Raw genomic sequence first — 55,450 nt, 5'->3', positions numbered from 1 at the left:
TCCCGCCCCCGCGCCCTGCGCAAAGTGTGGCGCCACACATTCGAGGCGCCACACATGTGACATACGCCACACATTCCCCACATGTTTCGGCCCACGCCCAAGACACGGAAAAAAGCCTTTACTTCCTTGAAATGATACGCGCTCAGGTGTAATCGCATTCTAGGATTAAAGCTCGCGAGGGCTGGCACGGCGATTGCTCAAGCGGGCTATCAGCACACCCAACCAGCATGGTCCCCCCCGATCCCGTCGAGGACACTGCAGGCTGCGCGCGCACGGAGGCCTTGACCGGCCAAAACGCCGCAAGGGGCCGAAAGACCCCAAGCAAAACCAGGAGCCGCCGCAAGCGGTTCAAGGAGCAGTCGCATGGCAGTCGAAACCGTGAAGAAGCCCCTCTACAAATCGCTGTACTTCCAGGTCATCTCCGGCATCCTTATCGGCATCGCCCTGGGCATGCTGTTCCCCGGCAAGGAGAACCTCGCCGCGCAGATGAAGCCCCTCGGCGATGCGTTCATCAAGATGATCAAAATGATCATCGCCCCGATCATTTTCTGCACCGTCGTGGTCGGCATCGCCAAAATGGGCGACATGGGCAAGGTCGGCCGCGTGGGCATCAAGGCCATGCTGTATTTCTGGACCATGACCCTCATCGCCCTGGCCATCGGCCTGGTGGTGGTCAAGGTCTACGAGCCCGGCGTGGGCATGAACATCGACGTAGCCTCCCTGGACGCCGCCTCCGTGGCCAAGTACGCGGGCGAAAGCAAGAAGCTCTCCACCGTCGACTTCATCATGCACATCATTCCGAACAACGTGGTGGACGCCTTCGCCAAGGGCGAAATCCTCCAGGTGCTGTTCTTCTCCATCTTCTTCGGCCTGGCCCTCTCCTCCCTGGGCGAAAAGGCCAAGAGCGTCACACGCTTCGTCGATGAATTCGGCAAGGGCCTGTTCAAGGTCGTGCACTACATCATGTACTTCGCGCCCATGGGCGCCTTCGGCGCCATGGCTTACGTGGTGGGTTCCTTCGGCGTGGGCACGCTGCAGCAGCTCATGTACCTCATGGCCGGCGTGTACACCACGTGCATCGTCTTCATCTTCGTCTTCCTGGGCATCGTCTGCAAAGTCACCGGCTTCAGCCTCTGGAAGTACCTCAAGTTCATCAAGGAGGAGATCCTGCTCGTGCTCGGCACCAGCTCCTCCGAGGCGGCCCTGCCGCGCATGATGGCCAAGATGGAGGTCGCCGGCTGCGACCGTTCCGTGGTGGGTCTCACCCTGCCCATGGGCTACTCCTTCAACCTCGACGGCACCTGCATCTACCTCACCATGGCCAGCGTGTTTTTGGCCCAGGCCACCAACACGCCGCTGTCCTTCGGCGACGAGATGTACATGATGGGCATTCTGCTTCTGACCAGCAAGGGCGCGGCCGCTGTCACCGGCGGCGGCTTCATCACCCTGGCGGCCACCCTGGGCAGCCTGGGCACCATCCCCGTGGCCAGCATGGCCATTCTTCTCGGCGTGGACCGCTTCATGAGCGAGGCGCGCGCCATCACCAACCTCATCGGCAACGGCATCGCCACCATCGTCGTGGCCAAGTGGGAAAAGGCGCTGGACATGCCCGCTCTGCAAAGGGCGCTTGCCGGCACCAATGAAGAGGCTGAAGACGCTCCCGAGGAAATGCTCGAGGGAGCGGTTGTAAGAGTGGAGAGCGGCAACAGGCACCACGGCTGAGGCCAAGACCCGCCGAGCTTTTGAACCCTGTGCAGGAGGAACTATGTCCCTTCCATTGACGGCTAATCATCCCACCTTGAGCGCCCGCCGCCTGGACGGCGTGCTGGACTGGGCGCAGATGCTTTCGGGCGTCTGCCTCATCGGATTCATGTGGGCGCACATGCTTCTGGTGGCCAGCGTGAACATCGGCCCGGAAGTCATGAACGCCATCGCCGGCTTCTTCGAGAACACCGGCATGGTCCAGGCCGGCGGCCCGGTGATCTTTCTGCTTTTCCTCGCGCACTTCCTCCTTGCGGCGCGGAAAATCCCCTTCCGTCTCGAAGGGCAGAAGACCATCTGGGAACACGCCAAGATGCTGCACCACACCGACACCTGGCTCTGGGTCGTCCAGGCCGTTTCGGCCATGATCATCCTGGTCATGGGCTCCATCCACATGTGGGTGGTGCTTTCCGACCTGCCCATCACGGCGATAAAAAGCGCCGAGCGCATCCGCAGCGGCGCGTGGGTGTTCTTCTACATGCTGCTCCTGCCCCTGGCGGAGCTGCACGTGGGCATCGGCCTCTACCGCATCGCGGTGAAGTGGGGCTTCGCCGGCCGCGCCGAGCGCAAAGGCTTGAAGCGCGGCGAAAACCTGCTCACCCTGATCTTCATCACCATCGGCGTGCTCACGCTGATCCGCTTCTGGTTCCTGAAAGGATAGGGTGGGGAATATGCAGACAATCTACACCGACGTACTCGTCATCGGCGCCGGCCTGGCCGGCGAACGCGCGGCCATCGAGGCCGCCCAGGCGGGCTTCTCCGCCATCTGCCTGAGCCTTGTGCCCGCCAGGCGCTCGCATTCCTCGGCCGCCATGGGCGGCATGCAGGCCTCCCTGGGCAACTGCGCCAAGGGCGAGGGCGACTGCCCGGACGTGCACTTCGCCGACACGGTCAAGGGCTCGGACTGGGGCTGCGACCAGGAAGTGGCCCGGCTCTTTGCCGACAACGCCCCCATCGAGATGCGCCAGCTGGCGCACTGGGGGGTGCCCTGGAACCGCGTGGTGCCCGGCAAGAGCATGTACTTCAAGGGCGGCAAGCAGTTCGAGAAGGAAGAAAAGGAAGAGAACCGCGGGCTCATCACCGCGCGCGACTTCGGCGGCACGGCCAAATGGCGCACCTGCTACGTGTCCGACGGCACGGGCCACAGCGTGCTCTTCACGGTCGACAACGTCTGCGCCCAGCTGGGCGTGGAGGTGCACGACAAGACCGAGGCCATCGCGCTCATCCACGACGGCGTGACCTGCTTCGGCTGCGTGGCGCGCTGCCTGCGCACCGGCGAGCTGCGCGTGTACCTGGCCAAGGCCACCACCATCGCCTCCGGCGGGTTCGGGCGCATCTACCCCTGCACCACCAACGCCGTCATCTGCGACGGCGGCGGCCACATCCCGGCCATCAACACCGGCCTGGTGCCCATGGGCAACATGGAGGCCGTGCAGTTCCACCCCACGGGCATCGTGCCCACGGACATCCTGGTCACCGAGGGCTGCCGCGGCGACGGCGGCACCCTGCTCGACGTGAACGAAGAACGCTTCATGAACATCTACGAGCCGGAGAAGCAGGAGCTGGCCAGCCGCGACGTGGTCTCCCGCTGGATGACGCACCACATCCGCCAGGGCAAGGGCGTCAAAAGCCCCTATGGCGAGCACCTCTGGCTCGACATCCGCCACCTGGGCGAAAAGCACATCACCGGCAAGCTGCGCGAAGTGTACGAGATCTGCACCAGCTTCCTCGGCGTCGACCCCATCCACCAGCTCATCCCCGTGCGGCCCACCCAGCACTACAGCATGGGCGGCGTGCGCACCAACAAGGACGGCCACGCATACGGCATCAAGGGCCTGTTCAGCGTGGGCGAGTCCGCCTGCTGGGACATGCACGGCTTCAACCGCCTGGGCGGCAACTCCCTGGCCGAAACCGTCGTGGCCGGCGGCATCGTGGGCAAGAAGATCGCCGAGTTCCTGCAAGGCGCGGAGGTCACCTTCAACTCCGCCGTCATCGACGACGAGGTGAAACGCCAGCAGGAGCGCATCCAGAACGTCATCAGCTGCAAGTCCGGCACCGAGAACGTGTTCAAGGTCCGCCAGGCCATGCAGCAGGCCCTGCACATCGGGGCGAACATCTTCCGCACCGACGCGGGCCTGACCAAATGCGTGGCCGAGCTGCAGGAGATTCTGCAGCGCGCGCGCAAGGTGGGGCTCAAGAGCAACGGCCTGGGCGTCAACCCGGAGCTCTCCAGCGCGCTCAAGATCGAAGGCCAGGTCAAAATGGCCCTCATGGTCGCCTACGGCGCGCTCAAGCGCACAGAGTCCCGCGGCAGCCACAACCGCGAGGACTTCACCGCAAGAAACGACCGCGACTGGCTCACGCGCACCCTGGCCTACTGGAAGAGCGAAAAGGACGATCTGCCGACCCTGGAGTACGAGGCCGCCACGCAGATCTTCCACATTCCGCCAGGAGACCGCGGCTATGGCAAGAGCGAGATCATCAAAGCCGAGATCAAGGGGTAAATCATGGCCAGATCGCTGAAATTCAACATCTTCCGGTACAATCCGCAGGACCCGGAGTCCACCCCGCACATGGAGTCCTTTGTGCTGGAGGAAACGGACGCCATGACGCTCTTCATCGCGCTCAACCGCATCCGCGAGGAGCAGGACCCGAGCCTGCAGTTCGACTTCTGCTGCCGCGCTGGCATCTGCGGCTCCTGCGGCATGGTCATAAACGGCCGTCCGGGCCTGGCCTGCCACACCAAAATCAAGGACCAGCCCGCCGAAATAACCCTGCTGCCCCTGCCTGTGTTCCAACTGGTGGGAGACCTCTCGGTTGACACGGGCTCCTGGTTCCGCGAAATGTACGACGCCACGGAATCGTGGATCCACACGAAAAAGGTCTTTGATCCCAAGGCTCAGGAAGAACGCATGGAGAACGACGTGGCCGAGGCCATCTACGAGCTGGACCGCTGCGTGGAGTGCGGCTGCTGCGTGGCCGCCTGCGGCACGGCGCGCCTGCGCCCGGACTTCCTGGGCGCCGCGGGCCTGAACCGCGTGGGCCGCTTCCTCATCGACCCGCGCGACGAGCGCACCGAGCAGGACTACTACGAGATCATCGGCAACGACATGGGCATCTTCGGCTGCATGGGCCTGCTCGCCTGCGAGGACGTGTGCCCCAAGCACATGCCCCTGCAGGACCAGCTGGGCTTCTTGCGGCGCAAGATGGGCATCACCGCCCTCAAGAACTTCTTTGGGAAGTAGGGCGTTAACCGCGTAAGGACATTGAAGGAGACGCCATGAGAGAAATCAAGGCGGCGGACATCTCGGCGGCCGTGGCGCGCATGTGCGTAAGCGCCAACACCAAGCTGCCCGACGACGTGCGCAGAAAATTCGAAGAAGGCTACAAGAACGAGAGCACCGAGGCCGGCAAGGAGATCTTCCGCCAGTTGCTGGAGAACGCCGACCTGGCCTTCGAGACCAAGCTGCCGCTCTGCCAGGACTGCGGCCTGGCCATCTTCTATGTGGAGATGGGCGAGGACGTCCGCGTCGAAGGCGGCATAAACCAGGCCATCACCGAGGGCATGGTTGCCGGCTACAAGGACGGCTTTTTGCGCAAGAGCTCCTGCGACCCCATGACGCGCAAGAACACCGGCGACAACACCCCGGCCATCATCCACATCGACCTGGTGCCCGGCGACAAGCTCAAGATCAGCTACATGGCCAAGGGCGGCGGCAGCGAGAACATGAGCCGCGTGACCATGCTGGCCCCGAGCCAGGGCTGGGAGGGCATCAAGAAGTTCGTGGTGAACCGCGTGGCCGAGGCCGGCCCCAACCCCTGCCCGCCTGTCATCCTGGGCATCGGCATCGGCGGCACCTTCGAGTACGCGCCCAAGATCGCCAAGAAGGCGCTTTTGCGCAAGCTCGACGACACGCACCCGGACCCCAAGATCGCCGAGATGGAGGCCGAACTGCTGGCCGCCGTGAACAAACTGGGCATAGGCCCCATGGGCCTTGGCGGCAGCTACACCTGTCTGGCCGTCAAGATCGCCATGGCTCCCTGCCACATCGCCAGCCTGCCGCTGGCCGTCAATGTGCAGTGCCACTCCGCCCGGCACGAGGAGGTGGAATTCTAATGCCCACATACTCCCTCAACACCCCGCTCACCGATGCGGACATCGAGAAGCTGCGCGCGGGCGACGTGGTGCTCCTAAACGGCATCATCTATTCCGGCCGCGACGCCGCGCACAAGAAGCTCACGGACCTGCTCGACGCGGGCAAGCCGCTGCCCTTCGACCTCAAGGGCGCGAGCATCTACTACGTCGGACCTTCTCCGGCGCCTCCGGGCCGGCCCATCGGCTCCGCCGGCCCCACCACCAGCTACCGCATGGACGCCTACGCCCCGCGCCTCATCAGCCTGGGGCTCAAGGCCAGCATCGGCAAGGGCAAACGGTCGGATGAAGTGAAGAAGGCCATGCAGGAGCACAAGGCCGTGTACTTCGGCGCCACGGGCGGCGCGGGCGCGCTCCTGTCCAAGTGCATCACCGCGTCCAAGGTCATCGCCTTTGACGAACTGGGGCCCGAGGCCGTGCGCGAAATGACCGTGAAGGACTTCCCGCTGCTCGTCATCAACGACGCGTTCGGCGGGGAGCTGTACGCGAAGCCGAACCTGGAAGAATAAGCGAAGACTCCCGGGGGGGCCGGCGCGTGGGCGCTACCGCAGCCGGCCTTGCCTCCTGCCCCCCGGACGCGGCGTTTGGACAGGCCCCTGGTGCCCCGGATCATCAGGAACACCCCGTCCATCCGCAGGCGATGACGAGAGAAAAGAGGACGGACCTGGGCGCGGGCGGGAAGCTTCCCCCCGCGCCCTTGCCTGCGCCAAGGCAGACCATTTGCCTGAATTCGCAGGAAAGAATTCCAAGCCCATCCGCCCCGCGCCCTTGCCCTTCAAATCCCCCTCTGCTAACCTTGAGGACGCTGGTCGGGATTCCCCCCGCATCACCTACCCCGGGTTCCGCCCGGAGGAGCCGCCCATGCAGAGCCCAAGGCAGACCGTCGATCTCGTCGCCGAGCGCGATGTGGCCTTTGTTGAGGCAGTGGCGCGCGAAAGCGGCCAGGACCTGAAAAGCTGCTACCAGTGCGGCAACTGCACCGCCGGCTGCGTGTATACCCACGACTACGACATCCCCGTGCACCAGGTCATGCGGCTCGTCCAGCTGGGCCACAAGGAGCGCGCGCTCAGCTGCCGCTCCATCTGGCTGTGCGCCACCTGCCAGGCCTGCACCACCCGCTGCCCCAACAACATCGAGGTGGCCACGGTGATGGACGTGCTGCGCCACATGGCCCGGCGCGAGGGCCGCGCCCCGGAGCGGCTGGTCAAAAGCTTCGCCGACGGCTTTCTGGCCTCCGTGGCGCGCCACGGCCGCGTGTTCGAGGTCGGCCTGGCCGCCGTGTTCGCGGTCGTAAGCGGCAAGCCCATGCAGGACGCCGGCCTCGGTCCGGCCATGCTCTCCCGCGGGAAGCTGGCCTTTTTGCCGCACGAGCCCAGCCGCAAGGGCAAGGAGGAAGTCGCCGCGATCTTCCGGCGCTTCAAGGAAGGCACGCCCGGCCATGCCGCCGGACATGGCTCCGGCCAAATCTCCGGGGAGGACGCGAAATGAGCGCCACGCTCGGCTATTATCCCGGCTGTTCGCAAAGCGGCACCGCGGCCGAATACGACATCTCCAGCCGCGCCTGCTGCCAGGCCCTTGGCGTGGAGCTGGCCGACGTGCCGGACTGGACCTGCTGCGGCAGCACCCCGGCGCACACGGTGGACCACCACCTGGCCGGCGCCCTGGCCGCGCGCAATCTTCTCCAGGCCGAGGCCGCGGGCTTTGCGCGCGTGGCCACCCCCTGCCCCAGCTGCCTGGCCGCGCTCAAAACCGCGGACGCGCACCTGCATGGCCCCGGGGCCGATGAAACCTACCGCGCCGAGGTGGAGCGCCTGCTGGGCCGCCCCGCGCCCGGTCCGGTGGAGTCCGTCAGCGTGTTGCAGGTGCTTTTCGAGCAAGTGGGCCCGGAGGCCATCAAAAAGCTGGTCAAGCGGCCGCTCACGGGCCTGCGCGTGGCCCCGTACTACGGCTGCATCATGAACCGCCCACCAGGGCTCATGGCCTTTGACGACCCGGAGAACCCCGTGGCCATGGACGAGATCCTGGCCGCCTGCGGGGCCACGGTGGTGGACTTTCCCTTCAAGACCGAGTGCTGCGGCGCGGCCTTCGCCATGCCCCGGCTCGACATCATGCAGCGGCTCTCCGCGCGCATTCTGGACACGGCGCAAAACGCCGGGGCCGACTGCGTCGTGGTGGCCTGCCCCCTGTGCCAAATGAACCTGGACCTGCGGCGCGGGCAGGTGAACGCCGCCTCCGGCCAGGACATCCGGATGCCGGTGCCGTACTTCACGCAGTTGCTGGGTCTGGCCCTGGGTGTGGAGGAAACGAGGCTCGGCCTGGCCAAGCTGGTGCTGCCCCTGGCCCCGGCCCTTGCGGCCGCGCATGGGCGCGAGCAGGCCCTTGAGGCCGAGCGCGCGGCCAAGGCGGCGGCCAAGAACGGCAAGCCCGCCGCCCAAAACGGCGCCCAGCCGTGCAAGGAGGACGCCCCATGCGCATAGGCGTCATGGTCTGCCATTGCGGCAACAACATCGCCGCCACCGTGGACGTGGAAGCCGTGGCCGCGGCCGCGCGGGAGTTCCCGGACGTGGTCTACGCCACGGACCACATGTACGCCTGCTCCGACCCGGGCCAGAAGAACATCGAGCAGGTCATCCGCGACCTGAAGCTGGACGGCGTGGTGGTGGCCTCCTGCTCGCCGCGCATGCACGAGGTGACCTTCCGACGCGCCGTGGAGCGCGCGGGCCTCAACCGCTACATGTTCGAGATGGCCAACATCCGCGAGCACGTGGCCTGGATTTCCCTCGACCGCAAGCGCAACACGCAGAAAGCCACGGACCTTGTGCGCATGGCCGTGGAAAAGCTGCGCGTGGACCGGCCGCTGACGCCCAAGAGTTTCGACGTGCAGAAGCGCGTGCTCATCGTGGGCGGCGGCGTGGCGGGCATACAGGCCGCGCTGGACTGCGCGGACGGCGGGCTCGACGTGGTGCTGGTGGAGCGCAGAAGCTCCATCGGCGGCATCATGAGCAAGCTCGACAAGACCTTTCCCACCGTGGACTGCTCCGTGTGCGTGCTGGGCCCCAAGATGGTCGACGCGGGCCAGAACCCGCGCATCACCCTGCACACCCTTTCCGAGGTGGATGACGTCTCCGGCTACGTGGGCAACTTCGAGGTCAAGATCCGCAAGCACACCACCTACGTGGACTGGACCAAGTGCACCGGCTGCGGCGCGTGCGAGGAAAAATGCCCCAGCCGCAAGGTGCCCGACGCCTTCAACGAGAACGTCAGCTTCACCACGGCCATCGGCATTCCCTTCCCCCAGGCCATTCCCAAGCGCGCCACCATAAGCGCCGCGCACTGCATCCGCCTCACCAAGGGCAAGTGCGGCGCGTGCGCAAAGGTCTGCCCCACCGGGGCCATCGACTACGACATGCAGGACGAGGTGGTGACCGAGAAGGTGGGCGCCATCATCGCGGCCACGGGGCTCAATCTCTTCGACCACAAGAAGTGCGGCGAATACGGCGCGGGCCGCTACCCGGACGTCGTCACCTCGCTGGCGTACGAGCGCATGCTCTCGGCCTCCGGCCCCACGGCCGGGCACATCAAGCGCCCCAGCGACGGCATGGAGCCCAAGACCGTGGTCTTCATCTCCTGCGTGGGCAGCCGCGACCGTTCCCTCGGCCGGCCGTACTGCTCCGGCTTCTGCTGCATGTACACGGCCAAGCAGGCGCTGCTGACGCGCGACCACATCCCCGACTCCAAGGCCTTCGTGTTCTACATGGACATCCGCGCCAACGGAAAGGGCTACGAGGAGTTCGTGCGCCGGGCCCAGGAAGAATACGGCGTGGAGTACGTGCGCGGCCGCGTGGCGCAAATCTACCCGCGCGACGGCCAGCTCATCGTGCGCGGCGCGGACACCCTGCTGGGCACCCAGGTGGAGGTGGCCGCCGACCTGGTGGTTCTGGCCGTCGGGGCCGAGGCCGCCCAAGGCTCGCCGGAGCTGGCCGAAAAGCTGCGCATCTCTTACGATGCTTACGGCTTCTTCATGGAAAGCCACCCCAAGCTGCGCCCGGTGGAGACCAATACCGTGGGCGTGTTCCTGGCCGGAGCCTGCCAGGGGCCCAAGGACATTCCCGCCAGCGTGGCCCAGGCCAGCGCCGCGGCGGGCAAGGTGCTGGCCCTGCTCTCCAAGGACAAGCTTGAAAGCGATCCGCAGATCGCCCTGGTCACCGCCAACCGCTGCATCGGCTGCGGCAAGTGCGAACGCACCTGCCCCTTCGGCGCCATCCGCATGCGCGAGCTGCGCGACGGAAGCCTGCGGGCCGAGGTGGTGGAGACCGTGTGCCAGGGCTGCGGCATCTGTAGCGTCACCTGTCCAGTGCGGGCCATCCAGCTGCAGCACTTCACCGATTCCCAGCTCCTTGCGGAGGTCAATGCGCTATGCCGGACATGGGACGAGACTACCGAATCATAGGTTTTTTGTGCAACTGGTGCTCATACGGCGGCGCGGACGCGGCCGGCGTGGCGCGCTTCAGCCAGCCCACGGACCTGCGCATCATCCGCGTGCCCTGCTCGGGCCGGGTCGATCCCATGTTCGTGGCCAAGGCGCTTTTGTCCGGGGCCGACGGCGTGCTGGTCTCCGGCTGCCACCCGCGCGACTGCCACTACTCCGAGGGCAACCTCTACGCCCGGCGCAGGCTGGAGATGCTGCGGCGCTTCCTGCCCATCCTCGGCGTGGACGAGGGCCGCTTCGAGTACGTCTGGGTCTCCGCGTCGGAGGGCTCCCGCTGGCGCGACATGGTGACCAAGTTCACGGAGAAGATCCACGATCTCGGCCCCATGCCGCGCATGACCGAACCGGCCCGCACCCTGTGCTCCCTTGAGGGCATGCTGGGCCAGTCCCTTTCGCAGCCGGACATGGCCCAGCCGGGCCCGGCCCTGCCGGACTGGGACAAGCCGGCCGAGGCGGTGCTCTCCCAGGCCGACATCGCGGGCATCTCCACCGCAGAGAAGCCCAAGGAGGGCGGCAATGGCTGAGACACGCACCGAAGACAGCCGCGTGGCCCAGCTGCGCGCCTCCGTCATAAGCGAGCTGCCCAACGTGGACTTCGTGCTGGGCTATACGCGGGGCTTCGACCCTCTGCACGCCACGCCCATCACCGTGCGCACGGAAAAAGACGCGACAAAGCTCATCTTCGACGCCACCTGCGTGCAGAACCTGGCCACCAGTCTGTACGGCCTGCGCGGCAAGCGCATGGGCCTGGTGGTCAAGGGCTGCGACTCGCGCTCCGTGGTGGAGCTCTTGCAGGAAAAGCTGGTGGACCGCGAGAATCTCGTGATTTTCGGCCTGCCGTGCGAGGGCGTCCTCGACCTGGCCAAGGTGCGCGTGCGCGCCGACATAGCCCAGGCGCGCGGCGCGGAGTTCGTGGGCGAGGAAGTGCGCCTGCTTTTGCCCGAGGGCGAAAAGATTCTGCCCCGGCGCGACGTGCTGGCCGACAAGTGCCTGCGCTGCCGCTACCCCAATCCCATCGTCTCCAATCACATGATCGGCGCGGAGCTTACGCCCAAGGGCGAGGAAGACACCTACGCCGACCTGGATGGCTTTGAGAAGCTTTCGCCCCAGGAGCGCTTCGACTTCTGGAAGCGGCAGATGAGCCGCTGCATACGCTGCTACGCCTGCCGCAACGCCTGCCCCCTGTGCGTGTGCAAGCACATGTGCCTGGCCGACAGCCGCGACCCGCACTGGCTCACGGCCGAGGCGACCCTGCAGGAGAAGTGGCTGTTCCAGGTCATGCACGCCCTGCACTTGGCCGGGCGCTGCACCGAATGCGGCGAGTGCCAGCGATCCTGCCCCATGGGCATTCCCATTTTGCTGCTCAAGCGCAAGATGAACCGCGAGCTCAAAGAGGTCTTCAACTACGAGGCCGGCGTGGACCCCGAGGCCGTGCCGCCCCTGCACACCTTCCAAATGGAAGAAGACAAGATCAAGGACCGGGGGCAGCTATGGTAGCGCGCTTTCTTGCACACGACGCGTTGACGGCCCAGGCGGCCGCGTGGGCGCGGGACTATCACCTGCTGGCGCCCGTGCGCGAGGGCCAGGCCGTGGTCTACCGCCCCTGGGCCAAGGACATGCACCCCTTCCTGGGTCGTCCGCCCACGTCCTCGGCCAAGCAGGCGCTTTTGCCGCAGACCGAGAACCTGCTGACCTACACCTACCGCAAGGACCACGCGGACCTGACCAAGACCGAGGTGTTTTTGGCCGAGCCGCTGCCCTCCGAGCCGACTGTGGTGCTGGGCTGCCGCCCCTGCGACGCGCGCGGCCGCAAGCTGCTCGACCGCGTGTTTTTGGAGCGCGGCGTGAAGGACCCGCTGTACGAGGCCCGGCGCGCCTCCACGCTCTTCGTCACCGTGGCCTGCCAGCGCATGGAGAACACCTGCTTCTGCCACTGGACCGGCGGCGGCCCCATGTCCGAGGAAGGCTCGGACGTGCTGCTCTTCGAGGTGGGCGGCGGCTATGTGGCCAAGGCCGTGACCGCAGCCGGGGAAAAGCTCGTAAGCGCCCTGCCCGAGGCCCCGCAAAAGGCCCAGGAGGAGCTCGCCGCGCTGCTGGCCAGCCCCGTGGAGCCCGGCTCCGCCCCGGACCTGCGCCAGGTGCCGCAGCGCTTTTTGGCGCTCTTCGACAACATGGACTTCTGGATGGACCAGAGCGCGCGCTGCCTCTCCTGCGGGGTGTGCACGTACCTCTGCCCCACCTGCTCCTGCTTCAACATCACCGACGAAAACAGCGGGCTCAAGGGCAAGCGTCTGCGCACCTGGGACACCTGCATGAGCGCCCTCTACACCCTGGAAGGCAGCGGCCATAACCCGCGCGTCAGCCGGGCGCACCGCCTGCGCAACCGCGTGGGCCACAAGTTCTGCTACCACCCGCAGGAATTCCCCGGCGCAGGCGACGCCCAGCCAGAGGTCTCGTGCACGGGCTGCGGCCGGTGCATCAAGTCCTGCCCGGTCTCCGTGGACATTCGCCGCGTCGTGCTCGACATTCTGGAAAAAGGGGAAAACCAGTGAGCCAGAACCCCTACATGCCGCAAATCGCCACCATCATCGAAACCTTCGATGAAACGCCGGACATCAAGACCTTCCGCGTGGTGCTGCAGGACGAGGCGGCCATGCGCGCGTTCCGTTTCGAACCGGGCCAGGTGGGCCAGCTCTCGGTGTTCGGCACCGGGGAGAGCACCTTCGTCATCTGCTCGCCGCCGACGCGCATGGACTACCTGCAGTTCAGCGTCATGCGCGTGGGCGAGCTGACGCACCGTCTGCACACCCTGCGCGAGGGCGACCCCGTGGGCCTGCGCGGGCCCCTGGGCAACCACTTCGACTACGAGGCCATGAAGGGCAAGGACATCATCTTCGTGGGCGGCGGCCTGGGGCTGGCCCCCTTGCGCACCCTGCTGCTCTTCATGCTCGACAACCGGGCCGACTACGGCAAGATCACGCTGATCTACGGCGGCCGCACCCCGGAGCATCTGTGCTTCAAGGACGAGCTGAAGGAGTGGGCGGAGCGCGGCGACATGCGCGTGGAGCTCACCGTGGACAACGCGGACAAGAACTGGCAGCACCGCACCGGCGTTGTGCCGGCCGTGCTCACCGACCTGAACGTGAGCCCGGAGAACGCCGTGGCCGTCACCTGCGGCCCGCCCATCATGATCCGATTCACCATCCAGGCGCTGGAGAAGCTGGGCTTCAAGGACGAGCAGATCGTGACCACCCTGGAGCGGCGCATGAAGTGCGGCGTCGGCCTGTGCGGCCGCTGCAACATCGGCGAGAAGTTCGTCTGCGTGGACGGCCCGGTGTTCACCCAGGCCCAGCTCAAGGGGCTGCCGCAAGAATTTTAGGCTTCCGCCGCAGGAAGCATTGACATCCGGCCGGAAAAGCGTACCCAGGAATCATAGGCCCTTTCCTTCAACTTACCAGTGGAGGACACACCAATGGACCAGGAAGCTTCGTAGCCGGTTAAGGGACGGTTTCTCCATTTTGAGCCAGCCCGGCGCGTTCGCAGCCAGGCAAGCCGCCCGCAAGGGGCCATGGAACGCCGAACAGTACCTGACCAGTTTCCGTAAGACGCCTCCCAGGAGCTTGAGGGAGGCCGCCCGAGACAACCACCAGGAGCGCCCGAGACCGGCGCAAATCTGCACAGGCAGAGGTGGAAACGTCGGCGAAAGAAGGCCGAGAACCAGTACCCGGGGCAGAGGGCGCAACACAGTCAGATCCTGCAAACCGTCACGGATCAGACAGGCGCACCCCGCCTAACGCGCCGCCCAGGGTTACAACGGAGTTTGAGGCAGCGACGCCACTGCGCCGCAAAGACACAAAAGCAGCAAGATCAAGGCCGCGCCGGGCAACCGGGGCGGCCTTCCTTTTGGCGTGTGGGCAACGGCCCATGCCGCGTTGACTTTCCCCGCGCCCGGCGTAGGAAGGATAGAGCCCCCCTTACACCGTTACAGGAGGAATCAGCATGAGCAAACGTTTTTCCCGGTTCCTTTGCCTTGTGGGCCTCTGCGCCCTGCTTGCCCCCGTGGCGCTCATGGCCGCGGACATGGGGCAAATGGCTGGCCAGGGCATGATGGGCGCGCAAAGCATGATGGGCGCGGCGGACGGCGCCTCGCTCATGCACCACATCCTCAAGACCGACCCCTACGTGAAATGGGACCTGATGCCCGGCACCACCAAAATGCGCCAGGGCAAGGAGCCCCACGGCGCGCTGCAGAACGTCTACGTGAACAAGCCGGCCATGAAGGCCATTCAAGGCAAGGCGGGCGCGCTGCCCGACGGCGCCATCATCGTGAAGGAGAACTACACGGCCGCGGGCAAGCTGGCCGCGGTCACGGTGATGTCGAAGAAGAAGGGCTACAACCCGGCGGCCGGAGACTACCTCTGGCTCAAGTACGGCCCGGACATGAAGATCATGGCCCAGGGCAAGGCCGATCCTTGCATCCAGTGTCACACCAGCGCCAAGGACAACGACTACGTCATGCTCGCCCCGCTGAAGTAGCGGCGGCCCCAAGCTCAAGAAAAAGGCCGCGCCGGAGCAACCGGGGCGGCCTTCCTTTTGCCAGAGGCGGACAGGAGCGGGCTAGAAGCGGAACAGGGCGAACTCGTTGGGGCTCAGGGAGGCGTCGTGGTCCGCGTCGGCCCGAGCGAACTCCTCCCTGTGCTTGCGCGCAAAATACCGGTCCAGGTCCTGGCGGCTCACATAGCCGTCGCCGGAGATGTTCAAGTCGCGCGCGCTGACCGTGCCGCAGGACTCGAAGCCTTTGATGCCCGCCTTTTGGAACTCCTCCTGCGTCAGCATGCCGTCGCCGTCCAGGTCCACGTCCTCGATGCGGAAGGGCCGCACGGTTGCGCTTTTCTTCGTGGCGTAGGCCATGACTTCCGCCAGACTCACGCGGCCATCGTGGTCGCCATCAAGCTCGTGGAAGGATGGCGCAGCGGTTTTCGCCAGGGGCGGCACCTGGGCGAAGCCCGGAGCGGCAAGGCACAGCAAAGCGGCCAGGGCGGAGGAGGAGGCGAGGAGAGCGGAGCGGCGCATGCGGATTCCTTTGGTTGGAGGCGTTACAGGAAGCGCACGGGCGGACGCTTGCGCTCCGGCAGGCGCTTGTAGCCGTACTTCGGGCGGCCCAGCATGAGCGCGCCGTAGATCTTGTGGCTTTCCGGAATGCACAGGGCCGAGGCGATGGCCTTGCTGCGCCCGGCCGCGTGGGTGAACAGCCCGGCCCAGCAGGTGCCCAGGCCCAGGGCGTGGGCCGCCAGGTCGAAGTGCGCCAGGGCCACCACGCAGTTGGTGGTGTTGTCCATGCCGCCCTTGGGCGCGTGGGCCACCACAAGCTGCGGCGCGTTGCGCAGGATCAGGTCTATGCCCTGATCCCAGGCGTTCAGATACGGCATGAAGTACGGCAGCCGCCGCAGCGACTTGGCCGTCAGGTCCACCAGGGCGATCATGAGGTCCGGGTCCTCCGCCACAATCCAGTTCACCGGCTGGGTGTTGATGCCCGAGGGCGCATAGCGCGCGGTGTCGATGCAGCGGCGCACCAACTCCTTGTCCACGGGCTTGTCGCGGAAGCGGCGCACGCTGCGGCGCGAGCGCATGAACTGCTCGGCCGCCTCTGGGCTTATGTTCAGCGCCGGGTCCAGGGGCACCAGCTCGGACGGGCGCTGCCCGGCCAGGGTGATGGCGGCCGTGGGGCACACGGCGATGCAGTGGCCGCACAAAATGCAGCGCTCGGCCGCCTCCGGCAGCACCACCGGAAACTTGTCCTTGCCGCGTTCGAACAGAAAGGCCGGGCACTCGCTGATGCACAGGCCGTCCTTGTTGCACAGGGAAAGGTCGATGTCGATGTAGGCCACGGTCGTCCTCCTTCTACAGCTGCGAAACAACGCCCACCACGGCTCCGGTCATCAGCGAGGCGATGACGCCGGCCAGCAGCGCGCGCATGCCAAGGCCAGTTATTTCCGACCGGCGCTCCGGGCACAGGGTGCCCAGCCCCGCGATAAGAATGCCCACGCTGCCGAAGTTGGCGAAGCTGCACATGGCATAGGCCAAAATGAGCCGCGCCTGGGCCGAGAGGGCCTCCGGCGGCAGGGCCGCCATGTCGATGAAGGCCAGAAACTCGTTCAAAATGATCTTGGTGCCGATGAGCGCGCCCGCCGTCTGGGCCTCGACCCAGGGAATGCCGATGAGCCAGGCCACGGGGGAGAGCAGCACGCCCAGGGCCCGCTCCAGCGTCATGGGCGCGCCCGCCACCGGCGGCAAAACGCCCAGGCCCAGGTTCACCAGCTTCACCACGGCCACGAACACGATGAGCATGGCCACGATGTTCCAGAAGAGCTGCAAGCCCTCCCAGGTGCCCCGGCACAGGGCGTCCACGGAGCCGGCGGCCGATGACTTGGGCATCTCGCGTCCCAGGGTGGGCCGGCCTTCCTCCGGCAGCAGCACCGAGGCGATGAGCAGCGCGGCCGGGGCGTGGATGATGCTCGCCGTGAGGATGTGGCCCAGGGCGTCGGGGATCACCGGGCCCAGCACCGAGGCGTAGAGCATGAGCATGGTGCCCGCGATGCAGCTCATGCCCGTGGCCATGAGGGCGAAGAGCTCGCTTCTGGTCATCACGGCCAGATACGGGCGGATCAGCAGCGGCGACTCGATCATGCCGAGAAAGATGCAGCCCGCCGCGCCAACGCCAAGGGCGCCGCCTATGCCCATGGTTTTCTCGAGCATGAAGGAGAACAGGCGCACCACGCGCTGCAGCACGCCCCAGTAGAACAAGAGCGAGGTGAGCGCCGCGATGACGATGACCAGCGGCAGGGACTGGAAGGCCAGGCTGAAGTTGAGGGCCGGGTTGGCGGAAACATAGGGAGTCGGCGCGCCGCCCACAAAGCCGAACACGAAGCTGGTGCCCGCGCGGGTGGCTGTCTCCGCCGCCTGCACCAGGGCGTTCAGGCCCATGAACACGTCTTTCAGCGCGGGCACCTTGAGCACCAGCCCGGCGATGGCGAACTGCAATCCCAGCCCGCCGATGATCATGCGCCAGGGCACAAGACGGCGGTTCGTACTCAAAAGCCAGGCAAAGAAGATGAGGCAGAAAAGACCAAAGGCGCTGTGCAGCACGTCACACTCCCGAATTGGCGATCAGTCTTGGCACCATGCGGGATTTTGGTGCGTTTGTGAAGAGGGAGGGCTTCTTGCCGGCCTGGCGGGGTTGACCGCAAACGGCCGCTCGGGTTAGCGTTATAAATATCATGCAATACATTCATCTCCACATAAGGACTCTCCATGTCGAATAAGCCTTGGCTGCTGACCGAATGCGTGCGCAACGCCTGGAGCGCGCTGAACGAAAACGCCCCGCTGCGGCGCAACGTCCTCGGCAACGTCCTTTTCCTCACGCTGCTCTGCATCGCCCTCGCGGCCTTCGGCATCGAGATGGGCGGAAAAGCACCCAGGGCCTATTCGCCCAGGCTGCTTTCCGTGGCCTTCCTGCCCGCGGAATTCTATATCTTTGATCTTTGCCTGGGCGCGACCCCGCGCACGGGCCTGGCCATGTACCGCGACATGCGCCTGCTCAAACTCCTGGGGGCAGTGCTGCGGTTCGGCCTCCTGGTCTTTGGGGCCATGGTCGTCTTCCTCGTGCCGGGGGGCATTGTCTTCCTCCTGGTGAAACACGCAACCGGAATGGCGGTCCCTCTCGCCATCGTGTTCCTGATCGTCCTCTGGGTCACGTTCACGGTGCTGCTTTCCGCCTACAGCGTCCGGTTCATGTTCCTGCCCGTGGTCGTGGCCCTGCGCGACCCCAAGCCCGTCACCACCCTGTACCGCGCCACCAAGGGAAAGGCCTGGCGACTCGCCAAGGTGCTCTTTTGGCCCTACGGGGTGCTCATCGTGGCCAGCGTCGGCATGGAGATGGTCGGCCTCGCGCTGGAGCGCAGCATGGGGTTCGTGGCCCTGGCCCCATGGTTTCTCGTCGACGCCTGCCTGACCGCGCTCATCTGCTGCGCCTCGGCCGTGCTGCTGGCCCTGGTCTACCGCTGCTTCATCGCGCCGCAGCCGGAAACCGGGGCAGCCGGGCTCGGCGGAGACGGCGCGGAAAGCGCGCAGGAACAGCCGACGTTCTCCGCGTAATCGAACGCGGCAGAGCCGTCACGGCAAGCCGCCTCAGGTGAATTCCGGAAACTTCACCATGCGCTTTTTCATGTTCAGCATCTCGCCGTCCAGGCGGAAGGTGCCGTCGCCGTTGTGGTGCAGGGTCTTGGGCAGGTTGCGGCCGGGGTCGGTGGAGGCCAGCTCGGGCCAGGCGGGATCGAACCAGGCCTGCACGACCTGAAGCACGAAGAGGTTGTACCGCTCCACCAGGGCGTCGTCGGCCACAGTGCACTCCAGGTTGGCGAAGCATTGCGCGATGAGCGGCGCGGCCACCTGCGCGGCGGGCAGCTTCGTCAGCCCGAAGGCCTGGAACTTGTCCACCTTGGCGCCGGTGCAGTTGCCTATGTCGACCACCGTGGGCGCGAACGACGCGGGCGGAATGGCGATGACGCACTGGCGCGTGGAGGCCAGCGCGGCAAAGCTGTGGTTGGCCTCGCTGACGACGCAGGCCAGCAGCGGCGGCGTAAACTCCATCATCATGTGCCAGGACATGGTCATGACGTTGTCGCGGCCTTCGCTCGCCGTGGTCACCAGGACCGTTGGGCCGGGCTCCAGCAATTGGAAGACCTTGGAGAGGGGATATTCCTGCATGACGCCTCCCTGCCGCGCGCGGCGGCGATGCGGTTCACCGGGAATCATGAAGCATGAATCCCCCCGCTGGGCGTGGATGTCAACACGGCGCGAGCCAAGCCCTACCCGTGCCGCTCCCGCAGCATCCGCGCCGCGGCCACGATGCTCTTGAGCTTCTGCGCGGCCACCTCCTCCACGTTGACGCAGCGGTTGGCGAAGCAGCCGAAGCCGCAGTCGGTGTTCAGAAACATCTGCTCCGGCCGGTAGTACGCAAGGGCGGCCTCGGCCTTCTGCACAATGAATTCCGGCGTCTCGGCCTCGGTGGTGCGCGGATTGACCACGCCCAGGCCGATCTCGCGCGGCAGGCCGCCCGTTGCGCCCGTGGGCCCGGTGGCGGTCTCCGTCCCCGGCACCACGCCGGAGAGCGCCCGGCCCACCACGCCGATGTCGCCCGCGCGGGGCGTGGCGTACTCCAGCACGAACTGGCGCACGTGCATGCGCGAAAGCGCCGGCAAAAGCGGAGTGTAGTCGCCGGTCAGAAGCACTTCTTCCTTGGTGCTCCAGTTGCCACGGCAAATGTGCAGGCCAATGCGCGGTCCGGTTTTCCCCGAAGGGTCGAAGATGCCGTCGATGATGCGGTTGATGAGTTCGGCGGCGTACTTGAGTTCTTCACCCGCATCCCGGCGGGTGGCGAGCGTCGCTCACATGAAGGTTCGTCGGCCGCACTCCTGGCTCAGCACGATCTCGGTCAGCACCGGCTCGTCGAACTGCACGAACTCGCACCCGGCCTCGGCAAGGTCGGTGAGCTCCGCGCGCAACAGCTTCACGATGTCGTCGCCGAGCGCGCGCTGGTTCTCGTACACCTTGCCCGTGTACGCGCCCACCCACATGGAGCGGTTCAGCAGGTACGGTCCGGGCAGGGTCATCTTCACCGGCTTGTCCGTGAGGCTTTTGACGAAACGAAAGTCGTTCAGGGCCAAGGGCTCCCGGCGGGAGAGCCGCCCCACGCAGGTGGGGTTGCGGATGGCCGAGGCCGGCACGTCGAGGGTGGTGAGCATCTCCTCGAACCCGCTCTTGTCCTCCACCTCGTCCAGCATCTCGGCCAGGCTCATCAGCCTGGTGCCTTCCACCTTTTCGGTGATGAAGGAGTAGAAATTGTCGCGCCGGTGCTCGCCGTCCACCAGCACGTCGAGCCCGGCGTCCTCCTGAATGGCCACGGTGCGGCGCACCTCTTCGTCGGCCACGGCGTCGAAGTCCGCCCGGCTCATCTTGCCGGTGCGGCGGTCGCGCAGGGCGCGCAGCATGGTCTTGCTGCGGGGCCAGCTGCCCACCTGGGTCGTTTGGAAAAGCGTTTCAGCCATGACTACACCACCGCGAATTTGATGGTCAGGTTGGCGGCCTTTTTCAAGGTCGCGGCAATGGGCGAACGCGCAACGATGGTCTCGAAGGCTTTGCGCGCCGCGTCCTCGTCGTCCATGGTCGAGGCGTAGCACTTCACATCGATCTCGGCGAAGGACGGATCGCCCTCCTCCAGGCCCATGTGGGCCAACACGTTGTGCAGCCTGCCGGTCACGGTCAGCTCGATGTCGTCCACCTCAAGCCCGGCGCGGGCGGCCTCCGTGGCGTAGGCGGTGGCGAGGGACGCCCCGAGCGCGCCGAGCAGGGCCTCCACGGCGCTGGGGTGGGCGTCCTTTTCCTCAAAGCTGGCGGCCTGGCCCAACACCCAGGAAAAATTGCGGCAGTACACCGTGGCCTGCTGGGGGCCGGTTGCGCGGGTGCGCAGACGCCACAGGTACTCCTTGGCCTTGGCCTTGTCCTCGGCCAGGGCGGCCTCCTCGGACTTGGCCTGGGCGGCGTCCTGCGGTGCGCCCCGGCGCACAAAATAGCGCACGCGGCCCTCGCCCGGCAGCCTGCCCAGGTACTGGTGCCCGGCCAGGCGGCACCAGGGCGGCAGGTCGTCGGCCACGGTGGGCTCGCTCGACTGCATTTCCAGCACGCCGCCCACGGGCGCTTGCAACATGTTCTCGCGAATCATGAGCACCAGGCCCGACCCGCAGTCCAGGTCGCCGCCGTCAAACACCACATCCGGGGCGATGCGCGAAAGCTCGGCTTCCGGCAAGGCGCCGCTCTGAGGCTCGGTCATGAACATCTCCTTGCGCAATGAAGACCCCGCCGGGATGCGGCCCTGCGGCCAAACATCCCGGCGGGAAGGGGGCTGCCGGATTTAGTAGGCCACGCAGGGGCTGCCGTTGGCCAGCCACTCCACCAGGGCCGCACCGCCGGCCGGGGTGGCGCCGGGGATGAGGTCCGCCTCGCTCAGGCCGCGTTTTTTCAGGCAGGGGGTGCAGACGTAGATCTTGCCGCCCGCGGCCACGAATTTGCCGATGAGTTCCTTCAAAGGAGCAAAGGGCGCGCCTTCGTTGATCTTCTCGGCCTCGCCCTTGACCGCGCAGTACACGCCGTCGGTGGAGAGGAAGACCATGGTCTCTTTCTCGCTGCCCTGGGCGGCATTGGCCACAACGAAGCCGAGGGTCGCCTTGTCGCCGTCGGTGCGGCAATGGGCGATGGTGACGCAGAAGGTGCCAGCCATTTCAGACTCCTTTCAGTTCGGGTTTATATTCGATGAGATAGAACGGATGCGACTGTTCCAGAAGGGTGTTCCCGGTCATGCGGCACCAGGCCGGAAACTCGATGGGCGCGGCCGCGTCGCGCGAGATCAGAAGCACCTTGGTGCCGGGCGCAACCTGCTTCAAGTACGTGTACAGGTTGATGATGACCCGGCCGCAGGTTTCCTCGCCGCCGTCGAACTCGTCCTCAAACTCCCAGTGGGCCGGGCAATTCTCGTGCATGCTTCTTCTTGCCCCGCCCGGGGCGGGAGGCTGGAGGTTGCGCGGACAGCACCGCTTACGGGACCTGTAGCATGCGGTTTCGTGATAGTAAATATTCCTTTCATCTATGCTACATCACGCGCAACGATACGCCGAACAGCTTGCGCCGAGCAGCTTGCGTGGGGCGCAAAAAAAGGGCCGTCCGGCGAGGGGGTGCCGGGCGGCCCTTCAAGGGGGCGTTATGTTGCGGGGGCGCTAGGCCACGCGGACTTCGCCACCGGCGATTTCACGGCGCACGTCTTCCAGGTCGATGACCACGGGGTCGATCATGTTGTGGCCGCCGCGCTCGCCCCAGGAGTAATCCGTGGCGAAGTGGCCGTCGTAGCGGGCGTCGTCGACGATGTAGAAGCCGTCCTGGTGCAGCAGGCGGTCCCAGCGATGGACGAAGAAGTCGAACTTCTTGGGGTCGAAGTCCTTCACGTCGGTCCAGTGCCACGTCAGGGAGCACACTTCGTCGTCATAGCCCATGAGGGCCAGATAACGGGCCTTGCTGTCCAGGTACATGCGGCGGCGCAACAGCACGGCCGACTCCTTGATGGGCGTGGGGTCGAAGGGCACCTGCTGGCCGTCCAGCGTCACCTCGACCATGGAGTCGTCGCCCAGCTTCATGCCGCAGGTGCAGGTGTTGCCCTTGCGCCACCACTCGAGGTACTTGGACTTATAGATGCCACGGCCTTCCTCGCGGATCTTCTCAGCGGTGGTCTGGGACACGGGATGCAGAGCCAGATCGCAGCAACGGCCGGTGATGGTCAGATTGAGATCCATTGCGAGTCCTCCAATAAGTTAAGTGCCTGTAGAATGGCGGGAATCCAGTCCACTTAAATCGTTCCGCCTGCCCTTCAAGAGCAACTCTCGGGCCAAGTTGATAACCCTTGGGATTACATGTGACTAATCTCACAAGCTCGCCGCGGCCAAAGCCGACGGACGAAATATGCGTCCGTCCTCTTGACCTTCCCGCCGGGGGGAGGCAGATTGGGGCCAAGAAATCCGCATGCCGACAACCGGGGGAAATCACTGTGCATCAAGCGTTGGGCAAGCCCTTTCCCTGCACGTCGCTGTGTTCCTTCATCATGGACTCCGTGGCGGACGGCATTTTCACCGTCGACCGGGACTGGAACATCATCTTCTTCAGCAACAGCGCGGCGGAGATAGTGGGCGTGACGCCCGACAAAGCCGTGGGCCAAAAGTGCTGGGAGGTCTTCCGCACCGAGGGCTGCGCCGAGCATTGCGTCCTGCGCGACTGCATCGACGAGGACCGCAAGATCGTGGGGCGCATCATGCTGGTGGAGCGCGCCGACGGGGTCCAGGTGCCGGTGAGCGTGAGCGCCGCGCCTTTGAAGGACCAGGACGGCAACGTCATCGGCGGGGTGGAGAGCTTCCGCGATCTTTCCGCCGGGCCGGGCAAGCGCGTGGGCGGCAAGCTGCCCAAGGGCTTCTGCTCGCGCGATCCTAATCTTGCGGAGATATTGCGTATTTTGCCGCAGGTGGCGGAGAGCGAAGCCACGGTGCTGCTCCTGGGCGAGTCCGGCACGGGCAAGGAGTTCTTCGCCCGGGCCATTCACGACCTTTCGCCGCGCCACAAGGGCCCGTTCGTCGCCGTCAACTGCGGCGCCCTGCCGGAAAACCTCATGGAATCCGAGCTGTTCGGCTACAAGGCCGGGGCCTTCACCGACGCCCGGCGCGACAAGCCCGGCCGCTTCCAACTGGCCGAGGGCGGCACCATTCTGCTGGACGAGATAGGCGACCTGCCCCTGACCTTGCAGGCCAAAATCCTGCGCGTGCTGCAGGAGCGCGTGTTCGAGCCCCTGGGCAGCGTGGCCGGCGTCGCGGCGGACGTGCGCGTCATCGCCGCCACCAACCGCGACCTGGACCGCATGGTGGCCGAGGGCGGCTTCCGCCAGGACCTCTACTTCCGGCTCAACGTGGTGCGCATGACCCTGCCCCCCCTGCGCGAACGCCGGGGCGACATCCCCCTGCTTGTGGAGCACTGGCTCAAGCGGCACCGCCAGGTGGGCGGCAAGGACATCCAGGGCCTCTCGGTGGAGGCCATGCGCCTTTTGGCCGCGCATCCCTTTCCCGGCAATATCCGCGAGTTGGAGAACATCCTCGAGTATTCGAGCATCCTCTGCCCCGGCGGGCTCATCCAGGTGGAGCACATGCCCGCGGAAGTGCGCGCCTGCGAGCACCTTGGCCCGCTTGCGCCCGCGGTGCTGACCATGGAGGACATCCGCTACCGGGCCGCGGTGGAGGCTGTGGAGCGCAACGGCGGCAACAGAAACGCCGCCTGCCGCGAGCTCGGCATCTCCAAGGACACGCTCCGGCGCATCCTGAACAAGGCCGACGACAGCCCCCTCAGCATCACGAATCAGGCCTGGACGTAAAATACGTCCGCAGTGCGGTAAAAGACGCATTTTTCGTCCGCCGCCGCAATGTGTCAGCCAGCCGACACCACTATTTGCTGTTATTTCGGGACAGAGACCCCATGATTATGGCAGCGGCGCGGCCGCGAGAGGCATGCGCCAGCCGGAGCCGAAGCTGCGCCAGGCGATCTTGATGCCCGGCGCGGCCTGCCTGCGCTTGAACTCCGCGCCCTTCACCAGGCGGCACACCCGGGCCACGGTCGCCGCGTCGAAGCCCAGGGCCTCGATCTCGGCCGCGGTCTTTTCCCGCTCCACATGCAGGGCCAAGATGGCGTCCAGCACGTCATAGGGCGGCAGGGAGTCCTGATCCTTCTGGTCCGGGCGCAGCTCCGCCGAGGGAGCCTTGTCGATGATGGCCTCGGGGATGCAGTGCGGCGCGCTGGCGCTCTTCAAGATATTGATGTGCCGGGCCAGGGCGTAGACCTGGGTCTTGGGCAGGTCGCTTATGACCGCGAAGCCGCCGCTCATGTCGCCGTAGATGGTGCAGTAGCCCACGGCCAGCTCGCTCTTGTTGCCGGTGGTCAGCAGCAGCGCGCCGGTCTTGTTCGAAAGCGCCATGAGCAGGTTGCCCCGGATGCGCGACTGGATGTTCTCCTCGGTGATGTCCGCGCCCTTGCCCGGCGCAAGCGCCGCGAAGCTTTCGGCCAGGGCCGACTCGAACCCCTGCATGAGCGGGCCGATGGGAATGGTGCGCGTGCCGATGCCCAGGTTGCGCGCCAGGGCGACGGAATCGTCCACGCTGCCGCGGCTCGACCACGGCGAGGGCATGAGCACGCCGAGCACGTTCCGCGGCCCCAGGGCCTCGGCCGCCACGGCGGCCACCACGGCGGAGTCGATGCCGCCGGAGAGCCCCAGCAGGGCCTTTTTGAAGCCGCACTTGGAAAGGTAGTCGCGGGTGCCCAGCACCAGGGCGCGCCAGGTCTCGGCCGGGGCGGAAAGATCGTCGACCGGCAGGGTCTGCGGCGCGGCGCCGAAAAGCTCCGCCACCAGCACGTCCGTGCCGAAGCCCGCGGCTCGGGCCAGCATGGTTCCGTCCGGGCCGAAGAACGCGCTGCGGCCGTCGAACACCAGCTCGTCGTTGCCGCCGGCCTGGTTGCAATAGGCCAGGGGCAGGCCGCGCTTTTTGCAGATGGCCGCGAGCATGTCTTGCCTGAGCGCCTGCTTGCGCAGGCTGAAGGGCGAGGCGGAAAGGTTGATGAGGGCCTCGGCCCCGTTGGCCACGGCCGCCTCCACCGGATCCACGGGGTAGAGCCGGTGCGGCCAGTAGTCCTTGTCGTTCCAGAGGTCCTCGCAAATGGTCACCGCCAGGGCGCGGCCCCGGTACTCCACCACGCCGCTGCCGGCCTCGGCCTTGCCGGGCTCGAAGTAGCGCGCCTCGTCGAACACGTCGTAGGTGGGCAAGAGCGATTTGCGGATGGTTCTGCGGATGCAGCCGTTCTCGCACCAGAAGGCCGCGTTGAACAGCGCCTTGCCCTGGCCCGTGCGGTTCTGCTCCGGGCAGCCCAGCACCAGGGCCGGACCCTCCGGATGTTTGGAGAACAGGCGCGCGGCCAGGCGTTCGGCCTCGCCCTGGGCGGCGGCGGCAAAGCCCTGGTACAGCAGCATGTCGCGCGGGGGGTAGCCGGTCAGGGCCAGCTCCGGGGTGACGCAGAGTTCGGCCCCGCGCTCCACGGCGCTGGTGTATGCGGCCTCGATGCGCGCGGCGTTGCCGGGCAGGTCGCCCACCACGGGATTGAGCTGAAGCAGGCCGACACGCATGGGAGCCTCCGTTACGGGCGGGGGGGGGCGGCGTCCGCGCCGCGGCTGGTGACGATCTCGCGCACCTTGAAGGGCATGGCCCCGGAGACCGCGTCGTGGGTGTTCACCAAAACCTCAAGAATCAGCCCCGTGCTCATGAAGCCCAGGGACGACAGATAGAGCAGCACCGCGCCCAAGAACGGCGGCCGGGTGCCCATGTGCTCGCCCAAGAAGAGCTTGCCGTACAACAGCCAGCACATGAGCATGCTGGCGATGAAGAAGAGCCACAGGCTGATGCGGCCGAACAGATAGACGGGCCGCTGCTTGTAGGAGTTCTGGAACCACAGGAGCACGATGTCGAAGAGCACGTCGACGCTGCGGCCGATGCCGTAGTGGCTCTTGCCCGCGAAGCGCGGCGGAGCGCTGGTGGGCACCTCGCACACGGCGCCGCCCTGGCTATACACCAGCGCGGGGATGAGCCTGTGCTGGCCCTCGCGCAGCTTGAGCCCCCGGGCCACCTCGCCCTTGATGCAGGAGAGCCCGCCCATGTCGTGGATGTCGCACTTGCTGGTGGCGCGCATGAGGTAGTTGGCCACAAGGCTGGGGATGCGACGCAGCACGAGGGATTCCTGCCGCCTCTGGCGCATGCCCTTCACCAGGTCGTAGCCCTCGCGGATCTTCTCGATGAGGCCCGGCACTTCCTCGGGCGGATGCTGGAGATCGCCGTCCATGATGACCACGTAGCGGCCGCAGGAATGCTGAATGCCCGCGTAGATGGCGGTGCACTGGCCCCGGTTGCGCGCCAGAAACACGCCCACCAGGTTCGGATCGTTCGCGGAAAGCTCGCGGATGATCTCCGGCGTCTTGTCCGTGCTGCCGTCGTTCACCAGGATGATCTCGTGGCTGACGCCCATGCCGTGGAGCGCGGCGCTCATGCGGCGATGGAACTCGCGCACGCAGAGCTCCTCGTTGTGCATGGGGGTGACGATGCTCACCTCCACGGGGAAGTTGCCTGGTGCGCATTTAGCTGCGGATGCCTGCATGGTTTTCCTTTCGTTGCGTGGAAATGCTTATGTCCGGACTTCCGGCCGGAGCGTCCTGGTCGCGGGGTCGAGCTGGCCGTAGTGGACCAGCCTGGCCTGGGCCTCGCGGAAAACCTCACCCCAGCCCGGGGCGGCCAGGGCGTCGCGCTCGGCGCGCCATTGCCCGCTGATGCGCATGGGGCCGTACTCCGGCGGCAAGGGGCCGTCCGCGTCGCCACCGGCGCCGGAGCCGATGCTCGACGGCGCGCCGGGGTGGCACACCACCTCCAGCACATCGGGCCGCACCCGCTTCATATACGCGGCGAGCCGACTGGGCAACAGGTCCGCGCCCTGGTCGGCCACGCCGAACACGCTGTGCGGATTGGCCACGCCCGCCGCGCCCGGCACCTGGTGCGCCAAGGCGAAGGTGTTCAAAATGCGCGCGCGCAACGCGCCCTTGTCCCAGCGGGAAAACGCCACGCGCTCCACGGGCCGGCGCACCCAGCCGATGCCGAAACGTTTGGCCACGCGGCAGGCGGCCTCGAAAAGCCCCGGCCAGACGTGGATGTGCTTTTCCGAATCCAGGTGCGTGGGCGTGACGCCAAGCTCGAGGGCCCGCTCCACCTGGCGCGTCCACTCGCGCTCCGCGTCCGTGGGGGTGAAGGCGCGGGAGAGGTAGCGCCGGAACAGCGCCACGTAGTCGCCCAGAAACAGGCCGTCGGCCCGCAGCAGGCCGGGAATTTCGTGCGCCGGGCTTTCGGGGCGGCCGCGCAGAATGTTCAGGTGCACGCCCACGCCGATGGAGCCCGCGCTGGTGCTGGAAAGCCTGGCCGCGGCCTTGGCGTCCGGCCCGTTGACGAGCAGTGTGGAAGAGCTGACGCGGGAAAGCCCGGCCAGATCCTCGACCGCGCGGCGCACCGCGGGGTGCAGGCCCAGGTCGTCAACGTTCACAACGACAAACATGGGCGGCATGCTATCCCCTGCCGCCCCGAAGGTAAAGCGAGGCGCAAACCAGGGACACAGAATTTCCTTCGGACCAAGGCGGGCACACACTTTGCGCTACTTTTCACTAGCCAATTCAAGCGGGCTGCGCTAGAATCACTCAAAATTTGCACCACACCGCCGGGCTGGGCCGCCCAGGTGGAGACCCCAAGGAGGAACACCGCATGCTCATCGAGAACTGGATGACAAAGGACGTGATCACCGGCACCCCGGACATGTCCATGATGAAGGCTTCGAAGATCATGAAGGAAAAGAGCATAGGCCGTCTGCCCGTGGTGGACGACAAGGGCGTGCTCCAGGGGCTCGTCTCCGACCGGGACATCAAGGAGGCCTCTCCTTCCAAGGCCACCACGCTGGATATGCATGAGCTGTATTACCTGCTCTCCGAGATAAAGCTGAAGGACATCATGACCAAGAAGGTCGTGACCATCCGCACCGGCGAAACCGTTGAGCGCGCGGCACAGTTGATGCTTGAGCACAACATCGGCGGCATGCCCGTGGTCGACGACGCCAACAAGGTCGTGGGCATGGTGACCGACTCCGACATCTTCAAGGTGCTGGTGCGCATCACCGGCGTCATGGAAGGCGGCGTGCAGATCGGCGTGCGCCTGCCCAACGAGCCGGGCGGCATGGTTCCCGTGCTGGACTACCTGAAGGACAACGGCGCGCGGCTCATGAGCCTGCTCACCTCCTGCGAACCCGCGGAGGTCGGCATGCGCGACGTGTTCATCCGCATCCGCGACATGGACAAGACCGCGCTGAACAAGCTGAAGGCCGGCATGTTCGAAAAGTTCGACATGATCTACTGGGTGTAGCCCAGACAAGGATTTCGGGAAACGAGGGGTTTACCCTTGGGGCCGGGGGGTTGCAGCTCCCGGCCTTTTTTTATTGCTCAGGGCAAATCGGCCTCGCCGCTGATCAGCGCCTCCAGCAAGCGCGCACCCTCTTCCTTGCTCAACTCGCCGTCGCTCTTCTCGCGGATGCCGGGAGCGGCCAGGCAGGCGGCCTCAAACTTCTTTTCAGCCTCTGCAAATGAAAGCTGAAAGGCCCTGGCCAGATACGCGATGTAAACGTCCCGTTTCTTCATGCCTCTTCTACTCCGCCGTCAGGCCGTAGCCCTTCAGCTTCCGGTACAGCGAACTGCGGTCCAGACCTACGGCCTCGGCCAGCTTGGACACGTTGCCGCCGAACTCGCGCAGCTTGGCCTCCAGGAACTTGGCCTCGAACGCGGCGCGGGCCTCCTTCAGGTCCAGCGGCCCGGCCGGAAAGCTGTCGGGGATGAGCAGGTCATCGTCGTCGTCCGCCCCGGCCTGGGCGCTTGCCTCGGCCATGGCGGCGGAACCGGACGGCGCGAAGCCCCCGGCGCCGGTGCCGGCGTTGGACATGGCCAAGGACGCGGGCGCGGCGCCATAGGTCTGTCCAGGCCCGGCGGTGAAGGATGCCTGTGAAGGCGCCAGCGTGGACGCCGATGCAAACGTCTGCGCGGGCGCGGCGGCCGCGCCTTCGCCGCCCTCCGGCAGCACGAAGACCCGGCACTGGGCCAGAATCTCGCGCGGCAGCTTGTCCGGCGTCACCTCGCGGCCATTGGCCATGATCAGCATGCGCTCCACGAAATTCTTCAGCTCGCGCACGTTGCCCGGCCAGGGATACGTGGCCAGCACGGCCAGGGTCTGCGGCGAGAAGCGCGCGCGCTTGCACCCGCCGCGCTTCACCAGCTGGTCCACAAAGTCCTCGATCAGAAGCGGAATGTCGTCGACGCGGTCGCGCAGGGGCGGCACGGTGAGCGGGAACACCTTGAGGCGGTAATAGAGGTCCTCGCGGAAGTTGCCGCTGCGGATCTCCGCGCCCAGGTCCTTGTTCGTGGCGGCGATGACGCGCACGTCGACCACGATGGTCTTGCGGCCGCCCACGTGCTCGAAGCGCTGCTCCTGCAAGATGCGCAGAATCTTCGCCTGGGTCTTCAGGCTCATGTCGCCGATTTCATCGAGGAACAGCGTGCCCTTGTTGGCCAGCTCGAACTTGCCCACCTGGGCCTTGTCCGCGCCGGTGAAGGCGCCCTTCTCGTGGCCGAACAGCTCGCTTTCGATGAGTTCCTCGGGGATGGCCGCGCAGTTGACGGCCACAAGGGGCTGGCCGGCGCGGCGGCTTTGGGCGTGCAGAAGCCGCGCGGCGATCTCCTTGCCGGTGCCGTTTTCGCCGGTGATGAGCACCCAGGCGTCGGTGGGGGCCACCTGGCCGATCATCTCCTTGAGTTCGCGGATGGCCGGGCTTTCGCCCGTGAGCTTGACCTCCTGGTCGGCCAGGGACTGGCGCAGGGCCATGTTCTCCTGCTTGAGGAGCGAGAACTCAAGGGCCTTGTGCGCGGCGAGCAGCACCTTCTCCAGCGAAAGCGGCTTCTCGATGAAGTCGAACGCGCCGTTCTTGAGGGCGGTGACGGCGGTTTCGATGGTGCCGTGGCCGGAAATCATGATGACCGGCAGATCGGGCCGGGTTTCGCGGATGCGCTCCAGCACGCCCAGGCCGTCCTGCCCGGGCAGCCAGATGTCGAGGAACACCAGGTCCACGGCCTCGCCGGAGTCCAGCTGCTCCAGCCCGGCCTCGCCGCTGTCGGCCTCGGCCACGGCAAAGCCCTCGTCCTCCAGAATGCCCTTGAGGGAAAAGCGGATGCCGGACTCGTCGTCCACCACCAAGACGCTGCCGCGTGCGGTCATGCCAAATCCTCCCCGTTCGCGACGGCGGGCTTGGCCGCGCCCGGCTCGTCATCCTCAAAATGGAAGGTCCCGCTCCGCACCAGCTCCAAACAGGCGTCCACGGCCTCGGCGTCGTACAGGGTCGCCCGGCCGGAGCGTATCTCGTCCAGGGCCCTGGGCATGCCCAGCGCCGCGCGGTAGGGCCGGTGCGAGCTCATGGCCTCCACCACATCGGCCACGGCGAGAATGCGCGCCTCGCGGCTGATCTCGCCATCGCGCAGCCCGGCCGGATAGCCGGAGCCGTCCAGCCGCTCGTGGTGCTCCAGCACGGTGCGGGCCACGGGCCAGGGGAAATTCACTTCGCGCAGGATCTCGAACCCCACCTCGGGGTGGCTTTTCATGATGGCCATCTCCATGTGCGACAAACGCGCGGGCTTGGACAAAATCTCCGCCGGAACATAGACCTTGCCCACGTCGTGCAGGGTTCCGGACATTTCAAGCCCCTCCTGCTCGTCTTCCGTAAGGCCCAGGGCCCGGCCAATGGCGCGGGCGAGCTTGGCCACGCGCTGCTGATGCCCCGCGGTGTACGGGTCGCGCTTTTCGGCCATGCTGGCCAGGGCGCGCACGGTTTGATGAAACGTGCTGCGCAGCTCGGCCATGCTGGCGCGCAGCCCGGCCTCGGCGCGCTTGCGCAGGGCCACGTCGCGCAGCACCAGCACGCGCCCCTGCAACACGCCCGGGGCGCCATCCTTGCCGGGTCCCAAAAGCGCCGAGACGGAAACCGCCACAGGCACCTCGGCCCCTTCCAGGGTCGTCAGCAGCATGTCGTCGCACAGGGCATGACCATCGTCGGCGGCGGAGCAAAGCTCCTCCAGGCCCTCCACGGGTTCGCGGCTCGACTCGTGGAGGATGCTGAACAGCCCGGCCCACTTCTGGCCCACGCCGTGCTTCACCGCAATGCCCAAAAGCCGGGAGGCGGCGGCGTTCATGTACGTCACCACGCCGTCCTTGTCCGTGGAGAGCACGGCTTCGGTCAGGCCGCCCAAGGTGGTGGCCAGCAGGCGTTCGTTCTGCTTCAGGCGCGTGTCGGCCTCAAACTTCACCAGGGCCATCTCTATGGCCAGGGAAAGCTCGTGGTCCTCAAAGGGTTTGGCGAGATATCCGGCCGGGCCGGTCTGCTTGGCGCGGTCCAGGGTGGCCGCGTCGCTCATGGCCGTCAGGTAGATCACCGGCAGGTTGTGGCGCAGAATCAGCTCGCCCGCCGTGTCGATGCCGTCCTTGGGGCCGGAGAGCAGCACGTCCATGAGCACGAGGTCCGGCCGGGCGGAAGCGGCCAGGCGCAGGGCCTCGGCACCCGTGGCGGCGTGCCCCGCCACCTCGAAGCCCAGCCGCGAAAGCCGGGTCTGGATGTCCAGGGCCACAATGGCCTCGTCCTCCACCACCAGAATTCTGCCTTTGCTCATGCGCGCCTCATGCTCATGCCTTACCCCGAGGCCAGCGCGGCTTCAAGCGCGCCGGCAAGGGTGGGGTGGCGAAATGCGTAGCCCGTGGACAAGAGCCGCGCGGCGCTTGCGTTGACGCCGGAGAGCAGGACTTCCTCGGCCATTTGGCCCAGCAGCAGCCTGAGGGCGAAGGCCGGCGCGGGCAAAAACGCCGGGCGGCCCAGGGCGCGGCCCAGGGCGCGGGCGAACCCGCGCGAGTCCACGGCCTCCGGCGCGGCCAGGTTGTAAGGCCCGAAGGCGTCGGCCTTGTGTATAAGGTGGGCGATGGCCCCGGCCTCGTCGTCCAGGTGGATGAAGGGCACCATCTGCGTGCCCGCGCCAAGGGGACCGCCCAGTCCCAGACGGAAGGCCGGCAGCATCTTGGCCAGCGCCCCGCCTGGGCCCAGCACCATGCTGGTGCGCACAACGACGCGCCGCACGCCAAGGGCCTCGGCTCCGGCGGTGGAGGCCTCCCACGCCTTGGACACGCGGGCCAGAAAATTGTCGCCGGGCGCGGCGGACTCGTCCACCGGCTCACTGCCGCGCGCGCCGTAATAGCCCACGGCCGAGGCCTGCACGAGCACGGCCGGGCGAATGCCCGCAGCGGCGGCCCGGGCCAGGGCGTCCATGACCGCGGCGCCGGCCAAAAGCCGGCTCTGCTCGATGCGCCCCATGACCTCCGGGGTCCAGCGGCCCCCGGCGATGTTCTCGCCCGCCAGGTTCACCACGGCGGTTTCGGCGGTGATGAAATCGGCCCAGCCCGCCCCGGTCCGGCCGTCAAAGGGCGCGCCCACAATGCGCGCATGGGGCGCGCCAAGGCCCAGCACCGCGGCGACCTTTTCCGGCCGGCGCGAGGGCACGACGACTTCCGATCCCCGGCTGACGAGCAGCCGCGCAAGGGTTGAGCCGATGAAGCCCGTGCCGCCGAGAATGATGGTGCGCATAATGGGATGAATACGCAGAATCCGTCACAAGGGCAAGGGAAGGTGCGCCGGTATGGCAACACGGCGGCGCAGCAGGTCGCGCCTCTGCCGTGTCCGCGCTCCGCGCGTCTTTGCCCACGCGGCTCCTCCCAATGTGGCGGCATCCCATTCGTCTTTGGCGCGCTGCGCATTCTGCGTGCCGCCCCCTTCTGCGCATTAGACAGGCGCGGGCAAATGCCGTACAAGGCCTGTTGCCCGCCAGGACTTTAGACGCCTTGCCGGGGCGAATGAACGCCACCCCGACACGCGGACGAGGACTATGACAGAGACCAAGCAAATCAGAAATTTCAGCATTATCGCGCACATCGATCACGGGAAGTCGACTTTGGCCGACCGCATCCTGGAAATTACCGGGGTGGTCTCCGCGCGCGACCAAAAGGCCCAGTACCTGGACAAGATGGACCTGGAGCGCGAACGCGGCATCACCATCAAGGCCCAGACCGTACGCATTCCCTACACCGCCAAAGACGGCCAGAAGTATATTCTGAACCTCATCGACACGCCGGGCCACGTGGACTTCTCCTACGAGGTCTCGCGGAGCCTTGCCGCCTGCGAGGGCGCGCTGCTCGTGGTCGACGCATCACAGGGCGTGGAGGCCCAGACCCTGGCCAACGTCTACCTGGCGCTGGACAACGACCTCGAGGTCGTGCCGGTGCTGAACAAGATCGACCTGCCGAGCGCCGAGCCGGACCGCGTGGCCCATGAGATCGAAGAGGTCATCGGGCTCGACTGCACCGACCCCGCCCTGGTGAGCGCCAAAAGCGGCCTGGGCGTGGCCGATTTGATCGAACGCATCATCACCCACCTGCCCGCGCCCAAGGGCGACGCGGCCGCGCCCCTCAAGGCGCTCATCTTCGACTCCTGGTACGACACGTACCTGGGCGTGGTGGTGCTCTTCCGCGTGCTCGACGGCACCTTGAAGAAAGGCGAGAAGATCCGCATATTCTCCTCCGGCAAGGAATTCGAGGTCATGAAGCTCGGCGTGTTCAGCCCCGAAAGCGTCGAGGTGCCGGACTTCGGCCCCGGCGAGGTGGGCTTCTTGTGCGCCAACATGAAGGAGCTCTCCGACGCTCCCGTGGGCGACACCATCACCAAGGCCGAGAATCCCACCAAGACGCCTTTTCCGGGCTTCAAAAAGGTCAAGCCCATGGTCTTCTCCGGCTTGTACCCCGTTGAGCCCAACGAATACGAGATGCTCAAGGTGGCGCTGGAAAAGCTGCAGTTGAACGACGCGGCCTTCAGCTTCGAACCCGAGACGTCCAAAGCCCTGGGCTTCGGCTTCCGCTGCGGCTTCCTGGGCCTTCTGCACATCGAGATCATTCAGGAGCGTCTGGAGCGCGAATTCCAGGCCCGGCTCATCACCACCGCGCCCTCGGTCATCTACAAGGTGGACACCACCGACGGCCGCCAGCTGCAGATCGACAACCCGAGCCTGCTGCCCGACCCCAGCACCATCGCCGCGCTGTACGAGCCCTTCGCCAAGGTGGAGATCCACGTGCCCAACGACTTCGTGGGCAACGTGCTCGGCCTGTGCGAGGAAAAGCGCGGCATCCAAAAGGACATGAAGTACCTGACCGCCTCGCGCGTGGTCATCACCTACGAAATGCCCTTTGCCGAAATCATGTACGACTTCTTCGACAAGCTCAAATCCACCACCAAGGGCTACGCCAGCCTGGACTACGAGATCATCGACTACCGCCAGAGCGACCTGGTGCGCCTGGACATTCTCATCAATACCGAGGCCGTGGACGCCTTCTCCGTCATCGTGCACCGGCAGAGCGCCTATCCCTTTGGGCGCAGCCTGGCGGAAAAGCTCAAGAAGAGCATTCCCCGCCAAATGTTCGAGGTCATCATCCAGGCGGCCATCGGCAACAAGATCATCGCCAAGGAGCGCGTGGCCCCCTTCCGCAAGGACGTCATCGCCAAGTGCTACGGCGGCGACATCACCCGCAAGCGCAAGCTTTTGGAAAAGCAGAAGGAAGGCAAGCGCCGCATGCGCCGCATGGGCAATGTCGAAATTCCGCAGGAAGCCTTCCTGGCCGTGCTCAAGGCCGGCAGCGACGACTAGCAACGATTTGCCACGGAACAAAACGGGCCTCCCCGCCCGGCATAGCAAGGATACAGCATGAATCCCAGATGGCTGAAAACGCTCAAGGAATATATTGAAGCTCTGCTCGTGGCCGTTGTTCTGGCCCTCATCATCCGCGCCTTTGTGGTGCAGGCCTTCAAGATTCCCAGCGGCTCCATGCTGGAGACCCTGCAGATCGGCGACCAGCTTTTGGTGAGCAAATTCCACTACGGCCTCAGAATGCCCTTCACCAACAAGATTCTGCTGCCCGTGTACGAACCCGCGCGCGGCGACATCGTGGTCTTCGAGTATCCCTTTGACGACAAGCTCGACGCCACGCGCCCCCAGCTCAAGGACGTGGACTTCGTGAAGCGCATTGTCGGCCTGCCGGGCGACACCGTGGAAGTGCGCGGCAAAGAGGTCTACGTAAACGGCGAGCACGTCACCGGGCCGTACATCCAGCACGTGCGCGAGGACGTGGAGCCCAATCCCCTGCCCGAGGACCACCCGGCCATCACCATCGACCCCAAGGCCTATTTCGACCACTGCGAAGACTCCACCAGCATCTGCCGCGCCAAGCGCGACTGGATGCCCAAGGTCACCGTGCCCGAGGGCCACTACTTCGTCATGGGCGACAACCGCGACGAGTCCTACGACTCCCGCTTCTGGGGCTTTGTGAGCCGCGACAGCATCAAGGGCAAGGCCATGGTCATCTACTGGTCCTGGACCGGTCCCACGAACATCCGCTGGGAGCGCATCGGCCGCATGCTCCACTAGGCGGCCCCCCGGAAGGGGAAGAAAAGGGACAGAGGCGGAGAGGCAATGCTGGCGCAGATTTTCAGTGTCGACATCCGCACCGTCCTTTTTCTGCTGTGCCTCGGCAATCTCGCGTCCGCTGGCCTGCTGCTGACCTATAACGGCAGACTGCGCGGCGGCCCGGGCAGGCTCTTCGCCCTGACCAAGCTGCTGCAGGGCCTGGCCTGGCCCTTGCTGGCCCTGCGCGGCAACATCCCCGACGTGCTCTCCTGCGGCCTGGGCAACGTGCTGCTGCTTCTGGGCTTCTGCCTGGAGTCGGCCTGCATACGCGCCCTGGACCAGCCCGGCCGCCCCCTGCCGAAGTTCTGGAAGTCCCTGCTCCTGGCGTCGGCCCTGGGCCTCAGCATTCCCTCTCTGGTCCCGCAGGCCAATCTGCGCATCGCCATCGGCTCCGCCGTGGCCGCGGTGTGCTTCGTCCTTTCCGGTCTGCGGCTCTTACGCGGCGCAAAACAGCCCTCGCCCCTGCGCAAAACCCTGGGCTGGACCTACCTGTTCCTCTTCGCGGCCGTCATCTGGCGCGCGGGGCTCGGACTTTCCGATCCGACCTTCACGCTGTTTTCGCCCGGCCTGGCCGCGAGCTTCTCCTACCTGCCCCTGTACCTGCTCATGATCGCCGGCAGCTTCGGCCTGCTTCTGCTCTTCAAGGAGCGCGACGACCAGACCCTGGCCCACATCGCCACGCGCGACGCCCTGACCGGCGCGCCCAACCGCCGGGCCGTGCTGGAGATGGCCACCCGCCTTGTGGCCAGGGCCAACCGCGAGGGCAAGCCCCTGGCCGTGCTCATGCTCGACATCGACCACTTCAAACTGGTGAACGACACCTACGGCCACGCCGTGGGCGACGCGGTATTGCGCGACCTCTCCCGGGTCATCGCGGCCGGGCTGCGCGCCTACGACGCCTACGGCCGCTTCGGCGGCGAGGAATTTGTCGTGGTGCTGCCCGACACGACCCTGGAGGATGCGCAGCATGTGGCCGAGCGCATCCGCGCCGCCGTGGAGGCCAACTGCCCCCAGGAATGCAAGTACACGCACTACACGGTGAGCATCGGCCTGGCCTGGGGCCTGCCGGCCGAGGCGGACCTGGACGCCCTGCTGCTCTTGGCAGACCAGGCCATGTACGAGGCCAAGGCCCAGGGCAGAAACCGCGTGGTCACGTCGCCCAGGCAGCAGTTGGGCGCGCAGGCGTCCGGGCCGCAAACCTCCGTGCCGGAATCTTCCACCTCGGCCCCTTCCACCTCGGCCCCTTCCGCTGCGGCCTCGGCCGATCCGGTTTCCGCCGCCCAAAAGCCGCCCCAGGCATGAACGCCGCCGCACGGACCGACGGACCCGCAGCTTCCCAGCGCGCGCGGGCCATGCTGCTGCTTGCGGCCACGGCGCTCATCTGGAGCTCCGGCGGGCTGGCCATCAAGCTGGTGGACCTGCCGCCCATGGCCATAACCGGCGTGCGCAGCGCCCTTTCCGCCCTGACCTTGGCCGCGCTGTTCCGGGGCAGGCTCAGCTTCCGGCTCACCCCGGCGCGCCTGCTCGCCGCCGCGAGCTACGCCGCCCTGCTCATCTCCAACGTGGCCGCCACCAAGCTCACCACCGCGGCCAACGCCATCCTGCTGGCCTACACCGCGCCGGTGTACGTGGCGCTTTTGGCCCCGCGCCTGCTGGGAGAGCGGACACGCCCCTCGGACTGGCTGTTCATCGGCGTGGTGCTTGCCGGCATGGTGCTGTTCTTCCTCGACAGGCTCTCGCCGCAAGGTCTGCTGGGCAACCTCGTGGCCGTGGGCTCCGGGCTGTGCTACGCGGCCTTCACCCTGTCCATGCGCGCCCAGAAGGACGCCTCGCCCGTGGAGTCCGTGCTGCTGGGCCATGTGCTGACGGCGTGCATCGGCCTGCCGTTTTTGCTGGGCAACCTGCCCGACGCCCACGCCTGGCTCGGCCTGGCCTATCTCGGCGTCATCCAGCAGGGAGTTTCATTGGCGCTGTACGTCTGGTGCATCAAGCGTCTGGGCGCGCTGGAGGCCATCCTCGTCATGACCCTGGAGCCCATTCTGAATCCGGTATGGGTGGCGCTGGGCGTGGGCGAGCTGCCCGGTCTTTGGGCCTGCCTGGGCGGGGCCGTGGTGGTGGCCGCGGTGACCCTGCGCGCCCTCGTTCAGGCCAAGGCAACGCCCGCGCAAAAGGTCGCGGAAAAGACCGGTCAAGCGGCCTGACACCGCCCGCCCAACGGCGCCTTTCCTCGGCCCGGCCCGAATTCTCTGGGCAAAGCGGCCCAAATCGTCTAGGCTATGCGCGAAGCCACATACGCGGAATCCTCTCCGGATTTCTCAAGGAGCCCTCAATGATCGCCAAAGTCCGCACCGCCGCCCTGCTCGGCATAGAAGCCGTGCCCGTGGCCCTGGAGGTGGATCTGGCGCGCTCCGGCATGCCCGCCTTCACCCTGGTGGGCCTGGCCGAGGGGGCCGTGCGCGAGGCCAAGGAACGCGTGCTCTCCGCCCTCAAAAACGCCGGTCACCGGCTGCCGCCCGCGCGCATCACCGTCAACCTGGCCCCGGCCGACCTGCGCAAGGAAGGCAGCGGCTACGACCTGCCCCTCGCCCTGTGCCTGCTGGCCGCGGCCGAGGTCATCGACGCCGAGCGCCTGGACGGCTGGTTCCTGGCGGGCGAGCTTTCCCTGGACGGCGGCCTTGGGCCTGTGCCGGGCATTCTGCCCCTGGCCATCATGGCGCGCGACAACGGCGCGCGCGGGCTCATCGTGCCCGCGGAAAACGCGGCCGAGGCCGCCGTGGTGCAGGGGCTGTGCGTCTATGGCGCGGCGAACCTGGCCCAGGCCGTGGGCATCGTCACCGGCGAGATGACCCCGGAGCCGGTACGCGTGGACGTGGAGGCCCTTTGGGCCGAGCAGATCGCCCATGAGGGCGACTTCGCCGAGGTCAAAGGCCAGGAGCACGCCAAGCGCGCCATCGAGATCGCCGCCGCGGGCGGACACAATCTGCTCAATGTGGGGTCCGATAACCCCAACTCGCTGGTTTGAGTTTCAGGCATACAACCACAGACCGTTCCTTCTAACCCCCTACGACATTGAGAGGTTAAGCATGAGCCAGAACGACGCCCCCACTGGGCAACGGTTCTCACACGTGTACATCCCAAGAGGGATGCCTCTTCAAGATAGCGCAAGGATGCGCCTTCGGTTGGCATCTTGCTTCGACAAGCTCGACTCAAAGCATTACATGAAGTCCAGTGAAATGTCGGCTCATTTCACAGGAGAGCTTGGCACGTACATCCCAAGTTATGATACTGGCCGTGTGATTTGGGGGACGTTTTTCTATGACGCATCAATAGAAGACGTGCTCGACTCAATTACGATTTACTTCAAGAAGATATGGCGGCTTACTGGAAATAGGGACTCATGCAATTTCATATTCCGTGAAGTCTCCCGTATCTTCAAAGAGGAAAATGTCCGATACCGGATTGATGCCCAGTGCGGTGTCCACCTTGCAATTGATTCGGAGTATGAGTGTAGCACTGCTTCTGCCGTGGCTGGCCTTGGCAACCCTCGCTACACAGCCGCAAAGCATGCCTTCGACGCTGCCCAAGCCGCCCAGGACCGTGCCGACCCTGACTTCAAGGAAGCCCTGCGCAACGTCTTTGAAGCCGTCGAGGTTGTGTTCAAGTTGATTCTGCCTGAGGTCCCTCGTATCTCAAGCGGGGATATCATTGCCAAGTTGAAGCCCCGTATGACGACCATTTACGCAGGCAGTGAAACCGCGACTAAGGTAGCGGGACAGTATCTTGATAGCTTGTGTGATTGGGTGAGCAGCGTCCATAACTACCGGCACGGACAACCACTGGAGACGGCCCCGCAACCACCCATTGCCCTCTCTGTGGCCTTAATGAGTTCTGGCGTTGCATACCTTCGTTGGCTTATCGAAATCGACCAAGCTCTCTCGGCTCAGTCAAAAGAAGAGCAACCCGAATAGAACGCGCAATCGCCTATTTGTTAACTAGTGAACACATCCTACTAGGCACCGGCCCGTCATGACTAAGCGACTTCCCTTCGTTCTTGGCATCCTGCTTTCCTTCATCGCTTCGTCAGCCTGGGCTTATGACCTCACTTTGCCCCATGACACCAAGGCAGAGATATACTTCTCCCCGCGTGGTGGCTGTACTGAGGCCATTGTGAAGCACCTAGACGGGGCCAAGACGACAATTTACGTCCAGGCTTACAGCTTCACCTCACCCGGTATCACACAGGCCCTTATTGACGCTCAGGCCAGGGGCGTTCAGGTAGAGGTCATCTTAGACAAGAGCCAGAGTAGAGGAAGAGGAGCGGCAGGAAGTATGCTCAAGGATGCCGGGGTGAAGGTCTATATTGATTCAGCCCATGCCATCGCACATAACAAGGTCATACTGATTGACGGGCATACCCTTATTACGGGGAGCTTCAACTTCACCAAGGCGGCAGAGAGTAGCAACGCTGAAAACTTGATGATTCTGGAAGCCCCTGACGCTGTAAAATTATATCAGGGAAACTTCCAGAATCACCGTGAACACTCTAGCTTGAATAACTAACTCGCTGTGACTCAACCCTCTTTCAGCAAAGCCGCCTGCAAGTTCTTGTCTTGAACAACTTTCGAGACGATATCTGACATCGCCTTGATGAGTGCAGCACGAGCATTAGAGCCTGTTGCAAGTTGGATATTCTGCTCAATTCCTCCGCCCTCGTAAGAGTGCGAGTACAAAACTTCACCTTTCTGATTCATCACTTGCACATTGATAAGGCCATCTGCAACGGAATCGCCCGCAAAGAACCCAATTTTAAAGTCATTATAGAACCGGACAAGCTCAACCTTTACGGTTTTACCATTCGGCCCCATCTTGAAACCAACGCTTTCTAACTCAGAAGAAATTGCGTCAGCAAAGGTTTTGGGAACATCATTGGTCGGCACGATAGCCGCCATCTCCATGCCGTAACCGTTTTTCTTGACTCCAACACGGTCCTTGTAAACGGTCCGCTTGTCTTCTTCTTTGACGCTGAGGAACACTTTCTCCGCTCCATCAACGACAGTGATATTAGGCTTACCCTGGTACGGAACATCAATCTTATCGACAGTCACAGCACAACCGGAAAGCATGAGCAACGCAGACAGCAGCAGCAATACCTTTTTCATTTTACTTCCACTCCCCTAGGCTTTGCGACTTCCGTCGGCAGGGCATTAGCGGGAAGAACACGCTGATACTGCCCATTAATTTGAATCATAACCCTGTCCCCAACCTTAAACACAGTATCCTCTTTGGATACGTTCTGTGCGATGGTCAGCACCTTTCCATTCCGCAGCGCAACGGTATACTCAACACCGCCACGATTTCTAATGGCTTGCTCAAGCGCAGACCCGATTACGCCACCAGCAACGGCTCCTGCGGTACCTCCTGCAACAGCGCCAAACCCTTTGCCTGAATATGCGCCTGCGGCTGCACCTCCGGCTCCACCCAATAGAGCCCCCGCACCACTATTTTCCCCTACGATTTCGATGTCACGCACGGCGAGGACAGCGCCAAACTCAACGACCTGAATTTGCCCTACTTCGCTGTAACCGTAGCGGCTCTGTGTTGAGAAGCTGCAAGCACAGAGGACAGGCAATGCGACTAAACATAATGCGGCGACTTTCATTTAACCTCCTACTCCCTGATTCTATTCACTCTTCGTCCCGACCTTGCCAGTATACGGATTCACGTTGCCCTTGGTAGACCAGTTATCGGCCTTGCTGCCATTCGGCGCAGACCTCATATGCGGCTTGACGTAGGTACCATTCTTCTTGGTGTACCCACGGACTGCAACGGCACTTCGATTGCTCTTGCTGGTGGTCCCTGTTGATGCCTTGTAACTATGGCCTCCGCTGGACCGACTGCCACCACTGTGACCACCGCCGCCACGAGCTTCAACGCTGAGGGGGAGGGCAAGGCTCAAAGCAAAGACGAACGCAACTAGTAGAGTTACGAACTTTTTCATATGGCGCTCCTAGAAAGCACAAGGTTAGGGTCGTTAACTTGAGAACTCTCCCTGAGAAGTTGTTCACTAGTTAACTAGTACCCGCGCTTTCCTCCGTAGGGGCTCGCGCCGTAAGGGTTTGTAGTGCCGTAAGAATTGCTGTTAGGCTGGTGGTAACTAGGCGTGGGGCTCTTGGTCCCTTCCTGCCCGGTGTATGGGTTGGTGTTCCCCTTGGTGGACCAATTGTCGTTTGCGGTGTTGTTTGGGGCCGACCTCATATGCTCTTGAACGTAAGTGCCGTCCTGACGTTGATAGCCCCGAACGTGGACATCTTGAGCAAGAGCGCATGTAGCCCAGGCAATGAGCATGACGAAAACGATAGAGAATGCGGCAATGGTCTTGTTCATGGTCGTGAACCCTCCCCAGTAAAATTTGTCTATTACGTATCCCAAGTAACTCGTCAACGTCTAGGGAAAATCTGATAGCGCATTAAAATGGTCTGATACATGGAAGGGTGCCACTTGTTCACTAGTTAACTTATGCTGGTGGGCCTGAGACTAGAGCTAGCCATGTAAGTATACACTCACATTTGCAGCGATTCAGGCCCCCAGATAGCGGCAAATGAAGGGAAACTAGCAGACCGTCAGACTCTTAATCCGGAGGTTCAAGGTTCGATTCCTTGGTGACCAACCACGAAAGGTTAATAAAGTTAGTGGCTTCTGCCCCTATCTTTTTGCTTTCTCACAACGGAAACTCGAACTGTGGCGACAAGTGTGGCGACTACCACGGCACCCCCTAAGAGAGAAGCACATTCGGGTACCCCTCATTCCTGTCAGGATGATTCTCATACTCCCTCATTATTTGTGTAAGGAGAATGTCCCTTATGCTTATGGGCAGTATGGCGAATCAAGGGCAACCCATTTCGGCAAGGGTAGTTTGAGCAATCGTGCAAGGAACCAGCAACACATAGTTTCAGGTATCAATCAACGCACTCTAACCAGAAAGGAGATGGGTAGCTGAAAAGGAGAGACAATTTCAGATGGATGATGGAATCTTAGAAAGTTCGTACCCCACCGCATTCGCATTCCAGGGGCAAGGAGTCAGAGTCTTAACTCGTAAGGGCCAGCCCTGGTTTGTGGCGATGGACGTTTGCAAGTGCCTTGGCCTTCAACCCAAGTATGCACGGCAGCGGCTTGATGAGTCGGAACTAGGCTACGTCGCTCGAACCGACCTTGGGTTACCCGCCGGGAAGCGTATGTGTCTGTTCTCTGAGTCTGGGCTCTACACGGTCATCCTGCGCTCTGACAAACCCCAGGCCCGGCCCTTCCAGCAATGGGTTACCCGTGAAGTCCTGCCTGCTATCCGAAAGGACGGTATGTACGTCATGGGGGAAGAGAAGCTGCGGATGGGTGAACTCAGTGAAGACGAGCTTGTTCTCAAGGCCATGACCCTGCTTAGGGGCAAGACTGAGCGCCTGACGAAGGAGCTTACTGCGGCAACCACTCAGCGCGACCACTACAAGGGTATCGTGCTGGACATTCGGAAGCGCCTTGAGACGGTGTAGCACCCCCAAATTTCGTACACTGGCAAGCTGAACCGGAAAGAGTTGGAAACAGACACTTCGCCTGTAACTTCGGTAGCTTAAATCGCTACCTGCTGGATAGTAGAATTTTCCGGCCCCCCTAGAGGGGAAGGAGAGACACTAGGATGAAGGGTGATACTCCTCCTCCAACTAGATACTCTCCCTCCTCCTCACACACTTATGACTATCCAGCCAAGAAAGCACATTTCGATACTGTACTGAATCGCTAGGGTATATTCCCAAGCTTCATGGCTTATGGCCCATTATCACCAGCTCATGTTGGGGGAAGTATGCCGTCTCCCTGTGCGCCGATTCAAGGGCATGGCCTCGCTAGTGAACAGTTGTAAGCCCGACGCATTGGAATGCCTTCTAGGGGTACTGTAGCGAGAAATTCAGGGGTTCTAGCCGGTGCAGCTAGGCAAGGGAAATGCTGTCTAACATGGCCTGATTGAAAGCTATTCTGATTGCAAAATGTGAAAGGGTAACGTTTGAGGCGTGGCGGCGAGAGTTCCCCCCGGCGGGTTCGCGGCGAGGCCACGTTGCGGCTTGAAGCCATATGTAGGGCAGAGTGTCAGGGCCGCTTGGCATACCTTCACTAGGGCTTGCTTCGGCAGGTGTATGAGATAGTACCTGAGTCACCATGCCATTGCACATATCTATATATATTAAGCTAATACCATCACCTGCATCGCAGTGGTTCGTGTGGTGCTAAGGTCAGCAGGGTTCTCGTGCCTCAGAGCATCACTCGTTAAAACCTTGTTAACTAGTGAACAACTTGGACCAAGTTTTTCTGCCATTTTCACCATTCTGTTGCACTTTTCTTTAGATAACTGAATTGACTATGCCGCCTGATTGTTGGTACCGTTGCTTATCAAGGCAATGAGTATCACGCTGGAGGGCATGAAATGGCGGCTGTAACCAAGGCATACGCATACGTCAGGGTGAGCGGTAAGGGGCAAGTTGAGGGCGATGGATTCAGGCGGCAAGAGGCTGAAATTGAAGCCTACGCCAAGAGCCACGGTTATGAGGTTGCCCATGTGTACCGGGAGGAAGGTGTCCCAGGCACAGCTTGCGAAGCGGACAGGCCAGCATTTCAGGACATGGTATCGGCCATACTCCGCAATGGGGTGCGGACAATCATCGTGGAAGGGCTAGACCGCCTCGCCAGGGAGTACCGCATTCAAGAGACGTTGCTCGTGTACCTTGCTTCAAAGGGAATTTCCCTAATCGCTGCACGTACAGGCGAGAATGTAACCGAGGCAGTCATGGCCGACCCGATGCGCAAGGCGCTTGTGCAGATTCAAGGTGTGTTCGCTGAGCTTGAAAAGGGAATGCTCGTAAAGAAGCTCCGGCAGGCTCGTGACAGGAAGCGTGAAGTTGAAGGACGTTGTGAAGGTCGCCCAGCCTACACGAAGGACACCCTCCCCGAAGCTCTCAGGATAGCCCTAGGAGCAATCAAAGCAATGCGCCGCACTAATCCAGGCCAGAAGCGCAAGAGCTATCCTGTTGTTGCGGCAGAACTCAACAGTATGGGTATCGTAACGCTGAGTGGAGCTTCTTTCACCGGGGCAAATGTCCAATCCATATGGAACAGGTACCGCGCACTTCTCTAATTTCGTTTACGTGTCCACTATCCTGCCGTTTTCACAACTGCATACCGTGGTAGTCAAAACGAGAATGGATTGTCGTTGTTAACTATTTCATTGCGTCACATGAAATACATGCTATCATACCTCCGCTTTTAACAACCAGTGGAGGTATTACTTATGCGAATTGAATTTTCTACAAGAGGGCCGAACGGCGATTCTGTGATTGAGTTAGAAATTGAGAGTTTCAAAAGGGTCTACTATCTTGATTCTGACGACGAAGATAACGGGGTATTATGCCCTTGGGACGAACTCACAGAGGCACAGGCGAAAGAAATACCCCGGCTGAATGAAGAACTATGGAATGCGGCCATGAAGCTTGCGAGGGCTTGCCGTGACGTGCGCTCATACCATGAGCTTGGTTACGAGTGGTAAGCTGGGCTCAGTTTTGTTCACTAGTTAACAACTTCTGTCTTCTGTTGTTTTCTCTGTTGGCAGGTAAAGAGGCTCCTGGGGCAACCTGGGGGCCTTTCTCATACCTCAGAAGTCTAGCCCAAGCTCAGCGGCTAGGGCGCGGCCATTTATAAAGATACCGTCTGGAGGCCATACGGCGTTGGGCTCGTTAATGTGAAGCTCCTCGGTTCCGTCCTCAAGCACTTGGTACCCCTTAGAACTCGCTTGGCCCTTATCAACCTTTATCCGATGGATACGCCCTGTCCCTTTGAAGGATATTTCAATGATGCCATGAAGGGAAGACTCAGGGCTGTGAGCCGGGTAGAACTTGATAGTCTCCAGTTGCCGCAAAAGTATCTGGTGCATCCTGCGGCGCATCTCATAGACCTGCCCAGGCTCACCTTCCTGCTCTGCCGCAATGAATGCCTTGAACGCTTCCTCGGATTCGTCAGCTACAGCTTCAGCCTCAAAGGAGCGCCCACGGGCACCCTCAAGCTGTGAGGTCATTGATTCAAGCGAAGCCTCAAGCTCAAGCTGCCTAGCTTCAACTCGGTCTAATGCTCGGCGTAGAGCTTGGCTCGGACTCTCTGCAATCTGGTCAGCTAGATTATCCACCTTGCCAACCGTCTCTGCCAACTCGGAACGCATGGCCTCAAGCTGGCGCTCTAGGGTCTGAGCTTCATCCTGAGCTTGCCGGGCAATGTCAGGGAGCAGATTGCGGTAGTCCAGGGAATGCAGATTCAACAAGATATGGGTTTGCGCTAGAGGATACCGCCAAGCATGGCGAACACAAGTTCCAAGCCTCCGCTTTGCTTCTGCGCAAACAAGGTAGGTGCCACCTTTCGGGCCTCTGCCTTTGTTATCGAAGGCCATTGTTGCGCCGCATACTCCGCACTTAACCAGCCCTGTGAACAGATTGGAGAACTTGGCAACAGTCCGGCCACCGGGTATGCGCCGCTCCTGCCTCATGGTCTGGGCTCGGTAGAATGTCTCCTTGTCAACAATGGCCGGGTAGTAATCCTCAACGGGCTCACCCACGGGTACTCTGCGACCTCCTTCAGCCTTGGTAGTATGCGGCTGGAGTCTCCCGAACACAGCTTCATTTGCCAGGATTTTCTTAACGTAGCTTTCCCACCAACCCTTTGACCGACCGAAAGGATGAACCTCCTCAGTATTAAATAGTTGAACAATGGCATTTGCGCCCTTGCCTTCTAGCGTTTCCCTGAAGATACGCCGTACCGTATCCGCCCGGTCCTCAATGATGAGGTACTTTCCCGTTTCTTTATCAAGCTTGAGCCATTGGGGGCACGTACTGGTCATGGCCTTGCCCTGCTCTCTGGCATCCTCCCGCTTATGCTCCCAAGCCTTACTGAGACGGGCGGACTTCACCGCAGACTCCTCATGTGCCCGCTGCATGGAGAACAAGGAAAGCAGCAGCAAGCTCATATCCTCCGTCATTCTCTCCCTTGTGAATACCCGCCCGTCCTGAAGGGTAACGACAGCAACGCCTTGAGCCAGGAGGCTCGACAAATGGCTGAAAGCTGTGAGAACATCTTCACGGCTAAAGCGGTCTAGGTTCTCAATAATGAGTGTCGAACCTGGACGTATCGTGCCAGCATGTACGGCTTCAAGAAAACGGCTGAGAGCACCAATCTTGACGTGTTTCCCTTTGAAGGCGGACACACCCAAGTCCTCAAACACAAGGCTTTCATCAAGGTCTAGGCCATGCTCAAGCGCGTACTCGCGGGTGCCTTCATACTGCCGACGGTAACTATCGCCCTTCATCTGCTCTGGGCTTGAGAACCGGATATACGAGTATGCCTTGGGCCTTGGGATAATTGGTGTTTGTGTATCGCTCATGAAGGTACACTAGCACAGGACATTCCGGGGTTACAAGTACCTACGTTGCTTTTCGTCGGGCCGCCGGGCAGCGGCAAGACCATGCTCGCCCAGCGCATTCCCACCGTGCTGCCGCCCCTCACCTTCGAGGAGGCGCTGGAGGTCACCAAGATCTACTCCGTGGCGGGCATGCTCCCGCGCGAGGTGGCGCTCATCGTGCGCAGGCCCTTCCGCCCGCCGCACCATACCATTTCCGACGCGGGGCTCATCGGCGGCGGCGCAAACCCCAGACCGGGCGAGGTTTCGCTGGCGCACCGGGGCGTGCTGTTCCTCGACGAGCTGCCGGAGTTCAAGAAGCATGTGCTGGAGGTGTTGCGCCAGCCCCTGGAAGACGGCCGGGTGACCATCTCGCGCGCGGCCCTGTCCCTCACCTATCCGTCGGACTTCATGCTCGTCTCGGCCATGAATCCCTGCCCTTGCGGCTACCTGACCGACGACCGGCACGTGTGCTCCTGCCAGCCCCTGGCCATCCACCGCTACCGCTCGCGCATCTCCGGCCCGCTCATGGACCGCATCGACCTGCAGGTGGAGGTGCCCGCCGTGCCGTACGAGGACCTGAAGGCCCCGCGCGGCGCCCGCGACTCCGCCACCATGCGCGCGGGCATTCTGCGCGTGCGGGCCGTGCAGGCCGCGCGCTACAAGGGCCAGCGCATCCGCCTCAACGCCGACCTCACCGGCGCGGCTCTGGAGCGCTGGTGCGCCGTGGGCGAGACCGAGCAACGCTTTTTGGAGCAGGCCGTGCGGCGGCTGGGGCTCTCGGCCCGGGCATACACGCGCGTGCTGCGCATCGGCCGCACCATAGCGGACATGGAAGAGGCGGAAGCCATCGGCATCGACCATTTGGCCGAGGCCATCAACTTCCGCACCATGGACCGCGTGAACCCGCCGCAGTCCTGAGCCGCAGGCGGCATACGCCACGCCCGGCGCACCGCTCCGCGCGCGTGGCAGCAATCGTCAATACGCATGATATGTTATCTCCACCGCTTACTTTTCCAACTCAGGGCGATGCTGCCCGATTTTTTTTTCAAAATAATTGCATCAAGCGTTGGGCATGGTCCCCGCAGTCACTCGATTTCCCGATTGGCTGATATACCATTCCGATATAGCAGGCTTTTCCTCGCCATATTGGCCGATAATGATATTTATCAATCCGATAGGGACGCCGCCGAACAGCCGTTGTTTCAATCGCGCCGTGCCACCCTGGGCTGGCACTTAGCTTGACAACTAAGTATTACAGCAAGATAAGGGCCGCCACACATCTTTGTTGGAGGCCCACCGACCATGCCCCGCATCAAAAGCATCGGCACGCTGCTCATCATTTCCGTCACGCTCGTCGTCATCCTCGGCATTTCGAGCATTCTGCTCTACGTCACCCGCTCCACCTACAACCTCACCCTGCACACAGAGCAGCAGGCCATGGCCCAGGCCCTGGGCACCACGCAGCGCAGCCTGCAGCTGTATGCGGACGAATCCGCCTCCATGGCGCGGGCCCTTGCCGGCCAGCGGGTGCTGCAAACCGCCTTCACCGACGACCCTTCCCTGGCCCAGCAGCGCGTGGCCGACACCCTCAAGGCCAATCCCAAGATGTGGTCCATCATCGTCTTCGACGCCAGCGGCAAGGTGCGCGCCGGGCAGAACGCCAACGGCGAAAACCTTACCGGCCAAAGCCGCGCGGACCGCGACTATTACAAGAGCATCATGAGCGGCCAGGAATCCTATCTCGGCAAAGACATCATCACCGCCAAATCCGGCGGCGACAACATGTACATATTCCTCTCGGTCCAGGCCGTGCACGACGCCGCGGGCAAAACCATCGGCGGCGTGGGGCTGTTCACCCGCTGGACCGATTTCGTGGAGCAGTTCGTCAATCCCTTGCGCTTCGGCGAAAACGGCTATGCCTTCATGCTCGACGCGACGGGCAAGTTCATCGCCCACAACGACAAGTCGCTCATGCTCAAGGACAGCACGGGCGAAGACTTCGTCAAGCGGGCCCTGGAGAAGAAGAACGGCGATTTCTTCTACGACTGGAAGGGCGCGCACAAGTACATGAGCTTCGCCACGGAGCCGAGCACCGGCTTCATGATCTGCATGAGCGCCTACGAAAGCGACCTGACGAGCGCAGCCACCTCGCAGCGCAACATCCTCATCGGCATCGGCTTGCTTGTGGTGCTGGTGCTGGGCGGCGGCATCACCATCGTGGTGCGCAAGGTGGTGGTTGGCCCCATGCGCACCCTGCAGGAATACACCAGCAAGGTGGCCCAGGGCGACTACCAGGCCGCGCGGCACGCGGGCTACCGCTATGAACTGGCGGTGCTGGCCGACAACATGCACCACATGGTGGACGAGCTCAAAAAGCGCCTCGGCTTCGCCCAGGGCGTGCTGAACGGCATCCCCACGCCTTGCGGCATCGTCGGGCCCGACTTCAACATGATCTGGTGCAACCAGCAGGTGTGCGACCTGCTGGAAAAGCCCAACCCCCCGGCCTCATACGTGGGCGTGCGCTCTGGCCAGTTCTACTGGAACGACCCCAGCCGCGAGACCATGTCCGACAAGGCCATCAGCACAAATTCCGCCCTGCATGGCAAAACGGTCTGGACAGGGCCGGGCGGCAACGCCAAGCATATCGACGTCGCCACCACGCCCTTCTACGACCTGGACGGCAAGCCCCTGGGCTCCATCTCCTTCTGGATGGACATCACCGAGATCATGGAGAACCAGAAGCGCATCGAACTGCAGAACGACCGCATCGCCAAGGCAGCGGCCGCGGCGAACACCGTTTCCGATCAGGTGGCCAGCGCCTCCGAGGAACTGGCAGCGCAGATCGAGCAGTCCAGCCGCGGCTCCGACGAGCAGCGCTCGCGCACGGCCGAGGCCGCCACGGCCATGGAGGAGATGAACTCCACGGTCATGGAGGTGGCCAAGAGCGCCGGCACCTCCGCCGACCTGGCCGAGCAGACCAAGCAGAAGGCCCAGCAGGGCGCGGAGCTGGTCAGTCAGGTCATCTCCACCATCAACGGCGTCGAGAAGCAGGCCATCGTCCTCAAGGACAACATGACCAAGCTGGGCACCCAGGCCGAGGGCATCGGCCAGATCATGAACGTCATCTCCGACATCGCCGACCAGACCAACCTGCTGGCGCTCAATGCCGCCATCGAGGCGGCCCGCGCGGGCGACGCCGGGCGCGGCTTCGCCGTCGTGGCCGACGAGGTGCGCAAGCTGGCAGAAAAGACCATGCAGGCCACCAACGAGGTCGGCGGGCACATCAACGCCGTGCAGGAAAGCGCGCGCAAAAGCATCCAGAACACCGAGGCCACCACCCAGGCCATTCAGGCCAGCACCGAGCTGGCGCAGAAGTCCGGCCTGGCCTTGAGCGAGATAGTGGGCATGGTGGACGCCACCTCCGACCACGTGCGCGGCATCGCCACCGCAAGCGAGCAGCAGTCCGCCGCCAGCGAGGAAATCAGCCGCTCCACCGAGGAGATCAACCGCATCGCCAGCGAAACCGCCGAGGCCATGCTCCAGTCCGGGCAGGCCGTGAGCGACCTTGCCCGCCTGGCCGCGGAGCTGCGCGGCATCATCAACAACATGAACAGCCAGGGCTAGGCCCGGGGCACGCGGAAGACCAGGGGAGGGGCCTTTGCGGCTCCTCCCCTTTTTTTGCGCCGCCACGAAGCCTCCCCCTGCCCCGAAATGGGCCTTTGGGGGCTTGCCTTAACAACACCCCCAGTCTAGAATTACGCATGGTTTTGTCATCATTGCAAGAACTGCTGCACGACGCGTCGACGCCCAAACGTTGTCTCCCGGCCCTATGCTCCGGCGTTCTTGTCGGCATGCTGCTCATCGTCATTCAGCTTTCCCTCGCCTCGCTCATCTTCTCGGGCCCGCTCGCGCCCTTCGCCCCGCAGGCCTCCGGGCTGCCCCTGTTCGGCTGCTTCGTCATGTGCCTCCTGGTGGCCCTTTTCAGCTCCGTCCCCACGGCCATCTGCGCACCGGAGGACTCTCCCGCCGCCATTCTGGCCGCCATCGCCGCGGGCATCGCCGCCGCCCTTGCCGGAGATGCGGACCCGCGCGCCGCCTACGTCACCGTCGGCGCGGCCATGGCCTTATCCGCGCTGGGCACGGGCGCGCTCTTCCTGCTGCTGGGCCGCTTTCGGCTGGGCAATCTCGTCCGCTACATGCCCTATCCCGTGGTGGGGGGCTTTTTGGCGGGCGTGGGCTGGCTGCTGGCGCGCGGCAGCATCACCATCATGACCGGCGCCACTCCCGGCATCACCAACTTCTTGTCTTTCTTCACCGGCGAAATGCTCGCCATGTGGGTCCCGGGCGTGGCCCTGGCCCTGGCCACGCTGGCGGCCAGCAAGTTCATCAAGAACGGCGTGGCGCTCCCCGCGACGATAGGGGTCGCCCTGGCGGCCTTCGCCCTCTATCTGTGGGCCACGGGACAAAGCCTGGCCGATGCGGAGCGCACCGGGATACTGCTCGGCGGACTGGAGGAAGGCACGCGGCTGTGGCCCGTGTTCACCGTGGCCGACCTCTCGCTGATCCGCTGGGACGTGCTCGCGCAGCAGATTCCGCAGCTGTGCACCATCCCCCTGGTCTCCGCCATTTCCTTCCTGCTCGTGAGCAGCGGCATGGAGGCCATGCTGCGGCGCGATTTGGACATGCGGCACGAACTCTACCTCAACGCCGCTGTGAATTTCATCGCCGCCCCGGGCGGCTCGCACACGGGCTTCACGGCGCTCAGCTACTCCATGCTGGGGCCCATGACCGGATCGAACTCGCGGCTGGTCGGCGCCGTCGCCGGGCTGCTTGCAGGAGCGGCGGCCTTTTCCGGAGCGGCGGTGCTTGGGCACGTTCCCCGCTTCATCCTTGGCGGGCTGACGATGTTCATGGGCCTGGGCACCATGCTGGAGTGGGCGGTGCGGATACGAACCCGTGTGACCCGCGCGGAGTACGCCCTCGTGCTGGCCATCCTCTGCTCCGTCGGGGCCTTCGGCTTCCTGCCCGGGGTTTCCTTCGGCCTGGTCATGGCCGCCGCCGTCTTTGTGATCAAATACAGCCAGCTTCCCGTGGCCCGGCAAGAGTCGGACGTGAGCGCCCTCGCCAGCACGGTCCGTCGCTCCATCCCCGAGCAGCACATCCTGCACGCCCACGCGGGCGCAATCCGCGTGCTGCACATTGCCGGCTACCTTTTCTTCGGCTCCGCGAACACCCTCAACCGCACGGTCTCCAAGTATCTCGCCCCGCAAAGCGGCGACCGCTTCAACTATCTGGTTCTGGACTTTTCGGAAGTCGACGGGTTCGACTCCTCGGCCTTGAACTGCCTGCTGCGCATGGTGCAGCGCTGCACGGCCGGAGACATGACGCCGCTGTTCGCGGCCGCGCCGGAGGGCCTCTCAAGGCAGATGCTGCGCACCGCGCCGGCGGACATCGAGAAGCTCATGTTCCTGCCCAGTCTGGACAGCGCCCTGGAGTGGTGCGAGAACGACATCCTGGCCCGTTTCGACTCCAACAAGACCCGGGAGTCGCAGGACGCGCTCTTCGACAGCACGGTGGACGACCTGCTGGCACAGATAGAAAAGAGCGAACGCTTCGAGGCCATGGTCGAAAGCCTGGCCCCCTACCTGGAAGCGAGAAGCGCCGTTCCGGGCGAGATCATCATGGACGAGGGGGCGGAACCCGATGGCGTGCTGCTGTTCGTCTCTGGCCAGGCCGAGGAGACGCGCACGGCGCCGGGCGCCCACGACGCTCCGGCGCGCCTGCGCACCTTGAAGGCCGGCGCGCTGGTGGGACGCGCCAGCGCCGAACAGCCCTACGCAGCCCAGGGGCGCATCACCGCGCTGACGCCCTGCTCCCTGTCGTTCCTCTCCCTGCCCGCCCTTGCCCGCGTGGAGGCGGAAAATCCCGGCCTCGCCATCAGTTTTTATCACCAATACACCGCCACCACACAACAGTAGCGCGGCGCAGCAAAGCAGCAGCGGACGGCGGCCCCGCGGAGCGCAGGGACGCGTAGGCGCCGCTGAAGACGGCTGTGCCGTAATTTTGGACAAAGCGCGTGCGGTGTTCAAAGGCCAAGGCCAGCGCCCATTGTCTGGCCAGGGGAACAGGCAGGGCGGGCATGAGCGTGCGCACCTTTCCGGGAAACGGCGCGGCCAGAAAAGGATGCCCCGGCCGCGCGAAGCCGCAGCAGAAGTCGGCTCCCAAGGCCCGGCCCAGCACAAGGCACAGCCGGCTGCCGCCGTCGGTCTGCTCCACATAGCCGTGGAGGATGACGGCGCTTGGCGTGTCCTGCCCTTGCGGGGCGGGCCTCGTGGCTTTTGTCTCAGGCATGCATCACCGCTCCGCGCTGCTGGATGCTCCGCGCCCGCGCAAGCCGTCCAGGCGCGGCACCGCCCAAAGCCGGGTCGGCTTCAGGACCTTACGGCTTACGGTTCCGAAACATCGGCCGTGCGCGGGCAAATCCATCGTCCGCACTCTGGAGGAAAAGCATCTGCTTTGCAATCGGCCCGTGAGCCGGAGCATCGCCAAGCGGGACTGCCCCCTGCTCCACGGCAGACCCCAAAAAAGAGCGGAGGAACCATGCGGCTCATCCGCTCTTCTGCTTTTGGCGAACGGCGGAGGCTTACGGGTGCGCTTTCCAAAAGGTTTCGCGCTCCACCCGGCATACACGCAGGCCGAACTCCTCATACCAATCCGCCATGCGGGCGCGCACAGCCACATGGCGCGGGTCGGCCTTGAAACGGGCGATGGACTCCAGCGAATCCCAATAGGACACGGTGATGCCCTGGCCGTCCTCCTGGCGCACGCTCTGCGCCCCCAGAAAGCCCGGCGCGGCCTCGGCCAGGCGGACCAGCTCCGCGGCGGCCTCGGCATAGCCGTGGTCCCCGGCAGTGCGCCGGGAGGAAAAGATGACGGCGTAGCAGGGCGACTGGGAGGCGGCGGAATCCATGCGGCTGCCCCTAGCGCAGGCCCTTGCCCTTGAGGAACGCGCTGTACTTCTTGTCCGTGCCCATGATGTGGTTCACCAGCCAGTCCTTGAGGAAGCGCATGATGTCCATGGTCACCTTGGCCTGGCCGCTCTTGAGCGCGGCCTCGAAGTCCAGCACCTGCTGCACCAGCTTGGCGTGGATTTCCTTGTGCCCCTTGGTTTCCGGATAGCCGTAGCGGTCGAAGTACTCCTCCTCCTGGCCGAAGTGCTTCACCGTGTATTCCTTGAGCCGCTCCACCACGCCCACCAGCACGGAGTCGGACTTGCGGGCGCGCATGCCCGCGTGCAATTCGTTGATGAGCCCCAGGAGCACCTTGTGCTGTTCGTCGATGAGGCGGATGCCCACGGAAAGATCGTCGGTCCAGGTCATGAGCTGGTCGCTGTTGGTCACGGCCGTGAGCTTGCCGCTGGCCATGGCCTGGATGATGGAGTCCAGTTCCTCGGCCAGGCCGGAGATCTCCACCACTACCTGAGTCGAGTGGTCCACGCTCTCGGCCGTCTCCTTGGCCACCTGGTTCACCTCGGCCACGCTGCGGTTGATCTCCTCGCTGGTGGCGGACTGCTCCTCGCTGGCGGTGGCGATGGAGGCCACCTCGAGGGCGGTCTGCTGGACGATGTCCACGATCTCCTCCATGGCCTTGCCGGACTGCTCGGCCATGCTGGAACTCTCGACGATGTCGCCGGCGGTGGCGTCCACGGCGATGACGTTC

51 protein-coding genes and 2 pseudogenes (1 of these 53 cut by a window edge) are annotated in these 55,450 nt (G+C 64.1%); 30 read left to right on the top strand and 23 right to left on the bottom strand.

Annotated elements, in window-relative coordinates; genetic code table 11:
- Nucleotides 1-363 precede the first annotated feature (363 nt).
- From ACYQ4W_RS14910 to ACYQ4W_RS14845, 14 genes are all read left to right on the top strand, one after another.
- On the top strand, nt 364-1,722 hold the full coding sequence (locus ACYQ4W_RS14910; RefSeq protein WP_459858200.1) for a dicarboxylate/amino acid:cation symporter: 1,359 nt from the start codon (nt 364-366) through the stop codon (nt 1,720-1,722).
- Between the two features lie 43 nt (nt 1,723-1,765).
- Nucleotides 1,766-2,422 carry a succinate dehydrogenase/fumarate reductase transmembrane subunit gene (locus ACYQ4W_RS14905; protein ID WP_459858197.1) on the top strand — a complete coding sequence of 219 codons (657 nt, stop codon included), beginning with the start codon at nt 1,766-1,768 and terminating at the stop codon, nt 2,420-2,422.
- 10 nt (nt 2,423-2,432) lie between these two features.
- Nucleotides 2,433-4,265 carry a fumarate reductase flavoprotein subunit gene (locus ACYQ4W_RS14900; RefSeq protein WP_459858195.1) on the top strand — a complete coding sequence of 611 codons (1,833 nt, stop codon included), beginning with the start codon at nt 2,433-2,435 and terminating at the stop codon, nt 4,263-4,265.
- Nucleotides 4,266-4,268: 3 nt separating this feature from the next.
- On the top strand, nt 4,269-5,006 hold the full coding sequence (locus tag ACYQ4W_RS14895; protein WP_459858192.1) for a fumarate reductase iron-sulfur subunit: 738 nt from the start codon (nt 4,269-4,271) through the stop codon (nt 5,004-5,006).
- A gap of 35 nt (nt 5,007-5,041) precedes the next feature.
- Nucleotides 5,042-5,878 (top strand): fumarate hydratase, encoded by an 837-nt coding sequence (locus ACYQ4W_RS14890; RefSeq protein ID WP_459858189.1) that lies wholly within the window; start codon nt 5,042-5,044, stop codon nt 5,876-5,878.
- Complete coding sequence (locus tag ACYQ4W_RS14885) at nt 5,878-6,423, top strand: Fe-S-containing hydro-lyase (RefSeq protein WP_459858187.1); 546 nt, start codon at nt 5,878-5,880, stop codon at nt 6,421-6,423. The genes ACYQ4W_RS14890 and ACYQ4W_RS14885 overlap by 1 nt, the downstream gene beginning before the upstream one ends.
- Before the next feature lie 352 nt (nt 6,424-6,775).
- A complete protein-coding gene (locus ACYQ4W_RS14880; protein ID WP_459858185.1) occupies nt 6,776-7,402 on the top strand; it encodes a 4Fe-4S dicluster domain-containing protein in 627 nt (208 codons plus the stop codon).
- Nucleotides 7,399-8,391, top strand: a complete 993-nt coding sequence (locus tag ACYQ4W_RS14875) for a CoB--CoM heterodisulfide reductase iron-sulfur subunit B family protein (protein WP_459858183.1) — start codon at nt 7,399-7,401, stop codon at nt 8,389-8,391. The genes ACYQ4W_RS14880 and ACYQ4W_RS14875 overlap by 4 nt, the downstream gene beginning before the upstream one ends.
- On the top strand, nt 8,382-10,364 hold the full coding sequence (locus tag ACYQ4W_RS14870) for a 4Fe-4S binding protein (RefSeq protein ID WP_459858181.1): 1,983 nt from the start codon (nt 8,382-8,384) through the stop codon (nt 10,362-10,364). Before ACYQ4W_RS14875 ends, ACYQ4W_RS14870 begins: the two co-directional genes overlap by 10 nt.
- A complete protein-coding gene (locus ACYQ4W_RS14865) occupies nt 10,331-10,927 on the top strand; it encodes a hydrogenase iron-sulfur subunit (protein ID WP_459858179.1) in 597 nt (198 codons plus the stop codon). The genes ACYQ4W_RS14870 and ACYQ4W_RS14865 overlap by 34 nt, the downstream gene beginning before the upstream one ends.
- The gene (locus ACYQ4W_RS14860) at nt 10,920-11,900 is read left to right on the top strand and encodes a 4Fe-4S dicluster domain-containing protein (protein ID WP_459858176.1); all 981 of its coding nucleotides are present in this window, start codon (nt 10,920-10,922) and stop codon (nt 11,898-11,900) included. Before ACYQ4W_RS14865 ends, ACYQ4W_RS14860 begins: the two co-directional genes overlap by 8 nt.
- Entirely contained in the window at nt 11,894-12,955 is a 1,062-nt protein-coding gene (locus ACYQ4W_RS14855) for a 4Fe-4S dicluster domain-containing protein (RefSeq protein WP_459858174.1), read from the top strand. The genes ACYQ4W_RS14860 and ACYQ4W_RS14855 overlap by 7 nt, the downstream gene beginning before the upstream one ends.
- 14 nt (nt 12,956-12,969) lie before the next feature.
- Nucleotides 12,970-13,782 (top strand): FAD/NAD(P)-binding protein, encoded by an 813-nt coding sequence (locus ACYQ4W_RS14850; RefSeq protein ID WP_459858568.1) that lies wholly within the window; start codon nt 12,970-12,972, stop codon nt 13,780-13,782.
- Between the two features lie 620 nt (nt 13,783-14,402).
- Nucleotides 14,403-14,939 carry a cytochrome P460 family protein gene (locus ACYQ4W_RS14845; RefSeq protein ID WP_459858172.1) on the top strand — a complete coding sequence of 179 codons (537 nt, stop codon included), beginning with the start codon at nt 14,403-14,405 and terminating at the stop codon, nt 14,937-14,939.
- An 81-nt stretch (nt 14,940-15,020) separates the two neighbouring features.
- On the opposite strand, the gene ACYQ4W_RS14840 is transcribed toward ACYQ4W_RS14845, so the two are convergent.
- From ACYQ4W_RS14840 to ACYQ4W_RS14830, 3 genes are read right to left on the bottom strand one after another with little or no spacing between them, the layout of a single operon-like run.
- A complete protein-coding gene (locus tag ACYQ4W_RS14840) occupies nt 15,021-15,476 on the bottom strand; it encodes an EF-hand domain-containing protein (RefSeq protein WP_459858170.1) in 456 nt (151 codons plus the stop codon).
- A 23-nt stretch (nt 15,477-15,499) separates the two neighbouring features.
- Nucleotides 15,500-16,291, bottom strand: coding sequence for a nitroreductase family protein (locus tag ACYQ4W_RS14835; protein ID WP_459858168.1), 792 nt, complete (start codon nt 16,289-16,291; stop codon nt 15,500-15,502).
- A 13-nt stretch (nt 16,292-16,304) separates the two neighbouring features.
- The gene (locus ACYQ4W_RS14830) at nt 16,305-17,549 is read right to left on the bottom strand and encodes a NupC/NupG family nucleoside CNT transporter (RefSeq protein ID WP_459858166.1); all 1,245 of its coding nucleotides are present in this window, start codon (nt 17,547-17,549) and stop codon (nt 16,305-16,307) included.
- Nucleotides 17,550-17,714: 165 nt separating this feature from the next.
- Between ACYQ4W_RS14830 and ACYQ4W_RS14825 the strand changes: the two genes are divergently transcribed.
- The gene (locus ACYQ4W_RS14825; protein ID WP_459858164.1) at nt 17,715-18,557 is read left to right on the top strand and encodes a hypothetical protein; all 843 of its coding nucleotides are present in this window, start codon (nt 17,715-17,717) and stop codon (nt 18,555-18,557) included.
- A 33-nt stretch (nt 18,558-18,590) separates the two neighbouring features.
- On the opposite strand, the gene ACYQ4W_RS14820 is transcribed toward ACYQ4W_RS14825, so the two are convergent.
- From ACYQ4W_RS14820 to ACYQ4W_RS14795, 6 genes are all read right to left on the bottom strand, one after another.
- Entirely contained in the window at nt 18,591-19,169 is a 579-nt protein-coding gene (locus ACYQ4W_RS14820; RefSeq protein ID WP_459858162.1) for a flavin reductase family protein, read from the bottom strand.
- A gap of 101 nt (nt 19,170-19,270) precedes the next feature.
- On the bottom strand, nt 19,271-20,509 hold the full coding sequence (locus ACYQ4W_RS14815) for a vitamin-B12 independent methionine synthase (RefSeq protein ID WP_459858160.1): 1,239 nt from the start codon (nt 20,507-20,509) through the stop codon (nt 19,271-19,273).
- A 2-nt stretch (nt 20,510-20,511) separates the two neighbouring features.
- Entirely contained in the window at nt 20,512-21,291 is a 780-nt protein-coding gene (locus ACYQ4W_RS14810) for a sulfurtransferase TusA family protein (RefSeq protein ID WP_459858158.1), read from the bottom strand.
- 81 nt (nt 21,292-21,372) lie between these two features.
- Nucleotides 21,373-21,738: a DsrE family protein gene (locus tag ACYQ4W_RS14805; RefSeq protein ID WP_459858156.1), complete on the bottom strand. Its 366-nt coding sequence runs from the start codon at nt 21,736-21,738 to the stop codon at nt 21,373-21,375.
- Between the two features lies 1 nt (nt 21,739).
- On the bottom strand, nt 21,740-21,997 hold the full coding sequence (locus tag ACYQ4W_RS14800; RefSeq protein WP_459858154.1) for a sulfurtransferase TusA family protein: 258 nt from the start codon (nt 21,995-21,997) through the stop codon (nt 21,740-21,742).
- A 234-nt stretch (nt 21,998-22,231) separates the two neighbouring features.
- Complete coding sequence (locus ACYQ4W_RS14795) at nt 22,232-22,801, bottom strand: hypothetical protein (RefSeq protein ID WP_459858152.1); 570 nt, start codon at nt 22,799-22,801, stop codon at nt 22,232-22,234.
- Nucleotides 22,802-23,052: 251 nt separating this feature from the next.
- Between ACYQ4W_RS14795 and ACYQ4W_RS14790 the strand changes: the two genes are divergently transcribed.
- The gene (locus tag ACYQ4W_RS14790) at nt 23,053-24,417 is read left to right on the top strand and encodes a sigma-54 interaction domain-containing protein (protein ID WP_459858150.1); all 1,365 of its coding nucleotides are present in this window, start codon (nt 23,053-23,055) and stop codon (nt 24,415-24,417) included.
- Nucleotides 24,418-24,522: 105 nt separating this feature from the next.
- Here the strand turns inward: ACYQ4W_RS14790 and ACYQ4W_RS14785 are convergent, their stop codons facing one another.
- The 3 genes from ACYQ4W_RS14785 to ACYQ4W_RS14775 are packed head-to-tail and all read right to left on the bottom strand — an operon-like array spanning nt 24,523 to nt 28,187.
- On the bottom strand, nt 24,523-26,214 hold the full coding sequence (locus ACYQ4W_RS14785) for an NAD+ synthase (RefSeq protein WP_459858147.1): 1,692 nt from the start codon (nt 26,212-26,214) through the stop codon (nt 24,523-24,525).
- Nucleotides 26,215-26,225: 11 nt separating this feature from the next.
- On the bottom strand, nt 26,226-27,236 hold the full coding sequence (locus ACYQ4W_RS14780; protein ID WP_459858145.1) for a glycosyltransferase family 2 protein: 1,011 nt from the start codon (nt 27,234-27,236) through the stop codon (nt 26,226-26,228).
- A gap of 27 nt (nt 27,237-27,263) precedes the next feature.
- Entirely contained in the window at nt 27,264-28,187 is a 924-nt protein-coding gene (locus ACYQ4W_RS14775) for a ChbG/HpnK family deacetylase (protein WP_459858143.1), read from the bottom strand.
- 194 nt (nt 28,188-28,381) lie between these two features.
- Here ACYQ4W_RS14775 and ACYQ4W_RS14770 point away from each other — a divergent pair, with 194 nt between their 5' ends.
- Nucleotides 28,382-29,032, top strand: a complete 651-nt coding sequence (locus ACYQ4W_RS14770) for a CBS and ACT domain-containing protein (RefSeq protein WP_459858141.1) — start codon at nt 28,382-28,384, stop codon at nt 29,030-29,032.
- 77 nt (nt 29,033-29,109) lie between these two features.
- Here ACYQ4W_RS14770 and ACYQ4W_RS14765 read toward each other — a convergent pair whose 3' ends face one another.
- Genes ACYQ4W_RS14765 through ACYQ4W_RS14750 form a run of 4 tightly spaced genes read right to left on the bottom strand, consistent with a single transcriptional unit; the run spans nt 29,110 to nt 33,332 of the window.
- Entirely contained in the window at nt 29,110-29,304 is a 195-nt protein-coding gene (locus ACYQ4W_RS14765) for a hypothetical protein (protein WP_459858138.1), read from the bottom strand.
- Nucleotides 29,305-29,311: 7 nt separating this feature from the next.
- The gene (locus ACYQ4W_RS14760) at nt 29,312-30,928 is read right to left on the bottom strand and encodes a sigma-54-dependent transcriptional regulator (protein ID WP_459858135.1); all 1,617 of its coding nucleotides are present in this window, start codon (nt 30,926-30,928) and stop codon (nt 29,312-29,314) included.
- Nucleotides 30,925-32,370: an HD domain-containing phosphohydrolase gene (locus ACYQ4W_RS14755; RefSeq protein ID WP_459858133.1), complete on the bottom strand. Its 1,446-nt coding sequence runs from the start codon at nt 32,368-32,370 to the stop codon at nt 30,925-30,927. Before ACYQ4W_RS14755 ends, ACYQ4W_RS14760 begins: the two co-directional genes overlap by 4 nt.
- 20 nt (nt 32,371-32,390) lie before the next feature.
- On the bottom strand, nt 32,391-33,332 hold the full coding sequence (locus ACYQ4W_RS14750; RefSeq protein ID WP_459858131.1) for a TIGR01777 family oxidoreductase: 942 nt from the start codon (nt 33,330-33,332) through the stop codon (nt 32,391-32,393).
- Nucleotides 33,333-33,630: 298 nt separating this feature from the next.
- Here ACYQ4W_RS14750 and lepA point away from each other — a divergent pair, with 298 nt between their 5' ends.
- From lepA to ACYQ4W_RS14715, 7 genes and pseudogenes are all read left to right on the top strand, one after another.
- Nucleotides 33,631-35,439 carry a translation elongation factor 4 gene (gene lepA / locus ACYQ4W_RS14745; protein ID WP_459858128.1) on the top strand — a complete coding sequence of 603 codons (1,809 nt, stop codon included), beginning with the start codon at nt 33,631-33,633 and terminating at the stop codon, nt 35,437-35,439.
- Between the two features lie 57 nt (nt 35,440-35,496).
- The gene (gene lepB / locus ACYQ4W_RS14740) at nt 35,497-36,216 is read left to right on the top strand and encodes a signal peptidase I (protein ID WP_459858125.1); all 720 of its coding nucleotides are present in this window, start codon (nt 35,497-35,499) and stop codon (nt 36,214-36,216) included.
- A gap of 45 nt (nt 36,217-36,261) precedes the next feature.
- Nucleotides 36,262-37,557, top strand: coding sequence for a GGDEF domain-containing protein (locus tag ACYQ4W_RS14735; protein ID WP_459858123.1), 1,296 nt, complete (start codon nt 36,262-36,264; stop codon nt 37,555-37,557).
- Complete coding sequence (locus tag ACYQ4W_RS14730) at nt 37,554-38,456, top strand: DMT family transporter (protein WP_459858120.1); 903 nt, start codon at nt 37,554-37,556, stop codon at nt 38,454-38,456. Before ACYQ4W_RS14735 ends, ACYQ4W_RS14730 begins: the two co-directional genes overlap by 4 nt.
- Before the next feature lie 128 nt (nt 38,457-38,584).
- Nucleotides 38,585-39,250 (top strand): annotated as a pseudogene (locus tag ACYQ4W_RS14725) (magnesium chelatase domain-containing protein); the annotation flags it as partial.
- Between the two features lie 88 nt (nt 39,251-39,338).
- Complete coding sequence (locus ACYQ4W_RS14720; RefSeq protein ID WP_459858117.1) at nt 39,339-40,223, top strand: hypothetical protein; 885 nt, start codon at nt 39,339-39,341, stop codon at nt 40,221-40,223.
- A 58-nt stretch (nt 40,224-40,281) separates the two neighbouring features.
- The gene (locus ACYQ4W_RS14715; protein ID WP_459858115.1) at nt 40,282-40,815 is read left to right on the top strand and encodes a phospholipase D family nuclease; all 534 of its coding nucleotides are present in this window, start codon (nt 40,282-40,284) and stop codon (nt 40,813-40,815) included.
- Between the two features lie 11 nt (nt 40,816-40,826).
- Here the strand turns inward: ACYQ4W_RS14715 and ACYQ4W_RS14710 are convergent, their stop codons facing one another.
- From ACYQ4W_RS14710 to ACYQ4W_RS14700, 3 genes are read right to left on the bottom strand one after another with little or no spacing between them, the layout of a single operon-like run.
- Entirely contained in the window at nt 40,827-41,414 is a 588-nt protein-coding gene (locus tag ACYQ4W_RS14710) for a YajG family lipoprotein (RefSeq protein WP_459858113.1), read from the bottom strand.
- Nucleotides 41,411-41,914 carry a hypothetical protein gene (locus tag ACYQ4W_RS14705; RefSeq protein ID WP_459858111.1) on the bottom strand — a complete coding sequence of 168 codons (504 nt, stop codon included), beginning with the start codon at nt 41,912-41,914 and terminating at the stop codon, nt 41,411-41,413. Before ACYQ4W_RS14705 ends, ACYQ4W_RS14710 begins: the two co-directional genes overlap by 4 nt.
- A gap of 21 nt (nt 41,915-41,935) precedes the next feature.
- Nucleotides 41,936-42,253 carry a hypothetical protein gene (locus ACYQ4W_RS14700; RefSeq protein WP_459858109.1) on the bottom strand — a complete coding sequence of 106 codons (318 nt, stop codon included), beginning with the start codon at nt 42,251-42,253 and terminating at the stop codon, nt 41,936-41,938.
- Nucleotides 42,254-43,271: 1,018 nt separating this feature from the next.
- Here ACYQ4W_RS14700 and ACYQ4W_RS14695 point away from each other — a divergent pair.
- The 3 genes from ACYQ4W_RS14695 to ACYQ4W_RS14685 all read left to right on the top strand — a co-directional run bounded on the left by ACYQ4W_RS14695 (nt 43,272) and on the right by ACYQ4W_RS14685 (nt 45,835).
- Nucleotides 43,272-43,796 (top strand): BRO-N domain-containing protein, encoded by a 525-nt coding sequence (locus ACYQ4W_RS14695; protein ID WP_459858107.1) that lies wholly within the window; start codon nt 43,272-43,274, stop codon nt 43,794-43,796.
- A gap of 923 nt (nt 43,797-44,719) precedes the next feature.
- Nucleotides 44,720-45,427: a recombinase family protein gene (locus tag ACYQ4W_RS14690; RefSeq protein WP_459858104.1), complete on the top strand. Its 708-nt coding sequence runs from the start codon at nt 44,720-44,722 to the stop codon at nt 45,425-45,427.
- 153 nt (nt 45,428-45,580) lie between these two features.
- Nucleotides 45,581-45,835, top strand: a complete 255-nt coding sequence (locus ACYQ4W_RS14685; RefSeq protein WP_459858101.1) for a hypothetical protein — start codon at nt 45,581-45,583, stop codon at nt 45,833-45,835.
- A gap of 105 nt (nt 45,836-45,940) precedes the next feature.
- On the opposite strand, the gene ACYQ4W_RS14680 is transcribed toward ACYQ4W_RS14685, so the two are convergent.
- Nucleotides 45,941-47,713, bottom strand: a complete 1,773-nt coding sequence (locus ACYQ4W_RS14680) for a recombinase family protein (protein ID WP_459858099.1) — start codon at nt 47,711-47,713, stop codon at nt 45,941-45,943.
- Nucleotides 47,714-47,758: 45 nt separating this feature from the next.
- Here ACYQ4W_RS14680 and ACYQ4W_RS14675 point away from each other — a divergent pair.
- The 3 genes and pseudogenes from ACYQ4W_RS14675 to ACYQ4W_RS14665 form a co-directional block, all read left to right on the top strand.
- Nucleotides 47,759-48,649 (top strand): annotated as a pseudogene (locus ACYQ4W_RS14675) (YifB family Mg chelatase-like AAA ATPase); the annotation flags it as partial.
- Between the two features lie 384 nt (nt 48,650-49,033).
- Nucleotides 49,034-51,355, top strand: coding sequence for a methyl-accepting chemotaxis protein (locus tag ACYQ4W_RS14670; RefSeq protein ID WP_459858097.1), 2,322 nt, complete (start codon nt 49,034-49,036; stop codon nt 51,353-51,355).
- A 137-nt stretch (nt 51,356-51,492) separates the two neighbouring features.
- The gene (locus ACYQ4W_RS14665; protein ID WP_459858095.1) at nt 51,493-53,709 is read left to right on the top strand and encodes a SulP family inorganic anion transporter; all 2,217 of its coding nucleotides are present in this window, start codon (nt 51,493-51,495) and stop codon (nt 53,707-53,709) included.
- On the opposite strand, the gene ACYQ4W_RS14660 is transcribed toward ACYQ4W_RS14665, so the two are convergent.
- From ACYQ4W_RS14660 to ACYQ4W_RS14650, 3 genes are all read right to left on the bottom strand, one after another.
- Nucleotides 53,669-54,082, bottom strand: a complete 414-nt coding sequence (locus tag ACYQ4W_RS14660) for a hypothetical protein (RefSeq protein WP_459858094.1) — start codon at nt 54,080-54,082, stop codon at nt 53,669-53,671. The two genes, ACYQ4W_RS14665 and ACYQ4W_RS14660, sit on opposite strands and share 41 nt — an antisense overlap.
- A 292-nt stretch (nt 54,083-54,374) precedes the next feature.
- Complete coding sequence (locus tag ACYQ4W_RS14655) at nt 54,375-54,701, bottom strand: antibiotic biosynthesis monooxygenase family protein (protein WP_459858092.1); 327 nt, start codon at nt 54,699-54,701, stop codon at nt 54,375-54,377.
- A 10-nt stretch (nt 54,702-54,711) separates the two neighbouring features.
- Nucleotides 54,712-55,450, bottom strand: the 3' portion of a protein-coding gene (locus ACYQ4W_RS14650) for a bacteriohemerythrin (protein WP_459858090.1). Its footprint extends 998 nt past the window's final position; only the last 739 of its 1,737 coding nucleotides appear in the window; its start codon lies beyond the right edge, outside the window; the stop codon is at nt 54,712-54,714.

The organism is Humidesulfovibrio idahonensis (assembly GCF_054657715.1).
Note: the sequence above shows the minus strand (reverse complement) of the source record. Positions and strands in the feature narration are given on the sequence as shown.

What these genes read in the sequence shown, in the direction of transcription:
- ACYQ4W_RS14660 (WP_459858094.1), bottom strand. Translation starts at nt 54,082, where the DNA reads ATGCCTGAGACAAAAGCCACGAGGCCCGCCCCGCAAGGGCAGGACACG.
- ACYQ4W_RS14855 (WP_459858174.1), top strand. Translation starts at nt 11,894, where the DNA reads ATGGTAGCGCGCTTTCTTGCACACGACGCGTTGACGGCCCAGGCGGCC.
- ACYQ4W_RS14775 (WP_459858143.1), bottom strand. Translation starts at nt 28,187, where the DNA reads ATGCCGCCCATGTTTGTCGTTGTGAACGTTGACGACCTGGGCCTGCAC.
- lepA (WP_459858128.1), top strand. Translation starts at nt 33,631, where the DNA reads ATGACAGAGACCAAGCAAATCAGAAATTTCAGCATTATCGCGCACATC.
- ACYQ4W_RS14900 (WP_459858195.1), top strand. Translation starts at nt 2,433, where the DNA reads ATGCAGACAATCTACACCGACGTACTCGTCATCGGCGCCGGCCTGGCC.
- ACYQ4W_RS14730 (WP_459858120.1), top strand. Translation starts at nt 37,554, where the DNA reads ATGAACGCCGCCGCACGGACCGACGGACCCGCAGCTTCCCAGCGCGCG.
- ACYQ4W_RS14880 (WP_459858185.1), top strand. Translation starts at nt 6,776, where the DNA reads ATGCAGAGCCCAAGGCAGACCGTCGATCTCGTCGCCGAGCGCGATGTG.
- ACYQ4W_RS14810 (WP_459858158.1), bottom strand. Translation starts at nt 21,291, where the DNA reads ATGACCGAGCCTCAGAGCGGCGCCTTGCCGGAAGCCGAGCTTTCGCGC.
- ACYQ4W_RS14705 (WP_459858111.1), bottom strand. Translation starts at nt 41,914, where the DNA reads ATGAAAGTCGCCGCATTATGTTTAGTCGCATTGCCTGTCCTCTGTGCT.
- ACYQ4W_RS14685 (WP_459858101.1), top strand. Translation starts at nt 45,581, where the DNA reads ATGCGAATTGAATTTTCTACAAGAGGGCCGAACGGCGATTCTGTGATT.
- ACYQ4W_RS14895 (WP_459858192.1), top strand. Translation starts at nt 4,269, where the DNA reads ATGGCCAGATCGCTGAAATTCAACATCTTCCGGTACAATCCGCAGGAC.
- ACYQ4W_RS14865 (WP_459858179.1), top strand. Translation starts at nt 10,331, where the DNA reads ATGCCGGACATGGGACGAGACTACCGAATCATAGGTTTTTTGTGCAAC.
- ACYQ4W_RS14870 (WP_459858181.1), top strand. Translation starts at nt 8,382, where the DNA reads ATGCGCATAGGCGTCATGGTCTGCCATTGCGGCAACAACATCGCCGCC.
- ACYQ4W_RS14700 (WP_459858109.1), bottom strand. Translation starts at nt 42,253, where the DNA reads ATGAAAAAGTTCGTAACTCTACTAGTTGCGTTCGTCTTTGCTTTGAGC.
- ACYQ4W_RS14770 (WP_459858141.1), top strand. Translation starts at nt 28,382, where the DNA reads ATGCTCATCGAGAACTGGATGACAAAGGACGTGATCACCGGCACCCCG.
- ACYQ4W_RS14875 (WP_459858183.1), top strand. Translation starts at nt 7,399, where the DNA reads ATGAGCGCCACGCTCGGCTATTATCCCGGCTGTTCGCAAAGCGGCACC.
- ACYQ4W_RS14780 (WP_459858145.1), bottom strand. Translation starts at nt 27,236, where the DNA reads ATGCAGGCATCCGCAGCTAAATGCGCACCAGGCAACTTCCCCGTGGAG.
- ACYQ4W_RS14785 (WP_459858147.1), bottom strand. Translation starts at nt 26,214, where the DNA reads ATGCGTGTCGGCCTGCTTCAGCTCAATCCCGTGGTGGGCGACCTGCCC.
- ACYQ4W_RS14795 (WP_459858152.1), bottom strand. Translation starts at nt 22,801, where the DNA reads ATGGATCTCAATCTGACCATCACCGGCCGTTGCTGCGATCTGGCTCTG.
- ACYQ4W_RS14860 (WP_459858176.1), top strand. Translation starts at nt 10,920, where the DNA reads ATGGCTGAGACACGCACCGAAGACAGCCGCGTGGCCCAGCTGCGCGCC.
- ACYQ4W_RS14695 (WP_459858107.1), top strand. Translation starts at nt 43,272, where the DNA reads ATGGATGATGGAATCTTAGAAAGTTCGTACCCCACCGCATTCGCATTC.
- ACYQ4W_RS14840 (WP_459858170.1), bottom strand. Translation starts at nt 15,476, where the DNA reads ATGCGCCGCTCCGCTCTCCTCGCCTCCTCCTCCGCCCTGGCCGCTTTG.
- ACYQ4W_RS14665 (WP_459858095.1), top strand. Translation starts at nt 51,493, where the DNA reads ATGGTTTTGTCATCATTGCAAGAACTGCTGCACGACGCGTCGACGCCC.
- ACYQ4W_RS14670 (WP_459858097.1), top strand. Translation starts at nt 49,034, where the DNA reads ATGCCCCGCATCAAAAGCATCGGCACGCTGCTCATCATTTCCGTCACG.
- ACYQ4W_RS14655 (WP_459858092.1), bottom strand. Translation starts at nt 54,701, where the DNA reads ATGGATTCCGCCGCCTCCCAGTCGCCCTGCTACGCCGTCATCTTTTCC.
- ACYQ4W_RS14710 (WP_459858113.1), bottom strand. Translation starts at nt 41,414, where the DNA reads ATGAAAAAGGTATTGCTGCTGCTGTCTGCGTTGCTCATGCTTTCCGGT.
- ACYQ4W_RS14750 (WP_459858131.1), bottom strand. Translation starts at nt 33,332, where the DNA reads ATGCGCACCATCATTCTCGGCGGCACGGGCTTCATCGGCTCAACCCTT.
- ACYQ4W_RS14885 (WP_459858187.1), top strand. Translation starts at nt 5,878, where the DNA reads ATGCCCACATACTCCCTCAACACCCCGCTCACCGATGCGGACATCGAG.
- ACYQ4W_RS14850 (WP_459858568.1), top strand. Translation starts at nt 12,970, where the DNA reads ATGCCGCAAATCGCCACCATCATCGAAACCTTCGATGAAACGCCGGAC.
- ACYQ4W_RS14890 (WP_459858189.1), top strand. Translation starts at nt 5,042, where the DNA reads ATGAGAGAAATCAAGGCGGCGGACATCTCGGCGGCCGTGGCGCGCATG.
- lepB (WP_459858125.1), top strand. Translation starts at nt 35,497, where the DNA reads ATGAATCCCAGATGGCTGAAAACGCTCAAGGAATATATTGAAGCTCTG.
- ACYQ4W_RS14760 (WP_459858135.1), bottom strand. Translation starts at nt 30,928, where the DNA reads ATGACCGCACGCGGCAGCGTCTTGGTGGTGGACGACGAGTCCGGCATC.
- ACYQ4W_RS14735 (WP_459858123.1), top strand. Translation starts at nt 36,262, where the DNA reads ATGCTGGCGCAGATTTTCAGTGTCGACATCCGCACCGTCCTTTTTCTG.
- ACYQ4W_RS14905 (WP_459858197.1), top strand. Translation starts at nt 1,766, where the DNA reads ATGTCCCTTCCATTGACGGCTAATCATCCCACCTTGAGCGCCCGCCGC.
- ACYQ4W_RS14720 (WP_459858117.1), top strand. Translation starts at nt 39,339, where the DNA reads ATGAGCCAGAACGACGCCCCCACTGGGCAACGGTTCTCACACGTGTAC.
- ACYQ4W_RS14765 (WP_459858138.1), bottom strand. Translation starts at nt 29,304, where the DNA reads ATGAAGAAACGGGACGTTTACATCGCGTATCTGGCCAGGGCCTTTCAG.
- ACYQ4W_RS14825 (WP_459858164.1), top strand. Translation starts at nt 17,715, where the DNA reads ATGTCGAATAAGCCTTGGCTGCTGACCGAATGCGTGCGCAACGCCTGG.
- ACYQ4W_RS14910 (WP_459858200.1), top strand. Translation starts at nt 364, where the DNA reads ATGGCAGTCGAAACCGTGAAGAAGCCCCTCTACAAATCGCTGTACTTC.
- ACYQ4W_RS14715 (WP_459858115.1), top strand. Translation starts at nt 40,282, where the DNA reads ATGACTAAGCGACTTCCCTTCGTTCTTGGCATCCTGCTTTCCTTCATC.
- ACYQ4W_RS14690 (WP_459858104.1), top strand. Translation starts at nt 44,720, where the DNA reads ATGGCGGCTGTAACCAAGGCATACGCATACGTCAGGGTGAGCGGTAAG.
- ACYQ4W_RS14680 (WP_459858099.1), bottom strand. Translation starts at nt 47,713, where the DNA reads ATGAGCGATACACAAACACCAATTATCCCAAGGCCCAAGGCATACTCG.
- ACYQ4W_RS14805 (WP_459858156.1), bottom strand. Translation starts at nt 21,738, where the DNA reads ATGGCTGGCACCTTCTGCGTCACCATCGCCCATTGCCGCACCGACGGC.
- ACYQ4W_RS14845 (WP_459858172.1), top strand. Translation starts at nt 14,403, where the DNA reads ATGAGCAAACGTTTTTCCCGGTTCCTTTGCCTTGTGGGCCTCTGCGCC.
- ACYQ4W_RS14800 (WP_459858154.1), bottom strand. Translation starts at nt 21,997, where the DNA reads ATGCACGAGAATTGCCCGGCCCACTGGGAGTTTGAGGACGAGTTCGAC.
- ACYQ4W_RS14755 (WP_459858133.1), bottom strand. Translation starts at nt 32,370, where the DNA reads ATGAGCAAAGGCAGAATTCTGGTGGTGGAGGACGAGGCCATTGTGGCC.
- ACYQ4W_RS14820 (WP_459858162.1), bottom strand. Translation starts at nt 19,169, where the DNA reads ATGCAGGAATATCCCCTCTCCAAGGTCTTCCAATTGCTGGAGCCCGGC.